This window comes from Streptomyces sp. NPDC025833 (genome assembly GCF_055558055.1).
This window is the reverse complement of sequence record NZ_JBVHNF010000005.1, coordinates 282,656-339,449: the sequence shown is the minus strand read 5'-3', so window position 1 is coordinate 339,449 and position 56,794 is coordinate 282,656. Positions and strand designations below refer to the sequence as shown.

Here is a 56,794-nt window from a genome sequence, read left to right as displayed (position 1 = left end):
GTGCCTCGGGGATTCCATGGTTCACCGGGCCGGGGGCGGTTCGGGGCTCAGCCGGTCGTGGGCAGGTTCGGCCGCGGCCTTGGCGACCGCCTCCTTCGCCGCCGCGCCCAGCCTGCCCGCCTCGTCCGCAGGGAGCCTGCCCTTCTCCAGTGACCGGGCGAGCAGTCTCGCCGGGCGGGCAGAGCACGCCTGGTGTCCCTTTCGGTGAACGGTGTGACCTGAGCCCACCGTCAGTTCGCCGATGGCACACCGCAACCGCTCGCCCGCGGGCTGTGATCCGTCCGGGGGGAGCGAAACCGGCCGTACGCCCCGCGGCGGATGCGCGGGGCGTACGGCCGCTCGAAAGGGTGCGTCCGACGTCAGTCGTTGACGCAGGCGTTGCCGAACGACGGGTTCAGCAGGCCGACGATGTCGATGGTGTTGCCGCAGAGGTTGATCGGCACGTGGAGCGGGATCTGCACGGCGTTGCCCGACAGCACGCCCGGCGAGTTGGCGGCGACACCACTGGCGCCGGAGTCGGCGGCGGCCACACCGGCGCCGCCGGCGACGGCCATGACGGCGGCGGAGGTCAGGACCAGGCCCTTCGCGAAACGCGACATGGAGAAATGCTCCTTGGGATCGACACGAACAGCCGGGCGGACACCCGGCGTTGTGTCAACGCGCCCCACCCCTGGGGGTTGTGCCGCCAATGGGGTGATGTCCCCTCAGGACGTCCGAGCGGTTCCCGCACAGTTGAGCGGTTCTTACCGGAACCGAACAGTCCGTTACGAGGTCCGCCGGCGTCCCGGGGCGGCTCCGGCGTGTCCGATCTCCGCCCCTTCTCCGCGCGCCGGCGGCGGACGGCGGTGACCAGCGGGGCGTCCGGCTCGTTTCCCCCACGGACGCGGCGGGGGCCGTCGCGCTCCCCGCCGCCGTGGGCATCCGGAACCGCCACCGTGCACGGCCGCGGTCCCGAGCGCCCCGTGAGCGAGGTAGTCCGCGCATGCACCAGTCAGCACCCGCCCCGCGGTCCCGGGTCCTGCACCTCGCGCAGCCCGTCGACGGCGGTGTCGCCCGGGTCGTGCTCGACCTGGCGCGGGCTCAGCTCGCGGCGGGCCTGCGGGTCACGATCGCCTGTCCCGGCGGTCCGCTCGCCGCGGGCCTGCGGGACCTGGGTGCCGACGTCCGGGACTGGCAGGCGGTCAGATCACCGGGCCCCGACCTACCCGGTGAGGTACGACGGCTCGTACGGCTGATCGACGAGGTACGGCCCGAACTGGTGCACGCGCACAGTGCCAAGGCCGGACTGGCCGCGCGGCTCGCCGTCCGCGGGCGCCTGCCGACCGTCTTCCAGCCGCACGCCTGGTCGTTCGAGGCGGTCGGCGGTCCCACCGCGGCGCTCGCCCTGCGCTGGGAACGGTGGGGAGCGCGCTGGGCGCACCGGGTGGTCTGCGTCAGCGAGGCGGAGCGCGCGACCGGACTGCGTGCCGGAGTACGCGCCCCCTGCACGGTCGTCCCGAACGGCATCGACACCACCCGCTTCACGCCGTCGCCCCCGGACTCGTCGGGCTCATCGGCCTCATCGGCCTCGTCGGTCTCGTCGGTCTCGTCGGTCTCGTCGGTCTCGTCGGTCTCGTCGGCGTCGCCGGTCCCGCCGCTTCCGCAGACACCGGCCGACCCGCAGACACCGACCGACCCGCCGGGCCCGGCCGCCCCCGGCGCCGAATTCCCCGCGGGCGAGGCCGGGGCGGCGGCCGGTCCGCTCGTCGTCTGCGTGGGCCGCCTCTGCCGGCAGAAGGGCCAGGACGTCCTCCTGCACGCCTGGCGGGACGTGCTCCGGGCGCTGCCGGGGGCCCGCCTCGTCCTGGTCGGGGACGGTCCCGACCACGCGGCGCTGCGCCGGGCGGCGCCTCCCGGCGTGCGCTTCGCGGGCGCCGTGGACGACGTCGTCCCCTGGTACCGGGCCGCCGACCTGGTGGTGCTGCCCTCCCGCTGGGAGGGCATGGCGCTCGCTCCGCTGGAGGCGCTGGCCTGCGGCCGGCCCGTCGTGGTCACCGACGTCGACGGGGCGCGGGAGAGCCTGCCGCCCGCCCTCGCCGCGCGCTGTGCGGTGCCGCCCGGGGACCCCGCCGCGCTCGCCGGGGCGATCACCGGACTGCTGGCCGATCCGCCGCTGCGCGCGGCACTCGGCGAGCAGGGGCGCCGGCACGTACTGGCCCGGCACGACGTGCGGCACACCGCCGAACGGATCGCGGCCGTCTACCGCGAACTCCTCGGCCGCGCCCCGGCGGCGGACGGCGCGCCGACCCAGCTCGTGTCCCCCGAGTACAGGGAGTCCATCCACTCGTGACCGCGGAAACCACCGTCACCTCCCCCGGCCCACCGCGGCGGGGGCACGGCGTCACGCCCGTCTCCGTCCGGCCGGCCCGGCCCGCCGGGGGCTTCCGGTTCCCGCCGCGGCGCCGGCCCCCGCGGCCCGCGTCGCCGCTGCCGCTGCTCGCCGCCGACCTGTGCGCCGCGCTGGCGGGCGGGGCCGCCCTGTACGGCGCCGTCCACCGGCCGGGCCCGGTCGCCGCCCTGGTCCTCGGGGCGCTGCTGCTGCGTCCGCGCTCCGCCCGGCCGGTGCCCGGTGTGCTCGACGAACTGCCCGCGGTGTGCGGGCGGATCGCGGTCACCTGGCTGGGCCTGGCCGCGCTGCTCGCCGCGTACGACCCCGGGCGCGCGCTCGGCGCCCGGACCCTGCTGCTGGGCTGCGCGCTGCACGCGGTGGCGGCCGGGACGGGCCGGGGCCTGGCGCACTGGCGGCACCGGGTCGCGCTGCTCCGCCACCCGCGCGCCGCCCTGGTGATCGGGCCCGCCGCGACCGGGCAGCGGGTGGCCGCCGCGCTGCTGCGCCGGCCGCGCTGCGGGGTGCGGCCGGTCGGCGTGGTCGCGGAGCACCCCGAGGGCGGCGCCGGGCTGCCGGTGCTCACCACCGGCGAGGAGGTGGAGCGGGCGCTCGTCCAGAACGGGGTGCGGGTCGTCCTGACCGTCCATCCGGCCGTACGGGCCGAGCGGGGGCCGCTGCTGCGGGCGCTCGCCGACTCGGGCTGCACGCTGTGGGAGGTGGACGCGGACTCCCCGGCGTACGAGGCGCACGACCAGCTCGCCGGGTTCGCCGTGCGCCGGCTGGACCCGGGCGCCCGGCGGCGCGGCGGCGCGGGCAAGCGGCTGCTGGACGTGGTGGTCTCCGGGGTGCTGCTGGTGCCGGCCGGCCCGGTGCTGCTGACGTGCGCGGCGGTGCTGCGGCTGACGGAGGGGCCCGGGGTGGTGTTCCGTCAGGAGCGCGTCGGCAGGGACGGCCGCCCCTTCACGCTGCTGAAGTTCCGCACCCACCGTCCCGTGGACGAGCAGGAGGCGGCCACCCGGTGGAGCGTGGCGGACGAGCGGCGGATGAGCCCCTTCTGCCGGTTCCTGCGCAAGACCTCGCTGGACGAACTGCCCCAGTTGTGGAACGTCTTCCGCGGCGACATGAGCCTGGTCGGCCCGCGGCCCGAACGGCCGTACTTCGTGAGCCGGTTCAGCGCGACGCACCCGGGCTACGCGGCCCGGCACCGGATGCGGACCGGCATCACCGGGCTCGCGCAGATCAACGGGCTGCGCGGCGACACCTCCATCGAGGACCGGGCCCGCTTCGACAACGCCTACATCGACAACTGGTCGCTGTGGCAGGACGTCTGCATCCTGCTGCGCACCGCAACCGCGCTCGTGCGTTCCTCGGGGAGCTGACCGATGGCCCTCGTCCTGCCGCTCCGCCGTCCCGCGCGGCTGTCCCCGGTGCTGCCGGTGGTCGCCGTGGTCGCGCTGCTCGCACTGCCGCTCGCCCCCGGCGGTGACGGCGGGGCGGGGCCCGCCGACGCGCTGTCGGCGCTGGTCGTCGTCTTCTGTGCGATACGGCTGCTGCGCGCGCGCCGCCGGCCGCTGACCCCGGTCGCCGCGGTGGTCCTGGGCCTGCCGGTGGCCGGTCTCGCGCTGGCCGCGCTGCACGCGGTGTCGCCGGGCGCCGGGCTCGCCGGGCTGGGCCGCTACCTCCAGGTCTTCGTCCTGGTGCCGGCCGCCGTCGTGCTCCTCGTCCGGGGCAGGGCCGACTTCCGGCTGCTGGCGTGGTCGTTCGTGGCGCTGGCGGGCTGGCAGGGGGCGCTGGGCGTGCACCAGTACGTCACCGGCACCGGGGCCTCCTACCAGGGCGAGGACGTCCGGGCGGTGGGCACCTTCGGGACGGCGGACGTGATGGGCATGGCGACGGCGGTCTCGTTCGGGCTGGTCTGCGCGGTGGGGCTGGCGCTGGGCCGGTCCGCGGCGCGCGAGCGGGCGGCCGCCACCACCTGCGCGCTCGCCCTGTCGGTGCCGCTCGCGCTGTCCTTCAGCCGGGGCGCCTGGATCGCCACCGCGGTCGCCGTCGTCGTCCAGCTGGTCCTGTCCGGGCCGCGCCAGGCGCTGCGGGTCGGGGCGGCGGCGGTGGCCGCGGGCGTGGTGCTGGTGGGCGGGCTGGGTGTGGGTACGGCGATGCTCCAGGAGCGGATCGACAGCATCGCCCGGGTCACCGACGCGCCCGACCAGTCGGTCACCGACCGGTACACGATGTGGGCCGCGGCCACCGGCATGTGGCGGGAGCGGCCGCTGACCGGCGTCGGCCTGAAGGCGTTCCCCGAGTACCGGGACGGGCACGCCTCGCTCGCGCTGTCCGCGGGCAGCGACACCGGGGGCGCGGGTGCCGCCTTCCGCCGCCAGCCGCTGCTCTCCCCGCACAACATGTACCTGCTGGTGCTCGGCGAGCAGGGGCTGATCGGGCTGCTGTGCCTGGCGGGCGGCTGGCTCGCGCTGCTGGTGTGCGCGCTGCGCGGCCTGCGGCGGACCCGTGCGTCCGGCGGCCGCGGCGTGGAGTGCGGGCTGGTCGCCTGCGGACTGCTGGTGTGGCAGTTGGTGGACTTCGGGTACGCCGACATCGGCGGGCCGTCGACCGTGCTGACGGCGGTGTGCTTCGGGCTGGTCGCCTGGTGGGCGCTGGTGGGCGGCGAGCGCGCCGCCGCACCGGCCGGGCCGGGTACGGCGGCGGGGGAGGCGGCCGGACGATGACGGGGGCAGCGATCCGCGATCGCGGTGGCCGGCGCGCGGCCGGTGCCGGCCCGCGGGGCGGGGGGCCGGCACGATGACGAGCCGCGGAACCGGCGGGACGCCGGGCCCGGAGACGGAGCGGGCGTCCACGGCGGCCCCCGCACCGGGGGACGGGCCAGGCGCCGGTACGGCACGCGTCCCGGTGCCGGGCCCGCCACCGGGCCCCCGCACCCCCGGACCCGCCCTCCCCGCGGCGCGCCCCACCACCACGGCGGACGCCACCCCGGCCGCCCAGGCCCGCACCACCGGGCCCCCCGCGCCCCTGCCCCCGGCCGCCGCCCCCTCCTCCCCCGCTCCCCCGCCCACCCGGCGCTTCCTCGCCCGGGCCACCCTCGTCACCGCCTCCCTGGCGGTCGCGGCGGCGCTGCTGGGGCTGGTGCGGGACCAGTCGCTGGCCCGGCTGTTCGGGGCCGGACGGGACACGGACGCCTTCCTGGTGGCGTGGACCGTGCCGGAGTTCGCGGCGACGCTGCTCATCGAGGAGGGCCTGGCCTTCGCGCTGGTCCCGGCGTTCAGCACGGCCCTGGCCCGGCGGGCGCAGGGCGCGCCCGGGGACCCCGTGCGGTCGCTGGTCGCCGGCACCCTGCCCCGGCTGTCGCTGGCGTTCGCGGCGGCCGGCGCGGTGCTGGCGCTGGCCGCTCCCCGATTCGTCGAGGTGCTCGCGCCGGGGCTGCCCGATCCGGGCCTCGCCGTGGACTGCACCCGGCTCACCGCGACCTGTGTGCTGAGTTTCGGCGTCGCCGGGTACTGCAGCGCGGCCCTGCGCGCCCACCGCCGCTTCCTGGCGCCGGCCGCGATCTACATCGTGCACAACATCGGCATCGTCACGGCGATGTACGCGCTCGGCGGCCGCTGGGGCGTGCGGTCGGCCGCGTTCGGGGTCGCGGCGGGCGGCTTCCTGATGGTGGCCCTCCAGCTTCCCTCGCTGGTACGGGCGTTGCGTCGCCGAGGTCGGCGGCCGGAGGTGCCGGGCGCCGGCCCGGCGCAGCCGCTGGACGTGCCACTGCTGGCCGCCGTGCTGCTGTTCGCGCTGTGCCGGCAGGCCCAGGTGCTGGTCGAGCGGTTCCTCGCCTCCGGACTGCCCGCCGGGGCCATCTCGCACCTGAACTACGCGCAGAAGGTCGCGCAGATCCCGATGACGCTGTCGATGATGCTGTGCACGGTCACCTTCCCGGTGGTGGCGCGGGCCCTGGCCGACGGCGACACCGAGCGGGCCCGGGACCGGGTGGAGCGGGACCTGGCGCTCGCCGCCTGCGTGGTGCTGTTCGGTACGGCCGCGGTGGTGGCCTGCGCGCCGCAGCTGATCGCGCTGCTGTTCCAGCGGGGCGCGTTCACGGCCGGGGACACCGCGGCGACCGCCGGGGTGATGCGGGTCTACGCGCTCGGGCTGCTCGGCCAGACCCTGACCGGTGTGCTGGTCCGCGCCTGCTTCTCGGCGGGCCGCGCCACCTGGTACCCGCTGGCCGCGATGACCGCGGGGATCGCCGCGACCTGCTGGATCGGTGCCTGGGCGGTCGGTTCCGCGGGGGTCGCCGGGATCGCCACCGCCAACGCCGCCGGCATCACGCTCACCGCCGTCCTGCTGCTCGCCGGCCCGGGGCGCCGCGGGGTGCCCCTGCGCACCGGGCCCGTGCTGCGCGAGCTGGGCCGCCCGCTGGCCGCGGCGGTGGGGGCCGCCGCGGCCGGCTGGCCGGTGGCCGCCCTGTCCCCGGCCCCGCCCGCCGGACTCGCCGCCGGCGGCGCCACGGTGGCCGTCGTGTTCGTCCTCCTCGGCAGCGCCCTGGGCGTCCAGGGCTGCGCCGGCGCACTCCGTTCCGTACGCACCCTCACCCGAAGGCTCGCCCATGCCGTCCTCCGTTGAGTCCCCGGCGCCCGTCCGGTCCCCCGTCCCCGGCGCGGTCCCCTGGATCGCCATGTACCACTCGGTCGGCGACCGCGCCGACGACCCGTACCGCATCACGGTCACCCCCGACCGGCTGGACGAGCAGTTGCGCTGGCTGCTGCGGCGGGGGCTGCGCGGGGTGTCGGTGGCCGAGCTGCTGGCCGCCCGGGCGCGGGGCGGGGGCCGGGACCTGGTGGGGCTCACCTTCGACGACGGGTACGCCGACTTCCTCGGCCACGCCCTGCCGGTGCTGGCGCGCCGGGAGTGCACGGCCACCCTCTTCGTGCTGCCCGGTCGGCTCGGCGGGGACAACGCCTGGGACCCGCTGGGCCCCCGCAAGGCGCTGCTGACGGCCGACGGCATCCGGCGGGCCGCCGCCGCCGGGATGGAGATCGGCTCCCACGGCCTCACCCACGTCGACCTCACCCGCGCCGACGACCGTCTGCTGGCGGCCGAGACCGCCGGGAGCAGGAGCATGCTGGAGGAGCTGACCGGCACCCCGGTCACCGGCTTCTGCTACCCGTACGGCACGGTCGACCGGCGTGCCGTGGAGGCCGTACGGGCGGCCGGGTACGGCTATGCGTGCGCCATCGACCCCGATGGGCTGAACGGCCCGTACGCACTGCCGCGGGTGCACATCGGGCAGAACGACTCCGCCGTACGCCTGTTCCTGAAGCGCCGGCTGCACCGGCTGCGCAGGCGGCCCGTCGGGGGGCCGCGGTGAGGGTACTGCACGTCATCACCGGGCTCGGGGTGGGCGGGGCCGAGCAGCAACTGCGGCTGCTGCTGCGGCACCTGCCGGTGGAGTGCGAGGTGGTGACGCTGACCGCGCCGGGGCCGGTGGCCGACGGGCTGGCGGCCGACGGGGTGCGGGTGACCCACCTCGGCATGGCCGGCAACCGCGACCTGGCCGCGCTGCCCCGGCTGGCCCGGATCGTCCGGCGCGGCCGGTACGAACTCGTGCACACGCACCTGTACCGGGCCTGCCTGTACGGCCGGATCGCCGCCCGCCTGGCCGGGGTCCGCGCCGTCGTCGCCACCGAGCACTCCCTGGGCGCCACGCAGATGGAGGGCCGGCCGCTCACCGCGGGGGTCCGCGCGCTGTACCTGCTGGGCGAGCGGCTGGGCCGGGCCACGGTCGCCGTCTCCCCCACCGTCGCCGCCCGGCTCGCCTGCTGGGGGGTGCCCGAACCGCGCATCGCGGTCGTGCCCAACGGCATCGACCTGGCGCGCTTCGCCTTCGACCCCGGCGCCCGCCGCCGCACCCGGTCCGCGCTCGGACTGCCCGAGGACGCGTTCGTGGTCGGCGGCATCGGCCGGCTCGCCGCCGGCAAACGCTTCGACGTGCTGCTGCGCGCCTTCGCCGAACTGCCCGCCGACTGCCGGCTGCTGCTGGTCGGCGGCGGCCCGCAGGAGGAGGCGCTGCGGCGGACGGCACGGCGGGCGGGCGTCGCCGACCGGGTGCTGTTCGCCGGGGAGCGGCCGTACCTGCCCGGCGGCCCGCCCGGTCCCGACCTGCCCGCGCTGGCCTCGGCGATGGACGTGCTCGCCGCCCCCTCCACGGAGGAGGCGTTCGGGCTGGCGGTCGTGGAGGCGCTGGCCGCCGGGCTGCCGGTGCGCTACACCTCCTGCCCGGCCCTCGAGGACCTGCCGTCCGGGGCCGCCCCGGACGCGGTGCGCGTCCCGTGCGACGCCGGTGCCTACGCCCGCGCGCTCGCCGGGGTGCGCGCCGCCGGTCCCGGCCCGCGCGACGCCCCCGAGGCGGCCCGCCGCTACTGCATCACCCGCAGCGCCGACCGGCTCATGGACGTCTACGCGGCGGCGCTCGCCCACCCGGTCCCGCAGTCCCGATCCCCCGAGAAAGTCGGCCCCTCGTGATCCAGAACCACACCCGGCGTCCCGGCACCTCCCGCTCCTCCCGGCTCCGCGCGCTGCCGCCCTGGTCGCTGGTGGCGGCCGGCGTCCTCGCGGGCGGGCTGCTGGGCGGCGGGTACGGCGTGCTGCGCACCCCCGAGTACACGGCGACCAGCTATGTCGTCGCCGTCCCCGGCGAGCGGTCCGACCCGGCCACCGCGCTGGGGTTCGCGCAGGCGTACGGCCGGGTCGCCACCCAGGTCGCGGTGCTCGGCGACGCGCAGGCGCGGGCCGGGGTGCCGGTGGCCACCCTGCGGGCCGGTGTGCGCACCGCGACCTCGCCGGACGCCCCCATGGTCGCCGTCTCCGCGACCTCGTCCCGCCCCGGCCGGGCCGCCGCCATGGCCGACGCGGTGGCCGGCGCGCTCACCCGGCACGCGAACGCCGCCGAGGCGGCGACCCACGTGGGTCTGGTCCAGTTCACCCGGGCGGTGCGACCCACCGAGCCGTCCTCGCCGTCCGCCGGGGTGAGCGGGCTGGTCGGGGCGAGCGCGGGCGGGCTGCTCGGGGGCCTCGCGCTGCTGGTGCGGCCGGGGCGCCGGTCCGCGGAGGAGCCCCGGCGGGCCACGGTGCCCGGACCGGCCGCCGCCGCCGACGCGCACGGCCGGCTGTGACCGCCCTCTCCACGGCGTGCGCCGCTGCTCCCGCCCTCACCACCGAGGTCGTCACCGGTGAGGCCGCCTTCGCGCGGCTGGCCCCGGCCTGGGGGCGGCTGTTCGAGCGGTGCGCCGCCGCGACGCCGTTCCAGAGCCACGCCTGGCTGCACTCGTGGTGGCTGTCGTACGGGCGGCCCGGGCGGCTCAGGGTGCCGGTGGTGCGGGCGGGCCGCGAACTGGTGGCCGCGGCGCCGCTGATGCTGGTGGGCCGGCCGGTGCCCGCGCTGGTGCCGCTCGGCGGGGCGATCTCCGACTACACGGACGTCCTGCTGGACGACCGCGACGACGGGCGGGCCGCCGGGGCGCTCACCGAGGCGCTCGCGGACGCGGCCCGCACGGCGCTGGTCGACTTCCGCGAGGTGCGGCCGGGCGGCGCGGTGGAACGGGTCTACGACCGCTGGCGCGGGCCGCGCCGCAGATTGCCCGGCTCGCCGTGCCTGGAGCTGCCCGCCGTGCCCATGGACGAGCTGATCGCCCGGCTGCCGTCGGGCAAGTCGGGCCAGCGGGTGCGGGCCAAGCTGCGCCGGCTGGGCACGCTGGGGGTGGACCGGCGTGCGGTGGACCCGGTGGACGTGGACGCGGCGCTCGGCCGGCTGCTGGAACTGCACCGGTTGCAGTGGCGCGGGCGGAAGGTGACGAGCGAGCACCTGCGGCCCCGGTTCCGTGAGCACCTGGTACGCGCCGTGGGCCCGATGGTGCGTTCGGGGAACGCGGTGGTCACCGAGTTCCGGATCGGCGACGAGGTGGTGGCCGTCGACCTGACCCTGCTCTCGGCCGGTCTGGCCGGCGGCTACCTCTACGGCGCCCATCCGGGGCTGCGGGACCGGAAGGCGGACGTGGCGGTGATGCTGCTGGACGCGTGCAGCGAGCACACCGGCGCCCGCGGGTGCGGCACGCTGAGTCTGCTGCGCGGCGACGAGCCGTACAAGCACCACTGGCGGCCCGAGCGGGTCGTCAACCAGCGGTTCCTGATGGCGCGCCGGCGCACCGCCCCGCTGCTGACGGCGGCGCTGGGCGGCGCGTCCGCCCGGCAGCGGGGCAGGGACGTGCTGCACCGGTGGCGGGAACGCGACGCCCGCTAGCTCTTCTCCGGCCGCCGCGAGGAGCGGGCGCAGGGCTTCCCGCCGAGCCAGTACCCGATCCAGTCGCCCAGGTCCAGCGGCGAACAGCCGGCCGGGGGCGGGGTGGCGGGCGGCGCGGACGGGATCGGCGGGGCGGGGGTGGCCGGCTCTCCCGGCGCCGGCCGCCCGGTGCGGCCGGACAGGGCCGTCCGGTAGACCAGCGCCGCGCGCGGGTTGCCCGAGCACTGCCACACGCCGTGCGGGCAGTAGTCGGTCAGCGTGTTGTACAGCGGTTCGTGCTCGTCGATCCAGTCGAGCATGCGCCGCATCCACTCGGCGTCGTCGCCGTTACGGAAGAGTCCCCACTCCGGGTACGAGATCGGCTTGCCGTGGGCCTTCGCGAAGTCCACGTGCTGCTGGAGGCCGTAGGGCTCCGTCACCTGTTCGTCGAAGGACAGCCCGCTCGGCTGGTCGTAGGAGTCCATGCCGATGATGTCGACCGCGCCGTCGCCGGGGTAGCACTCGGTCCAGGGCACGGCGTCCCGGCCGCGGCTCGGGGCGAAGTCGAACCGGAACCGCTGCCCCGGCACCGACCGCATCGCGGTGACGATCCTCTTCCAGTACGCCTTCCAGGAGCCCGGGTCCGGCCCGCAGCGGTGGGTGTAGGTGGTGCCGTTCATCTCCCAGCCGAGGACGACGACCGTGTCCGGCACCTTCAGCTTCACCAGCCGCTCGGCGAGGGTCCTGAAGTGCCGGTCGAACGCGCCGGCCGCGGCCTGCCGCAGCAACAGCCGCACCTGGGCGTCCGGTACGCCCTCCTCGTTGCGCTCCTGCATCGGCACGTTGAGGACGAGGGTGCGGTCCGGCTTCTGCCGCCGCCACTGCGCCCACACGTCCAGGAAGCCGGGCGGGCCCTCGATGTCCTGCCAGCGGCCGCCGGGCAGGTAGGTGTGGGCGACCTTCAGCTCGGTCCCGCCCAGCCAGAGGCTCAGCCGGGCCATGCCGGCGATCCCGCCGGGCCCGGAACCGAGGAACGCCCCGAAGGCCGGGACGCGCTTGCCGGCCCCGGTCGCCGCCGGGGCCGTGGTGCGGGTCGGGGCTGCCGGGGTTCCCCGGGCCGTTCCCGGGTCGGCGGCGAAGCCGGTGCCGAACGCCAGGACGGCCGCCACGGCGGCCGATGCCGCGATCAGGACCGGCCGGCGGGGCCGGGCCCCGCGTCGCAGTGCAGCCATGCCCGCTCCTTCGCGCACTCGCCGCGCACCGCTCGCCGTGCGACGGCCCGGCTCCCGCCGGTCTGCTGACATCCGGTCTCCCGGTACGGCGGCACGGCGGGGTGCCGGATCCGGTCCGACGCCGAAGGGCGCCCGGCGGCCTCGCGGCCACCGGACGCTGCGGGTGCCGGCGCACGGACCGGCACCCTGCGCGTCAACGACGGGCGGCCCGGCCGCGCCGGTACAGGATCGTCCCGGCCGCGAGCAGCGCGGCGCTGGCGGCCGAGGCCGCCATCATGGCCTCGGCGTTCCCACCGGTGTGCGGGAGCTCCGGCCGTCCGGGGTGGTCGTCCTCGCCGCCGTACGGGGGCGAGGTGTCGTCGTCGCCGTAGGAGGACGGCGTGCTGTCGTCGTCACCGTAGGAGGACGAGTCGTCGTCACCGTAGGACGAGGTGTCGTCGTCATCGTCACCGTAGGAAGACGAGTCGTCGTCGTCGCCGTAGGAGGACGGCGTGCTGTCGTCGTCGCCGTAGGTCGGCGGCGTGCTGTCGTGGTCGCCGTACGGAGGAGGCGTGGTCTCCTCGTCGTCGCCATAGGACGAGGACGGGGACGGGGATTCCTCGTCGTCGCCGTAGGACGGGGACTCGGACTCCTCGTCATCACCGTAGGACGGGGAGTCCGAGTCCTCATCGTCGCCATAGGACGAGGACGGGGACGGGGACGGGGACTCCTCGTCATCACCGTAGGACTCGGATTCCTTGTCGTCACCGTAGGACGAGGACCCGGACTCCTCGTCGTCACCGTAGGACTCGGATTCCTTGTCGTCACCGTAGGACGAGGACCCGGACTCCTCGTCGTCACCGTAGGACGGGGACTCGGACTCCTCGTCGTCGGCCGCCGGGGGCGAGGTGGGCTCCTCCTCGGCGTGCGGTGGGGCGGTGGGGCTGTGGGCGGGGGCCGGCTGGGTGCCGGAGTCCCCGGAGCCGGTGCCGCCGGGTTCGACCTCGGGCGTGCCGCTCGACTGGGTCGTCGAACTCGCCGAGTTGACACAGGCGTTGCCGAGCGCCGGGTTCAGCGCGGCGGCCACGTCCACGGAGTTGCCGCAGACGTTGACCGGCACGTGCACCGGGATCTGGACGGTGTTCCCGGACAGCACACCGGGCGAGCCCTGGGTGGCACCGTTCGCCTGGGAGTCGGCGAGCGCGGAGCCGCCGTACAAGGACAGCATGCCGGTCGCGACGGCGGCGACAGCCATGCCCCTGCGGAGAGGGTGTCTCAATCTCATGGTCTTCCTGCTCCAAGAAGTGGGAAGGCCGGCCCCGGAACGAGGAACTCGACGGTCCGGGGCCGGCCAGTGCGCAGCCGGTGAAGCTGGGTACGGCGTGCGGGCGGCAGTCAGCCGCCGACGCAGGCGTTGCCGCCGGCCGGGTTCAGCAGGGCGATGATGTCCACCGTGTTGCCGCACAGGTTGAGCGGCACGTGCAGCGGAACCTGGATGACGTTGCCGGAGAGGACACCGGGCGAGTTGAGGGCGGCGCCCCCGGCCCCCGCGTCCGCGAAGGCGGGGGTCACCCCGCCCAGGGCCAGGACGGCGCCGGCGACGACAGCAGCGCTCTTCTTCATGAACTATCCCTTCTCTGCGGTCATGCCCATTGACGGCCGAAGCCGAGCGAGCACAGCCGGAACGGCTCGCACCATGACCGGCAGGCTGTAGAACGAGGGATAGACAGCCGAAGGGCCCTCGGAACGCGAGCCGACCGCTAATTCACTCGAACGCCCCCAAAGAATTGACATCTTGGCGGATGATGGGAGAAGCACTTCTTCGGCGGGAGACGAATGCCGCCCGGGTGGTGCGGGGAGATTCCCGCACCACCCGGGCGGTGTCCGTAGCGGCGTAGATCAGTTGTTGCCGATGCCGTTGCCCGCGAGGACGGAGATGTCGTCGGCGATGTGCGACAGCGGCTCGTCGTCCTTGGCCTGGGTGGAGTTCTCGGCGCACTGCTGGTTCTGCGGCGCCGACAGGATCGGCACGTCCTGGGCGATGCCGACGTTGACCAGGGCCAGCACCGACTGGACGTTCGCCTTCGCCGGCAGACCCACGCACAGCTTGTTGAGCGAGTTCTGCACCAGGGTGGCCTGCGGGCTCATGTCGCCCCGGGTCACCGCGTTGCCGAACGCTTCGGTGGCACCGTTGCCGCTGAGCGACGTGGTGCCGTGGTCGTTGCCGATGGCAAGCGCCTGGGGGGCTGCCGCCGCCGACACACCGACGAAGGACGCGGCGACCGCCGCCGCGGCCATTGCCTTCTTCAGCATTTCGCTTTTCCTTTCCTGGTCCTGGCTCATCGCCGGGACACGTTCCTGCCCTGGCATCAACCGAGCCGTAGCCCATTGGTTGCGGGGCGTCACCCGATCGGATAGTTCCGCGTGCCGGGACCCGGAATCTCCCGGGACCGCCCGGCACCGTCCGGCGCACACGCACCGACGCCCGCGTGTAGGCCATTGGGGTGAAGCAGAGGAACTGATTCCGCCCGGCGGAGTTGACCAGGACGCTCCGGTGGACGGGGTGTCTCCAGAAGGGAATTACAAGTGATCAAGAAGGTTCTGGCCGTCGCCGCGGTCGCCACCTCCGTCGTCGGCGCCTCCGCCGTAGCCGCGTCGCCGGCCCTGGCCATCGGCAACGACACCGGCACCACGTCCTTCAGTGGCAACGGTGCCTCGCAGGCGTTCGGCAACTCCGCCACGTTCGGCAACATGAGCCCGCAGATGGCGCTCATCCAGGGCTCGTTCAACAAGCCCTGTATCGGCCTGCCGGCGAAGCTCAACGCCCAGTCGCTGGTCGGTCTCCTCAACGTCGGCGTCCTCCAGGACGTGCCGATCCTGTCCGCGCCGCAGAACCAGCAGTGTGTGGAGAACTCCACCCAGGCCAAGGGCGACGAGCCGCTGTCGCACATCCTGGACGACATCTCCGCGCTGTCGGGCAACGGCACGGGCAACCACTGAGTTCCCCCGGGCCCTGCGGGGCCCGCGACGGGCCGCCGAGCACTTCGACGGCCCGTCCGCCTTTTCCGGTACCCCCCGCGATGCTCCCTCCCCGGTGCCGCGCGCCCCGCCCGCCGGCCCGCGCTCCCGCCCGACACGCCGAAGGGTGCCGGATCGCACGCCATACCGAAGAGGGCGTTCTTACACTCATCGGACTACGCTGCGCCGATCGGGGCAAACATCGCAACCCGGGCGGAGTTTCCGCCGTTGACGATCACGCAGCTCCTCCCCGGAGTCCGCACTTTCGAAAGGGAACGAACATGAAGAAGCTGTGGGCAACCGCGGCTGTTGCCGCCTCTGTCGCCGGTCTCGCCGGTGTGGCGGCCCCCCAGGCCCTCGCCATCGGTGACGACCACGGCACCACCTCGCTCAGCGGCAACGACGCCACCCAGGCGTTCGGCAACTCGGCCACCTTCGGTGACCAGAGCCCGCAGCTCTCGCTGGTCCAGGGCTCGCTGAACAAGCCGTGCGTCGGCCTGCCCGTCAAGGCGAACCTCCAGTCGCTGGTCGGCCTCATCAACGTCGGCCTCCTGCAGGACGTGCCGATCCTGTCCGCGCCGCAGAACCAGCAGTGCACGGAGAACTCCACCCAGGCCAAGGGCGACGAGCCGCTGTCGCACGTCCTGGACGACATCTCCGCGCTGTCCGGCAACGGCACGAACAGCGGCTGACCGAGACCGCTACGACGGCGGGTCACCGGATCTCCGGTGACCCGCCGTCGTGCTGTCCGCGCCCCGCGCCCGTCCGCGAGAGGCCGATGGGGCGCGCGGGACCGGCTCCAACGACTGCGACTACGACTACGAGACGACGTCCTTGCGGGCGAAGCCCCGGAAGGCCAGGGCGAACAGCACCAGCGCGTAGGTCACCGAGACCGCCGCGCCCTGGATCATGCCGGACCACTCGGGGTACGGCTGGACGGCGTCGGCCCAGGAGAACTGCCAGTGGGCGGGCAGGAAGTCGCGCCAGTCACCGAGGGCGGTGACGGCGTCCAGGACGTTGCCGACGATGGTCAGGCCGACCGCGCCGCCGACCGCGCCGAGCGGGGCGTCCGTCATGGTCGACAGCCAGAACGCCAGGCCCGCGGTGACCAGTTGGGACACGAAGATGTACGCCACGGCCACCGCCAGGCGCTGCACCGCCGTGCCGCTGTCCAGCGCGCCGCCGGTCGGGAGCTGGAGCGGGCCCCAGCCGTACGCGGCCGTGCCGACGGCGAGGGCAACGAGCGGCAGCAGCACCATCGCGGCCAGGCTCAGCCCCAGCGCAACGACGAGCTTGGACCAGAGCAGCCGGGCGCGGGGCACGGGCGCGGCGAGGAGGTAGCGCAGCGAGGACCAGCTCGCCTCCGAGGCGACCGTGTCGCCGCAGAACAGGGCGACCGGGACGACCAGCAGGAAGCCGGCCGACACGAAGAGGCTGACCGCGGCGAAGTTGGCGCCGGAGGCGGTGGCCGTGTCCATGAGGGTGACCCGGTTGCCGCGGCCGCCGGGGTCGCCGCCGATCGCGAAGGCGATGAGCAGCACGAACGGCAGCAGGCCCAGGACCGCGCCCATGACCAGGGTGCGGCGCCGCTTGAGCTGGCGGGCCAGCTCGACCCGCAGCGGCAGGGTGCGCCCCGCCTGGTAGCCGGGGGCGACCTCCGTGAGCGTGCTCATGCGGAACCTCCGATCAGGGTGAGGAAGGCGTCCTCCAGGCGGCGGTGCGGGCCGACGGAGGCGACCGGCACCTCCAGCCGGACGAGTTCCGCGATCAGCCACTCGGCCGTGCTACCCGGTTCGAGCCGGATCAGCAGCCCGTCGTCGGTGCGCACGGCGGAGGCGACGCCGTCCAGCGCGGCCACCTTCTCCGCCACCGGCGCCTCCACGGGGGTGGCGGTGCCGACCAGCAGGGTGTCGCCGGTGCCGACGATGTCCCGGACCGGTCCGGCCTGCACGAGCCGGCCGCGGTCCATCACCACCAGGTGGGTGCAGGACTGCTCCACCTCGGCGAGGAGGTGGCTGGAGACGATCACGGTACGGCCGTCGGCCGCGTAGCGGATCATCACCTCGCGCATCTCGCGGATCTGCGGCGGGTCCAGGCCGTTGGTGGGCTCGTCCAGGATGAGCAGGTCGGGCAGGCCCAGCATGGCCTGGGCGATGGCGAGGCGCTGGCGCATGCCCTGCGAGTAGGTGCGCACGGCGCGGGCGAGCGCGTCGCCGAGCCCGGCGATCTCCAGGGCCTCGTCCAGGTGGGCGTCCCCGGGCGGGCGGCCGGTGGCCCGCCAGTACAGCTCCAGGTTCTCCCGGCCGGACAGGTGGGGCAGGAAGCCCGCGCCCTCCACGAAGGCGCCGACCCGGGAGAGCACCGGCGCGCCGGGCCGGACGGCGTGGCCGAAGACCCGGATCTCGCCGTCGTCCGGGCGGATCAGGCCCATCAGCATGCGCAGGGTGGTGGTCTTGCCCGCGCCGTTCGGTCCGAGCAGGCCGAGGACCTGGCCCCTGCCGACGCGGAAGGACAGCTCCCGGACCGCGTACCGGTCGGTGGACTTCGCGTACCGCTTGCTCAGGCCCTCGATCACCAGCGGGACGTCGGCCAGCTCCGGGTCGGGCGCGGGGGCGGCCGTGCGGCGGCGGGCGGTGAGCAGCAGGGCGAGGGCGGCGGCGGCACCGGCCGCGGGCAGCCACCAGACCCAGGCGGGCAGGGGGGCCGCGGCGGTGGTGACGCCGGGGGCCGTCGGCACGCTGAGGGCGCCCTTCAGGGAGACGGTGTAGCCGGCCGGTGCCTGCGGTGAGGCGTAGCCGAGGTCGGTGGAGGCGAGGACCAGACGGAGCCGGTGGCCCTTCTGCACCTCGTGGTCGATCGCCGGGAGGGTGAGGGTGACGTCCTTGCCGGCTCTGGCCCCGGTCACCCGGACGGGGGTGACGAGCCGGGCGGGCAGCACCTTGCGGGTGCCGCCGGGGCCGACGTCGTAGACCTTGCCGAACAGGACGGCGTCGTCGCGGGTGGAGGTGACGCGGACGGTGGCCGTGGGGGCGCCGGTGATCCGCAGGTCGCGGGTGAGCGGTGCGGAGTCGAACGCCGCGTACTGGCCGGGGAAGTCCAGGGAGACGCCGACGCCGAGCGCGGAGAGCTGGGAGAGCCCGCCGGAACCGAGGCCGGGCAGTGCGGAGACGCCGGGCGGGCTGGCGCCGGCCGGGTTGGCGACGTGCTGTTCGCCGCCGGTGAGGGGGACGGCCCGCCGGTGGCCGTGCAGCCCCGGGTAGGTGTCGGCGCTCGCGCCGCGCAGTCGGGTGGTGCCGTCGGTGGAGTCGACGCCGCCGGTGCGGGTGACCCGGAAGGCCGGGCCGGTGGCGGCGGCCTCGTCGCCCTTCAGGTACCGGTCGAACCAGGCGTGCACGCGGGTCTCTACGCGGGTGGTCTCCATGTCGCCGCCGTCGTGGCCGCCCGCGATCCAGTCGACGGCGACGGGGGCGCCGTTCGCCCGGATCGCCCGCGCGGCCGCGTCGGCCTGGCCGAGGGGGAACAGCGAGTCGGTCTGTCCCTGCACCAGCAGGGTGGGCACCTCGATGCGGTCGCCGACGGCGGACGGCGAGCGCTCCTCCAGCACCTCGCGGGCGGCGGCGTCGGGGGTGCCGGACTCGGCGACCCGCTCGTACATCCGGCACAAGGCGGGCTGGAACCTCGCGCAGCCGCCGCCGGTGTTGACGAAGACGCCGGCCCACAGCTTCTTGAAGACGCCGTTCGGGAACAGGGCGTCCGCGAGGTTCCAGTAGGTGATCGCGGGGGCGATGGCGTCGATCCGGCGGTCGTGCCCGGCGGCGAGCAGGGCGATCGCGCCGCCGTAGGAGCCGCCGGCCACGCCCACGCGCGGGTCGCCGGGCCGGTCGAGCCGCACCTGGGGCTGCCCGGCCAGCCAGTCGACGAGCCGGGAGACGTCGGCGACCTCGCCGTCGGGGGCGTTGAGCCCGATCCGGCCGGTGGACCGGCCGAAGCCGCGCGCCGACCAGGTGAGGACCGCGTATCCGGACCGGGCGAGGTCCTCGGCCTGCCGCCGCATGTCGTCCTTGCTGCCGCCGAAGCCGTGCGCGAGGAGGACGGCGGGGTGCCGGCCGGCGCCGGCCGGGGTGAAGAACGAGGTGTCCAGGCGCACCCCGTCGACGGCCATGACCCGGTCGTCGCGGTGCACGGCGGGCGGGTCGTCGGAGGCGACGGCCGCCGTCCACGTCCCGGCGCCGGCCAGCACCACGACGGCGGCCGCGGCGGCGGCCAGCCGGCGCGGCCCGCGCAGCAGCGTCCGCAGGCCGCGAGGTCGAAGATCCATGCGTCAACGGTACGGGGCGGCGCCGACAACCGCCGCCGCCCCCGGGTGGACCGGCCGCCCCTCCCCCGGGACTACGGGGCGGCCGGGCCGTACCGCGTCCGCGGTACGCCGGTCAGGGGCGCGCGGCCTCGCCGGCCACCGGGGCGGTCACTGGGGCCGCCTGAGCCGGGATGGTCACCGCGTCCGCCGGGACCTGGGCGTCCTCCGGGATGGTCACCAGCCAGTGGGTGTCGCGGCGCGGGCGCAGGTACAGGGCCCAGTAGAGGGTGGCGACGGCGACGATGCCGCCGGTCCACAGCAGGTAGCCGGTCTCCTGCTGGGTCAGGATGTACGCCAGGACGGCGATGAGCAGGACCGGCATCGCGGGCCACAGCGGCATCCGCCAGGCGGGCGTGTGCTTGTGGGAGCCGCGGCGGGCGAGCAGGGCGGCGATCGCGACCAGCAGGTACATGCCGGTCACGGAGACGCCGGTGACGCCGTACAGGGTGTCCAGGTTGACGAAGCAGAGCAGCGCGCCGGGGACGCCGACCGCGAGGGTGGCCACCCAGGGGGAGCCGAAGCGGCCGAGCCGGGAGAACATCGTGTTGACCGGGCCGGGCCAGGCCTTGTCGCGGGCGGAGGCGAACAGGACGCGGGAGTTCTGGATCACCATGACGATGCCCGCGTTGATGATGGCGAGGGCCACGCAGAGGCTGACGAAGGTGCCGACCGCGGAGTTGGACCAGGCGGTGACCATGGCGCTGATGTCGCCGCCGGTCAGCTCGCCCAGGTCGGAGGCGCCCATGGTGATGGCGGTGACCGGCACCAGGATGATCACGGTGGAGATGGCGAGGGTGGCGAGGACCGTGCGGGCGACGTTGCGGCGCGGGTGCTCCAGCTCCTCGGAGAGGTAGACGGCGGTCGAGAAGCCCTGGGTGACGAAGAGGGCGATGGCGAGTCCGGAGACGACCAGCATGGCGGTCACGGTGTCCGCGTGGCCGCCGGAGCCGGCGACCTGCATCGAGGTCAGGCTGCCGAGCCCGCGGTGGCTGTGGGCGAAGCCGAGCAGGGCCACCACGCCCGCGGCGATGACCTCCAGGACCAGGAAGATGCCGGTGATCCACGCGTTGGCGCGCAGGTCGAGCAGGCCGGCGAGGGTGGCGAGCAGCATCACGCCGGCGCCGGTCATGGCCGGGTCGAGGTGGACGAGGGGGGAGAGGTAGTCCGCCGTGCCCATCGCGATCACCGGCGGCACGATCATCACGACCAGCAGGGAGAGCACGAAGACCAGCCAGCCCGCGAGCCGGCCGGCCATCGTCGACACCATGGCGTACTCGCCGCCCGCGCTGGGGATGAGGGTGCCCAGCTCGGAGTAGCAGAACGCCACGGCGATACAGAGGAGGGAGCCGATGGCGATCGTCAGGGCGGTGGCGGTGCCGAGGGAGCCGAAGAGGTCCGGGACGACCACGAAGAGCGTGGAGGCCGGTGTGACGCACGAGAGGGTGAGCAGGGTGCCGCCGACCACGCCGATGGAGCGCTTGAGCTTCTGGGGGCTGTCGGGGGCCTCCGGGAGGGCGGCCTCGACAGGGCGGAGCGTGTCGGTCATGCGGCGGAATCCGATCGACTCGTGCGAGTGGGGATGGATCGGGAGCGCTATCGCCTCCGGCGGATCGTCGTACGTTGGTCTCTTCCGCTCCCGGTGCTGCCATAGGGAACCCCGACGAAAACCACCACGTCAATGGCTGATTACCTGCGGAATCCGCAGGTGGCCGACGGTCCGAGCGGCATCGCTTTCACAGGCCGCAGCGACCGGTAGGAGCATCCATCAAGACCCAGTCGGATATGACCTTGGTTTCGAAGGTCATATCCCACCACCCCCTTCGCCACCCGTTTCGTCCGTCAAGAACGGGAATCGCAGCCGAGGTGGCAAAAAAATGTCAGACCGTCCGGTATCCGGACGGCCTGACGGGTGGCCGGGAGCGCTTCCCGGCCGGTCTCAGTGGGTGCGCGGGAAGCCCAGGTCGACGCCCGCCGGGGCGTCGGCCGGGTCGGGCCAGCGCGTGGTGACGACCTTGCCGCGGGTGTAGAAGTGCGTGCCGTCGTTGCCGTAGACGTGGTGGTCGCCGAAGAGCGAGTCCTTCCAGCCGCCGAAGGAGTGGTAGCCCACCGGCACCGGGATCGGGACGTTCACGCCGACCATGCCGGCCTCGACCTCGAGCTGGAAGCGGCGGGCCGCGCCGCCGTCCCGGGTGAAGATCGCGGTGCCGTTGCCGAACGGCGAGGCGTTGATGAGGGCCAGGCCCTCCTCGTAGGTGTCGGCGCGCAGCACGCACAGCACCGGGCCGAAGATCTCGTCCTGGTAGGCCTTGGCAGTGGTGGGCACCTTGTCCAGCAGCGAGAGGCCGATCCAGTGGCCGTCCTCGAAGCCCTCGACCGTGTAGCCGGTGCCGTCGAGCACCACCTCGGCGCCCTCGGCGGCGGCGCCGGACACGTACGACGCCACCTTGTCGCGGTGGGCGGCCGTGATCAGCGGGCCCATCTCGGACGCCGGGTCGTTGCCCGGACCGATCTTGATCTTCTCGGCGCGCTCGCGGATCTTCTCCACCAGCGTGTCGCCGATGGCGCCGACGGCCACGACGGCCGAGATGGCCATGCAGCGCTCGCCCGCGGAGCCGTAGGCCGCGCTGACCGCGGCGTCGGCCGCCGCGTCCAGGTCCGCGTCCGGCAGGACCAGCATGTGGTTCTTGGCGCCGCCGAGGGCCTGCACGCGCTTGCCGTTGGCGGAGGCGGTGGTGTGGATGTACCGGGCGATCGGGGTCGAGCCGACGAAGGAGACGGCCTTGACGTCCGGGTGCTCCAGCAGCCGGTCGACGGCCACCTTGTCGCCGTGCAGGACGTTGAACACCCCGTCCGGCAGACCGGCCTCGGAGAGCAGCTCGGCGATGCGGACCGACGCCGAGGGGTCCTTCTCGCTCGGCTTCAGCACGAAGGTGTTGCCGGTCGCGATGGCGATCGGGAACATCCACATCGGGACCATCGCCGGGAAGTTGAACGGCGTGATGCCGGCCACGACGCCGAGCGGCTGGCGGATCGAGGCCACGTCGACCCGGCTGGCGACCTGCGTGGACAGCTCGCCCTTGAGCTGGACGTTGATGCCGCAGGCCAGGTCGACGATCTCCATGCCGCGCGCGACCTCGCCGAGCGCGTCGGAGTGCACCTTGCCGTGCTCGGCGGTGATCAGGTCGGCGATCTCGTCGCGGTGGGCGTCGAGCAGCGCGCGGAACTTGAAGAGGATGTTCGTCCGCTGGGCCAGCGAGGACTGGCCCCAGGTCGCGAAGGCGTCCTTCGCCGCGCCGACCGCGGCGTCCACCTCCTGCACCGACGCGAACGCGACCTTCGTGGTGACCGCGCCGGTCGCCGGGTCGGTGACCGGCCCGTACGTGCCCGACGCGCCTTCGACGGTCTTGCCGCCGATCCAGTGGTTGACGATCTTCGTCATGCCCAGTGACTCCTTCTTACAGATGGCGGCGTCGGGTCGAGACGTGCCGTTCGTACAGCTCTCGTGCCGTGACCGCCGACGGTCGGGTCGCGGTCTCGGCCACAGGAACATCCCACCAGGCCTGCGCGGGGGGCGCGCCCGACACAGTGTCGGACGTTTCGGTCTCCACGTAGACACATGTGGGTGTCCCGGCGGTCCGCGCCTCGGCGAGCGCCGCGCGCAGCTCCCGCACGGTCCTCGCGCGCAGCACCCGCATGCCGAGGCTGGCCGCGTTGGCGGCGAGGTCGACGGGGAGCGGGGCGCCCGTGTACGTCCCCTCGCCGGTCACGAACCGGTACGCCGTGCCGAACCGCTCGCCGCCCACCGCCTCCGACAGGCCGCCGATGGACGCGTACCCGTGGTTCTGCAGGATCAGCACCTTGATCGCGATTCCCTCCTGCACGGCGGTCACCAGCTCCGTCGGCATCATCAGGTACGTGCCGTCGCCGACCAGCGCCCACACGTTCCGCTCGGGCGCGGCGAGCTTCACCCCGATGGCGGCCGGGATCTCGTAGCCCATGCAGGAGTAGCCGTACTCCAGGTGGTACTGGTCGCGGGAGCGGGCCCGCCACAGCTTGTGCAGGTCGCCGGGGAGCGAGCCGGCCGCGTTGACGATGATGTCCGACTCGTCCACCAGGGCGTCCAGCGCGCCGATCACCTGCGGCTGGGTGGGGCGCGTGCCGGGCTCGGCGGCCGCGAAGCAGGCGTCGACGCGCTCCTCCCAGCACCGCTTGTCCGCGGTGTACCCGGCGACGTACGGCTCGGCGGCCCGGTACCCGTGCGCCACCAGCGCCTCGGTCAGCTCGCCCAGGCCGCGGCGGGCGTCCGCGACCAGCGGGAGGCCGGCCAGCTTGTGGCCGTCGAAGGACGCGATGTTGAGGTTGAGGAAGCGCACGCCGGGGTGGGCGAAGAGGGTGCCGGAGGCGGTGGTGAAGTCGGTCCAGCGGGTGCCGACGCCGATCACCAGGTCCGCGGCGCGGGCCAGCGCGTCGGCGGTCGCGGTGCCGGTGTGGCCGATCCCGCCGACGTCCTGCGGGTGGTCGTGGCGGAGCGAGCCCTTGCCGGCCTGCGTGCAGGCGACCGGGACGCCGGTCGCGGCGGCGAACTCCGCGAGGGCCTCCTCGGCCCGGCTGTGGTGGACCCCGCCGCCGGCGACGACCAGCGGCCTGCGCGCCGCGCGGACCGCCCGGACCGCCGCCGCCAGTTCGGCGGGGTCCGCGCCCGGCCGGCGCACGGTCCACACGCGCTCGGCGAAGAACTCCTCCGGCCAGTCGAAGCCCTCCGCCTGCACGTCCTGCGGGAGGGCGAGGGTGACCGCGCCGGTCTGGACGGGGTCGGCGAGGACCCGCATCGCCTGGAGGGCGCTCGGGACGAGCTGCTCGGGGCGGGTGATCCGGTCGAAGTACCGCGACACCGGGCGCAGGGTGTCGTTGACCGAGACGTCGCCCGCGTACGGCACCTCCAGCTGCTGGAGGACCGGGTCGGCCGGACGGGTGGCGAAGGTGTCGCCGGGCAGCAGCAGGACCGGCAGGTGGTTGACGGTGGCCAGGGCGGCGCCGGTGACGAGGTTGGTCGCGCCGGGGCCGATCGAGGTGGTCACCGCGTGCGTGGACAGGCGGTTCGACTGGCGGGCGTAGCCGACCGCCGCGTGCACCATGGACTGCTCGTTGCGGCCCTGGTGGTACGGCATGACGTCGGCGTACTCAACCAGTGCCTGGCCGATCCCGGCGACGTTGCCGTGGCCGAAGATGCCCCAGGTGGCGCCGATCAGCCGCTGCCGGGCGCCGTCCCGCTCGGTGTGCTGGGCGGCGAGGAAGCGGACGAGGGCCTGGGCGACGGTCAGCCGGATCGTCATCGGTAGCCCCCCGCGCCCGCGGTGTGGTCGGGGTGGAAACGGATCCGCCACTCCCGGGTCGCGCCCGGGCCCGCCATGACGTTCAGGTAGTACATGTCGTGTCCGGGCTGGGCGATGGACGGGCCGTGCCAGCCGTCCGGGACGAGGACGGCGTCGCCGGAGCGGACCTCGGCGAGGACGTCGGCGCCGCCCTCGCGGGAGGGGAACACGCGCTGGTAGCCGAGGCCGTTCGGGCCGTCGATCTCGAAGTAGTAGATCTCCTCCAGCTCGGACTCCTCGCCCGGCCGGTGCTCGTCGTGCTTGTGCGGCGGGTACGAGGACCAGTTGCCGCCCGGGGTGACCACCTCGACGGCGATCAGCCGGTCGCAGTCGAAGGAGTCGGCGGAGGCGAAGTTGCGCACCCGGCGGGCGCAGCCGCCGCTGCCGCGCACCTCGACGGGGACCTCCGGCGCGGGGCCGTAGCGGGCGGGGAGTCGTCGCTCGCACTTCGCTCCTGCCAGGGCGAAGCGGCCTCCCGCGCCGGAGGCGATCTGGACCCGGGTGTCCCGGGGGGCGTACGCGAAGTCGGAGACGTCCGCGAACACATTGTCCCGGCCCAGGAGTTGGAACTCGACGTCGTCGATTCGCACGGTACATCCGCCTTCCAGCGGAAGCACGATCCATTCGCTGTCCGCGGTGCCGAACGTATGGCTTCCGCCGGGCGGCAACTCGACGACGCGCAGGCCGCTGTGTGTCCAGCCGGCCAACTCGGGCCCGATGTCGACGGCGTACCGGGCGTTCGCGGTGGCGCCCCTGGGCAGGTGCAGGTCGGTGCTGGTCATGCGGCCCTCACAGCAGTCCGACGGCGGCGTCCACGGCGGCGGCCACGTCGCCGGCCGCCGGGTACAGCAGCGAGCGGCCGGCCACGAGACCGCGCACGGTGGGGAGTCGCAGCGCGCCGCGCCACCTCTCGCAGGCGGTGTCCCGGTCCCCGGGCGAGTCGCCGATGTCGCCGCCGAGCAGCACGGCGGGCAGTGTGGACGCCTCCATGACCCGGACCATGTCGGCGGGGTCCTCGGTGACGGGCACCTGCAGCCAGGTGTAGGCCGAGGAGCCGCCGAGGCCCGAGGCGATGGAGATGGCGCGGGTGACCGCCCCGGCCGACAGGTCGTTCACCGGCTTCCCCCCGGCGGTGCGGCGGGTGAGGAGCGGCTCGACGAAGACCGGCAGCCGGCGCGCGGCCATGGCGTCGACGGCGCGGGCGGCGGACTCCAGGGTGGTGAGGGAGCCCGGGTCGTCGTGGTCGATGCGCAGCAGCAGCCTGCCCGCGTCGAAGCCGAGCCGCTCGATGTCCTCGGGGCGGTGGCCGGTGAAGCGGTCGTCGGGTTCGGAACGCGCGCCCGCAAGGCCGCCGCGGTTCATCGAGCCCATGACGATCTTGTGGTCGAGGGCGCCGAGCAGGAGCAGGTCGTCGAGGACGTCCGCGCCGGCGAGCACGCCGTCGACGCCGGGCCGGGACAGTGCGAGGCAGAGGCGTTCGAGCAGGTCGACGCGGTTGGCCATGGCGAGTTCGCGGTCGCCGACGCCGAGGGCGCCGCGGGCCGGGTGGTCGGCGGCGATGATCAGCAGCCGGCCGTCGCCGTCCAGCAGGGGCCTGCGGGCCCGGCGGGCGGCGGCCTCGGCGATCGCCTCGGGGTGGTGGGTGCGGACCCGGACGAGTCCGGCGACGTCGACGCGGGGGCGCCGCCCGGTGTCCCCGCCGCCGGTGTGCGCGCCGGCGACCCGGCCGGCCCTCACCGCACCGCTCCGGCGTCGAGCGCGGCGGCCACCTCGTCGGGGGCCGGCATCGCGGAGGAGCACTCCAGGCGGGAGGCGACGATGGCCCCGGCCGCGTTGGCGTGCCGCATGACCGTCTCCAGGTCCCGGCCGGCCAGCAGGCCGTGGCAGAGGGAGCCGCCGAAGGCGTCCCCGGCGCCGAGTCCGTTCAGGACGGTGACGGGCAGCGGCGGGACCTCGGCGGACTCGCCGTCGCGGTGGACGGCGAGGACTCCCTCGGGGCCCTGTTTGACGACGGCCAGTTCCGCCCCGGCGTCCAGCAGCGCGCGGGCGGCGGCGTGCGGCTCGCGGGTCCCGGTGGCGACCTCCACCTCGTCCAGGTTGCCGACGGCGACGGTGGTGTGGCGCAGCGCCTCGGCGTAGAAGGGCCGGGCCTGCCCGGGGTCGCTCCAGAACATGGGGCGCCAGTCCAGGTCGAAGACCGTGGTGCCCGCCCGGGCCCGGTGGGCGAGGGCCGCCAGGGTCGCCGTGCGGCTGGGCTCCTCGCTCAGTCCGGTGCCGGTGACCCAGAAGATCCGAGCGGCGCGGACGGCGTCCAGGTCCAGCTCTTCCGGGTGGATCTCCAGGTCGGGGGCCTTGGGCCGGCGGTAGAAGTAGAGCGGGAAGTCGTCCGGCGGGAAGACCTCGCAGAAGGTGACCGGGGTCGGCAGGCCGGGCACGGGAGTGACCCAGCGGTCGTCGACGCCGAAGCCGCGCAGCGCCTCGTGCAGGTAGGCCCCGAACGGGTCGTCGCCGGTGCGGGTGATCACCGCGGTGTGCCGTCCGAGCCGGGCCGCGGCGACCGCGACGTTCGCCGCCGAGCCGCCGAGGAACTTGCCGAAGGACGACACCCGGGCGAGCGGGACACCGGTCTGCAGCGGGTAGAGGTCCACTCCGATCCGCCCCATGGTGATCAGGTCGTAAGCCATCGGCTTCCCTTCGTCATGGCTCTTCCGGCTTTCTAGCCCGTACCCCGATCCATGTCAACGTTTTGTCCGGACATTCGGACCAGGGTGTGGCCGACGTGTCACAAACACCCCCTTCCTGTCACACATGTCACGTGTACGCGAGTGCTGGGTCACACCCAGTCGACAGGGGAGCGCCGCCGGTCACTCTGCGTCGTTGGGTGGGCGCAGGCTTGGTGATCGCCAGCGCAGCGCCCGGTCCCCCGGCGGCCGAACGTGGCCGCCTCCGCGGTGCGCGCAGGGAGGTGCAACTCATGACCGACCGAAGGCTCTGGTCCTACAAGGAGATCGCGGCGCACATCCGGGTGCAGCCGGACACCGTGCGGTCCTACCGCAAACACGGGCTGCTGCCCGCGCCCGACCATGTGGAGGGGGGCAAGCCCTTCTGGTACGCGGACACCGTCCGCGCCTGGGTCGCCGCCCGCCCCGGCAACCGGGGCCGCGGGAACGGGTGAGCCGCCGGGGGCGGGTTCCGGCGGCTGCGCCCCCGGGGGGCGGGTTCTCGCGGGTACGTTCCGGGGGGTGGTTCCCGCGGGTGCGTCCCGGGGGGTGGTTCCCGCGGGTGCGTCCCGGGGGGTGGTTCCCGCGGGTGCGTCCCGGGGGGTGGTTCCCGCGGGTGCGTCCCGGGGGCGGGCGAGTCCCGGGGGCTGCGGGTGAGCCTCGGTGGGGGCGCACGGCGCCCGGCCGACGGTGTGGCAGGTGGGAGCCCGGTCGGCCGTGACGCTCTCACCGGGGGCCGTTGTCCGCCGCCGGGGCCGCAGCGAAGGCCCCAGCGGCCCCGAGACCGCAGGGGCCGCAGGGACCGCCGGGACCGCCGGGACCGCCGGGACCGCCGGGACCGCCGGGACCGCCCGCAACGCCCCGTACCGCTCCTACCCGGTCCGTGACACCGGCCGGGCGGGAGCGGTGGCCCGGCCCTGTCGTGGCTGCCGGGGGCGGCACCTGTGTGGCTGGGTCAGGCGGTTCCGGTCCCGCCGGAGCGGGCGGCCAGGGCCGGTTCGCCGGGGCCGGCCGCGTGGCCGTCCTCGTCGCGGCGGGCCGGTTCCGGCTCGCCCTCGCTCAGTCCGAACCGCTGGTGGAGGCGCCTGAGCCGGGCCGGCGCCCACCAGGTCGCCCTCCCGGTCAGGCGCATGATGGCCGGGACCAGGAGGCTGCGGACCACCATCGCGTCCATCAGCACCGCGAGCGCGATGCCGAGGCCCAGCATCTTGGTGTTGGTGACCCGGGAGGTGCCGATGGCGACCATGACCACCGCGAGGATGACCGCCGCCGCGGTGATCAGCCCGCCCGTGCGCTGGAGCCCGTGGCGCACCGCCTGGTCGTGGTCGCCCGTGCGGTCGTACTCCTCCTTGATGCGGGAGAGCAGGAAGACGCCGTAGTCCATGGACAGGCCGAAGGCCACGCAGAACATCAGGACGGGCAGGGTGGTCTCGACGGATCCGGGGCTGGTGAACCCGAGCGGGCCGGACAGGTGGCCGTCCTGGAAGACCCAGACGACCGCGCCGAACATCGCCGTCAGACTGAGCGCGTTGAGCACCACGGCCTGCACGGGTATCAGCACGCTGCCGGTGAGCAGGAAGACCAGCAGCAGCGTGACGACGGCGATGAACAGGGCCGCCCAGGGCAGGCGCTCGGCTATCGCGTGCTTGGTGTCCACGAGGACCGCGGCCGTGCCGGTCACCTCGGTGGCGAAGGGGGCGGGCACTGCGCGCACCTCGCCGACCAGGCGCTGGGCCGCCTCGCCCACGGCCTCGCCCCTCGGCTGGACCGTGAAGTAGGCGGCGCCGCCCCGGACCAGGGGGCCGTCCACGCGGACGACGTCGGGCAGGGCGGCCACCCGCTGCTTGTAGGCGGCGTACCCGGCCGCGTCGGACCGGCCCTCGGCGAGCACTTCGAGGCCGCCGCCGGGGCTGCCGGGGAAGCCATCGCGGATGTGCTGCTGCACCACGTGGGACTCGGCGGACGCGGGCAGTTGCCGGTCGTCGGCCGTACCGAACCTCACCCCGGTGAAGGGCAGTCCGAGCAGCACCAGCAGGGCGGTGGTGCCGAGTGCGAACAGCGGGGCGCGGCGCATGACCAGGCCGGCCGCGCGCGCCCAGGCCGTGCCCTCGGGCCGCCGCGGTGCCCGGCCGCGGCGCAGGAGGCGGCGCAGGTCCAGGGAGTCGACCCGGTGGCCGAGCAGGAGCAGCGCGGCCGGGAGCAGGACCAGGGCGGCCGCCGCCGCGAGGAGCACCACGGCCATGCCGGCGTAGGCGAAGGAGCGCAGGAAGTACTGCGGGAAGGCCAGCATGGCGGCCAGGGAGACCGCGACCGTCAGCGCGGAGAAGAGCACGGTGCGGCCGGCGGTGCGCAGGGTCGTGCCCACGGCGGCCGCCGGGGCTGCTCCGGCGGACAGCTCCTCGCGGTAGCGGCGGACGATGAACAGGGCGTAGTCGATGGCGAGGCCCAGGCCGAGGGCGGTGGTGAGGTTCAGCGCGAAGACCGAGACGTCGGTGAAGGCCGTCAGCCCCCGCAGCACGGCGTTCGTCCCGAGGATGGCGACGATGCCGACGCCCAGCGGCAGCAGGGCGGCGACCGCGCTGCCGAACACCATGACCAGCAGGACCAGGGTGACCGGCAGGGCGATCAGCTCGGCGCGGGTGAGGTCCTCCTTGATGACGGTCTGCATCTCGTGCCGCACCGCGACGATGCCGCCGATCCGGACCCGGACCGGGCCGTGCGTGCCCCGGTAGTGCGGGGCGATGCGGTCCAGGGTGCGGGCCGCCGCGCTCTCGTCGCCGGTGACGCGCGCGGCGATCAGCGCCTCGTGGCCGTCCTCGGCGCGCAGGGCGGGCGATCCGCCCTGCCAGTAGGAGCCGACGCCGGTCACGCCGTTCTCGCGCGCCAGGCGCCCGGCCAGCTCACGGGCCGCGGCGGCCACCGCCGGGTCGTCGACCGAGGCGCGGCCCGCGTCGACCAGGAGCAGCAGGTTCGGCTGCGAGGCGGGGAACGCGCGCTCCAGCGCCTTGGTCGCGTACGTGGACTCGGCGGCCGGGTCCTCCCAGCCGCCGCTGCCGAGGCGGTCCGCGACCCCGCTGCCGGCGAGCACGGCGAGTGCGGTGAGCACCAGGGCGAGGAGCAGCGACAGCCGCGGCCGGGCGGTCACCAGGCGGGTCCAGCGGCCGGGCGGGGGTACCCGGTCCCCATGGTGCCGCGGAGTCTCGGCTTCGGTCATCGTGCGGTGTCCCCTTCACCCTGGCCGGCGCGGCCCTCCGCGAACACGGCAGCATGGATCAGTCATTGCCATAGACTGACAAACACGAGAGATCGCTCGCGTTCCACACAGAATGCGAGTGACCGCTCGCGTTTGTCAATCGCGTCCTGAGAGCTGGGGATAACGCGTGCCCGAGACCACCGAGAAGGAGCAGCAGCCGCGCCGCCGCCAGGCGCGCGGCGAACGCCGCGTCGCACAGCTGCTCCAAGCCGCCGCCCGGGTCTTCTGCACCAGCGGCTACACCGCCGCCAGCACCAACGCCATCGCCCGCGAGGCGGGCGTCTCGCCGGGCACGCTGTACCAGTTCTTCCCCAACAAGGAGGCGATCGCGGTCGAGCTGAGCGACCGCCTGGTGCACGAGATGCGCCAGGCGTACGGCGAGGCGCTCACCCCCGCCGACCCGGCCACCCCGATGGAGGAGGCGATCGGCTCGGCCGTCGACCGGTTCATGGCCTTCAACACCGACCACCCCGTGTTCTTCACCCTCATGCACGGACCCGACATCCCGGGCCGGATGGCCGAGGCCCACGACCAGCTGCACACCGCCCTGATCGGCCGCGTCGAAAGTCTGCTCGCCTCCTTCATGCCCGCGGCCGCGCCGGCCGACCTCACCCGGACCGCACACGTCTGCCTCGGCGTCTACAAGGCCGGCCTGGAGCTCGTCCTCGCCCACGAGGGCGCCGAGCGCGCCGCCTACGTCCAGGAGACCAAGGACGCCCTGATCCGCTACCTGCGGCCCATGGCGGGCGACCGGCCGGCCCGGGCGTGACATCCCGCGGCGCGCCGGGGCGGCCGTGCGGCACCGCTGCTGGAGTAATACCCCCTAGGGGTATAGAGTGGTGAGCGTGGGGGTTCCCCCGGGGACCCCTTGGCCCCACACGCCACGACGAGGAGTACAGACATGAGCGCCCAGACCGCCACCCCGGGCTCCGTCACCACCGTCTACCAGGTCACCGGCATGAGCTGCGGCCACTGCGAGGGCTCCGTCTCCGGTGAGATCTCCCAGCTCCCGGGCGTCAGCTCGGTGAAGGCGGTGGCGTCGACCGGCGAGGTGACCGTCGTCTCCGCGGCCCCGCTGGACGACGAGGCCGTGCGCGCCGCCGTCGACGAGGCCGGCTTCGAGCTGGCCGGCAAGGCCTGAGGAAGACCCTCCCTTTCCCCGACCGGGCCGTGCCGACCAGCTGATACTGGATCCGTACGGTCCGGTCCGATGCCTGGAGTCCGGACATGACCAGCACCACCGCCACGACGGGGGCCGGGGCAGCCGGCACCGACCGGGTCGAACTGCTCATCGGCGGGATGACCTGCGCCTCCTGCGCGGCCCGCGTGGAGAAGAAGCTCAACCGGATGGACGGCGTCAGCGCCACCGTCAACTTCGCCACCGAGAAGGCCAGGGTCACCATCGCCGACGGCGTCCGGGTGGCCGACCTGATCGCCACCGTGGAGAAGACCGGCTACACCGCCGAGGAACCCGCGCCGCCGCGGCCCGAGCCCGAGGCCGCCACCGAGAGCGCCGAGAGCGCCGAGCGGGACCCCGAGACCGGCGCCCTGCGGCACCGCCTGCTCGTCTCCGCGCTGCTCGCCGTGCCCGTCGTCCTGCTCTCGATGGTCCCGGCGCTCCAGTTCGACAACTGGCAGTGGCTCTCGCTCACCCTGAGCGCACCGGTCGTCGTCTGGGGCGGCGCCCCCTTCCACCGGGCCGCCTGGACCAACCTCCGGCACGGCGCCGCCACCATGGACACCCTGGTCTCGGTCGGCACGCTGGCCGCGTTCGGCTGGTCGCTGTGGGCGCTGTTCCTCGGCGACGCGGGCATGGCCGGCATGCACGACGAGTTCCGCCTCACCGTCTCCCGGACGGACGGCGCCTCCTCCATCTACCTGGAGGTCGCCGCCGGAGTCGTCGCGCTGATCCTGCTCGGCCGCTACCTGGAGGCCCGCTCCAAGCGGCGCGCCGGGGCCGCCCTGCGGGCGCTGATGGAGCTGGGCGCCAAGGACGTGGCGGTGCTGCGGGACGGCCGCGAGGTCCGCGTGCCGGTCGCGTCCCTGGCCGTCGGCGACCGGTTCGTCGTGCGGCCCGGCGAGAAGATCGCCACCGACGGCACGGTGGCGGAGGGCGTCTCCGCGGTGGACGCCTCCATGCTGACCGGCGAGTCGGTGCCGGTCGACGTCGGCCCCGGCGACCGGGTCACCGGCGCCACGGTCAACGCCGGCGGCCGGCTGGTCGTCGAGGCGACCCGGGTCGGCGCGGACACCCAGCTCGCCCGGATGGCCAGGCTGGTGGAGGACGCGCAGAACGGCAAGGCCGAGGTGCAGCGGCTCGCCGACCGGATCTCCGCGGTCTTCGTCCCGGTGGTCATCCTCATCGCGCTCGCCACCTTCGGGGTCTGGCTGGGCGTCACCGGCGACGCGGTCGCCGCGTTCACGGCCGCCGTCGCCGTCCTGATCATCGCCTGCCCCTGCGCGCTGGGCCTCGCCACGCCGACCGCGCTGATGGTCGGCACCGGGCGCGGCGCCCAGCTCGGCATCCTGATCAAGGGCCCGGAGGTGCTGGAGTCCACGCGCCGCGTCGACACGGTGGTCCTGGACAAGACCGGCACGGTCACCACCGGCCGGATGGCCCTCCAGGAGGTCTACACGGCCGACGGCGCCGACGAGAAGGAGCTGCTGCGGCTCGCGGGCGCACTGGAGCACGCCTCCGAGCACCCCGTGGCCCGCGCGATCGCCGCCGGCGCCGAGGAGCGCGCCGGGGCGCTGCCCGCCGTGGAGCACTTCGAGAACGTTCCCGGGCGGGGCGTGCGCGGGCGCGTGGAGGGCCGCGAGGTGGCCGTGGGGCGCCTGTACGACGAGCTGCCGCCGGAGCTGGCCCGCGCGGCCCGCGAGGCCGAGGAGCGGGGCCGTACGGCCGTCGTGGCGGGCTGGGACGGGCGGGCCCGCGGGGTGCTCGCCGTCGCCGACGCGGTCAAGGAGACCAGCGCCGAGGCGGTCCGCGGGCTGCGCGCGCTGGGGCTCACCCCGGTGCTGCTGACGGGCGACAACCGCACGGTCGCCGAGGCGGTCGCGAAGACCGTCGGCATCGACTCCGGGAACGTGTACGCCGAGGTGCTGCCCGAGGACAAGGTGGACGTCGTCCGGCGGCTGCAGCGCGAGGGGCGGTCGGTGGCCATGGTCGGCGACGGGGTGAACGATGCCGCCGCACTCGCCACCGCGGACCTGGGCCTGGCCATGGGCACGGGCACGGACGCGGCGATCGAGGCCGGCGACCTGACGCTGGTGCGCGGGGACCTGCGGGTGGCCGGGGACGCGATCCGGCTCTCCCGCCGGACACTCGCCACCATCAAGGGGAACCTGGTGTGGGCCTTCGGCTACAACGTCGCCGCGCTGCCGCTGGCCGCCGCCGGACTGCTCAACCCGATGATCGCCGGAGCGGCGATGGCCTTCTCCTCGGTGTTCGTGGTGACCAACAGTCTCCGGTTGCGGACCTTCCGCTGAACCGGCGGCAATTGCCCGGACCGATCTCCCGGTCCCCCTGGAGTCCGGCGCGAGCCTCACATAAGCTCTTCACAAGGCTCGCGCATCATCCTTACGCTTGGGCCCCGATTGGCATATCGGGGCTCTTGCGTACGTAAAGGACATATGCAAGAGACGCAGATCACAGTGATGCGAACGTAACCATCGAAGGGGTTCGAAGGTCTAAGTTGGCGATGTCAGCCCAGCGTCTTGGGGGGCGCTGACTGGCATCTGAGGATGTCTTGGGGGACTTCCTCAGAGATGCGTTGCCGGGGCACGTACACCGGGAAGCTTTGAGCGGCCCTCCCTGTGTGCGTTGTCCCGGCAGATCGCACCGCATCACTGGAGCACGGCGGGTCAGCCCGTCGTACTCAGACAGCGATTCAGGCGCTGTCCTCTCCAAGCGCCCGGCCGGATCCCGTGGGGGGAATCCGCACCGGGACATGGGAAGGCGCCCTGGTCGTCGGCCCGTGGGGGGACCGGCGCATCAGGGCGCCTTCTGCTTTCCGTACGACCGCACCAACGGCTCAGGGCCCGCCCGGAACGGGCAGGCCCTGGTGTGCGGTGTGCTCCGCGGTACCGGTGCGCTCAGCGCTCCTCGACCGGGACGAAGTCGCGCTCGACGACGCCCGTGTAGATCTGGCGCGGGCGGCCGATGCGGGAACCCGGCTCCTTGATCATCTCGGTCCACTGGGCGATCCAGCCCGGCAGCCGGCCGAGGGCGAACAGGACCGTGAACATCTCGGTCGGGAAGCCCATGGCCCGGTAGATCAGGCCGGTGTAGAAGTCGACGTTCGGGTAGAGGCTGCGCGAGACGAAGTAGTCGTCGGAGAGCGCGTGCTCCTCCAGCTTCAGCGCGATGTCCAGCAGCTCGTCGGACTTGCCGAGAGCGGACAGCACGTCGTGCGCGGCGGCCTTGATGATCTTGGCACGCGGGTCGAAGTTCTTGTAGACCCGGTGGCCGAAGCCCATCAGGCGGACGCCGTCCTCCTTGTTCTTCACCTTGCGGATGAAGGAGTCGACGTCGGAACCGGCGTCGCGGATGCCCTCCAGCATCTCCAGCACCGACTGGTTGGCGCCGCCGTGCAGCGGGCCCCACAGGGCGTTGATGCCGGCCGAGATCGACGCGAACATGTTCGCCTGCGACGAGCCGACCAGGCGCACGGTGGAGGTCGAACAGTTCTGCTCGTGGTCCGCGTGCAGGATGAGCAGCTTGTCCAGGGCGGAGACCACGACCGGGTCCAGCTCGTACTCGTCCGCCGGCACCGAGAAGGTCATGCGCAGGAAGTTCTCGACGTAGCCGAGGTCGTTGCGCGGGTAGACGAACGGGTGGCCGATCGACTTCTTGTATGCGTACGCCGCGATCGTCGGCAGCTTCGCGAGCAGCCGGATCGTGGAGAGGTCGCGCTGCTTCTCGTCGAACGGGTTGTGGCTGTCCTGGTAGAAGGTGGAAAGCGCCGAGACCACCGAGGACAGCATGGCCATCGGGTGGGCGTCGCGGGGGAAGCCCTTGTAGAAGTTCTTGACGTCCTCGTGCAGCAGGGTGTGCCGCGTGATGTCGTTCTTGAACGTCGAGAGCTCGTCGACGGTGGGCAGCTCACCGTTGATCAGCAGGTACGCCACCTCGAGGAAGGTGGAGCGCTCGGCCAGCTGCTCGATGGGGTAGCCGCGGTACCGGAGGATGCCCGCCTCGCCGTCGAGGTAGGTGACCGCGGATTTGTACGCGGCCGTGTTGCCGTACCCGCTGTCCAGGGTCACCAGACCGGTCTGGGCGCGGAGCTTCCCGATGTCGAAGCCCGTGTCGCCGACGGTGCTGTCGACCACCGGGTAGGTGTACTCGCCGTCGCCGTACCGCAGTACTACAGAGTTGTCGCTCACGTCTTCCCTCACCGACGTAGTGCCTCATCTTCGAGGTGCCCTGACTGTCTCTACCATCCCCCATTTGGCTCAGGAGAGTGCACTCGGGGTCGACCATTGGGCCTATCGGCGGCACTCAGTGCCGTCAATCTGCTCATCCTGCCCCCTCGGAGGGTCATCCGGAAGAGCTCTGTGACCTTTGCGACTCGTTTGATCGATCATTTCCGCCGAGGCGGAAGTCCAGAGCCGTGCAGCGCCGTCCGGCGGACACCGTGCGCACCGCCTGCCCGATCGCCCTGCGTGAACCGACGAGGACCACCAGCCGTCTGGCCCGGGTGACCGCCGTGTACAGCAGGTTCCGCTGGAGCATCATCCAGGCCCCGGTGGTGACCGGAATCACCACGGCGGGATACTCGCTGCCCTGGGAGCGGTGGATGGTCACCGCGTACGCGTGGGCCAGTTCGTCCAGTTCGTCGAATTCGTACGGAACCTCCTCGTCCTCGTCCGTCAGCACGGTCAGGCGCTGGTCGACGGGATCGAGCGAGGTGACGACGCCCACGGTGCCGTTGAAGACACCGTTCTTCCCTTTCTCGTAATTGTTGCGGATCTGGGTGACCTTGTCGCCGACGCGGAAGACCCGGCCGCCGAACCGCTTCTCCGGCAGGTCGGGCCGTCCCGGGGTGACGGCCTGCTGGAGCAGTCCGTTGAGCGCGCCCGCGCCGGCCGGTCCCCGGTGCATCGGGGCGAGCACCTGGACGTCCCGGCGCGGGTCCAGCCCGAACCTGGCGGGGATCCGCCGCGCGGCCACGTCGACGGTGAGCCGGCCGGCGGCCTCGGTGTCGTCCTCGACGAAGAGGAAGAAGTCCTTCAGCCCGTCGGTGAGGGGGTGCTGCCCCGCGTTGATCCGGTGCGCGTTGGTGACGACGCCGGACTGCTGGGCCTGCCGGAAGACCCGGGTGAGCCGGACGGCCGGGACCGGGCTCCCGTCGGCGAGCAGGTCCCGCAGCACCTCCCCGGCCCCCACGCTGGGCAACTGGTCCACGTCCCCGACGAAGAGCAGGTGGGCGCCCGGCGGCACCGCCTTCACCAGTCTGTTGGCCAGCAGCAGGTCCAGCATCGACGCCTCGTCCACGACCACCAGGTCGGCGTCGAGCGGCCGGTCCCGGTCGTAGGCCGCGTCCCCGCCGGGCTTCAGTTCCAGCAGCCGGTGCACGGTGGACGCCTCGGCCCCGGTCAGCTCGGACAGCCGCTTGGCCGCGCGGCCGGTCGGTGCGGCCAGCACCACCTTGGCCCGCCGGGCCCGGGCCAGCTCCACGATCGAGCGGACGGTGAACGACTTGCCGCAGCCGGGGCCGCCGGTCAGCACCGCCACCTTCTCGGTCAGCGCCAGCCTGACGGCCGCCTCCTGCTCGGGCGCGAGGTCGGCGCCGGTGCGCGCCCGGAGCCAGCCGAGCGCCTTGCCCCAGTCCACTCCCCGGAAGCCCGGCATCCGGTCCTGGTCCGTCCGCAGCAGCCGCAGCAACTGGCCGGCCAGGGACAGCTCGGCGCGGTGGAAGGGCACGAGGTAGACGGCGCTGACGGGCTCCGCGCCGCCTTCCGGTCCGGGCACCCGCTCCCGTACGACCCCCGGGTCGGCCCCTTCCTCCGGGGGCTCGGACAGTTCGGCGAGGCACTCGATGACCAGCCCGGTGTCGACCTGGAGGAGCTTGACGGCGTCGGCGATCAGCCGCTCCTCGGGCAGGAAGCAGTTCCCCTGGTCGGCGGATTGCGAGAGCGCGTACTGGAGGCCGGCCTTCACGCGCGCGGGGCTGTCGTGCGGGATGCCGACCGACTGGGCGATCTTGTCGGCGGTGAGGAAGCCGATGCCCCAGACGTCGGCGGCGAGCCGGTACGGCTCCTCCTTCACGACGGAGATCGACGCGTCGCCGTACTTCTTGTAGATCCGCACGGCGATGGAGGTCGACACCTCGACGGTCTGGAGGAAGAGCATGACCTCCTTGATCGCCTTCTGCTCCTCCCAGGCGTCGGCGATCTTCCTGGTCCGCTTGGGACCGAGTCCGGGCACCTCGATCAGCCGCCCGGGCTCCTCCTCGACGACGCGCAGGGTGTCCAGCCCGAAGTGCCGGGTGATCCGGTCGGCGAAGACGGGCCCGATGCCCTTCACCAGCCCGGACCCCAGATAGCGCCGGATGCCCTGGACGGTGGCGGGCAGGACGGTCGTGTAGTTCTCCACGTGGAACTGCCTGCCGTACTGCGGGTGCGACCCCCAGCGGCCCTCCATCCGCAGGGACTCCCCCACCTGGGCGCCGAGCAGCGCGCCCACCACGGTGAGGAGGTCCCCGGCGCCCCTGCCGGTGTCGACCCGGGCGACGGTGTAGCCGTTCTCCTCGTTGGCGTACGTGATCCGCTCCAGTACGCCCTCCAGTACGGCGAGCCGCCGCTCACCGGACTCCGTCCCCGCCTGTTGCGCCATGATCCGACCGTACCCGCCGACTCTGACAGCGGTGGCGCGGTCCTCCTCCCGGCGGACGCCCCGGCCGGCCGCACGGACCGCAGGGATCGGCTTCCGCCATTCACGGTACGGAAGTTGACCGATACTGCACCCCCCGCGTCCGCGATGCGTACGCCCCCGGCGCGACGGGTGCGGCCGGAGGCGGCCGGGGCGGCGGGCCCCCGGCCGGCGGAGGCGGGACGTCCTCTTGCCGACACCCCGGCCCGGTTTGTGACCAACCAGGGGAGATTTACCGCGCAAAGGGCACGTAACCACACGTTACCTTCACCATGCACCGGTCCAACCGGGGCCGGACCACCCCACTGCGGCCTGCCAAGACCGCATCGAACCGGGATGAACACAACAGGCCAATATCCGGATCGGCCTTGTCGACGCCCTCCCCCGGGATCCAGACTCGCTGCTGCACGACGAATGGCCGTTCGGGCACTTTCTAAGGCTTCGAGCGGATTTTCCCCACATGCCGCTCTTTTCGGCATGTTCCGCGCCGCCCTTCCGGTGGCGCGTTCCGGTCTCCACCTTCCTCCGAAGGGAGTTCGTCATGTCCCGTATGCCGAACCAGCAGGACGCCCTGGAGCTCCAGGACCTCGACGCGGACCTGGACCTCACCGACCTGACCGTGACCTCGCTGCGCGACACCGCGGCGCTGCCCGAGAACGGCGCCTCGTGGGGCTCCTGCTCCTGCCAGGGCTCGTCGTCCTGTGCGCAGCCGACGACGGACACGCCGAACCTCTGATCCGCACCCGTCCGCGCACGCCCTTCGAACTGAGAGGCTCCACATGCCTGAGTACGACGAGGACCTTCTCGCCCTCGGGGACCTCGACCTCGGCGAGCTGACCGTCACCGCCCTACGGGACACCGTGGCGCTGCCCGAGACGGGCGCCTCCGGCGGAGTGAGCTCCTGCTCGTGCGGCTCCTCCTCGTGCGCCCAGCCGAGGCTGCCCGACATGCCCTACTAGCCCACCGGTGCACCCCCCGGCCTCGCGTTCCACGAGGCCGGCGGACCACAGCCCGTGCGGCCGGCCGGCTCGTCCCATCGACCGGCCGGCCGTACGACCCGGCCCGCGTCCCGCGCCGGTACGCCTCCGTCCGTTATGTGCGTCTGCCGTGCGGCGAAGGCGAGTGCGACTTCCGTACGGCTTCCGCGTCCTCCGTCCGGTTCATCCGCGTTCCGTCCGGCCGGTGCGTCCGCCGTCCGGTGCGCCGTCCCCGTCCCCGTCCGAGCCGTACGCCGGGAGTTCCGTCATGCCGTACCCCGTCCCGCACCCAGCCCCGGTGCGCGTGCCGCCGCCCGGCGGGGCCGGTCCGGGGGAACCGGGCGACCGGACCGCGCCGTACGCCCTCGTCCGGACGACCGTGCTCCCCTACCCCGCCGAGACCGCGCCCGGCGCCGAGGTGCGGGCCCTGCTCGCCCGGCTCACCGGGCTGGCCGCCGAGGAAGCCGCCCTGCGGGCCGCCCTGTGCGACGACCTGTTCGCCGCGCGCGCGGGCCACGACGAGGAGTTCCACCGCCGGGTGGTCCTCCCGCTCCGCCGCGACCTGCACAACGACCGGGAGCCCCGCCCCGCCCTCCTCGGCCGGCTCGGCACCCTGCCCGACCGGGTGCCCCGGCTCGCCGACTGGCTCGCCCTGCGCGAAGCGCGCGCCCGGCTGCTCGACGGACTCGCCCTCGCGGGCCCGGCCGCCCTGACCGCCGAGCGCGCCGCGCTCGCCGGCCTCTGCCGCTCGCCCGCCTTCACCCGGGCCGTCGCACTGAGCAGCGCCGACCTGCTGCGGGCGGTCGGCAGGGCGGGCCGGGGCGAGACAGGGCGGCGGGCGCGCAAGGAGGAGCCCTCGGTCCTGCGGCACGCCCTGCGGGCCAGCACGAAGACCAGCCCGCTGTCGTGGTTCACCGCCGTGGGCTGGGCGGCCGACCCCACCGCGTCCGCACCGGAAGCCCCGGGGAGGGAATCGCAGTCGGCCTCCGTGACCGGGGCGGGGGCCGCCGCGCCCGTGGTGCCCGTCGTGCCCGTCGTGCCCGTCGTCGAGGAGAACCGCACGCTCGTCGCCGCGCTCACCGCGGCCCTGCTCGACGAGCCCCGCCGCCGTCACGCCCTCCCGCACCGCATGACGAGCACCGCCGCGGTGGCCGACGGACGGGCCCGCTTCGCCCGCGTGGAGGCGCTGTTCGCCGGGGGCCGGTACCTGGTCACCCGCGAGGACGAGGCCGAGGTGGCCGCCCGCCCGGCGCTGGACACGCTGGCCGCCGTCCTCGCCGACGGCCCGCTCGGTCTCGGCACGCTGACCGCCCGGCTCGCGGCCGCCCTGGGGCGCACGGCGGAGGACTCCGCCGTCGCGGGTTTCGTGGACCGTCTCGCCGACTCGGGGCTGCTCGTCCCCGCGGACCCCGTCGACCCGCAGCACCCGGCCCCGCTGCGCGCGCTCGCCGGATGGCTGCGGCAGTGGCCCGCGGACACCGCCCTGGCGGACCGGGTCGCCCGGCTCGGCGACGACACGCGGCGGTTCGCGCAGACGCCCGCCGCCGAACGCCCCGCCCTGCTCGACGCGCTGGCCGGGCGCTGGCACGCCCTGCTCGCCGACACCGGCCGGCCCGTCCCGCCGGACGCGGCACCGCTGACGGTCCTCACCGAGGACGCCGTCGCCCCCGCGCCCCTGGCCCCCCGGCGCCCGCCGGCCGCACCGGCCGCGGGCGGGTGCTCCGGTGGCTCCGGGGATTCCGGCCGGCCGCCGTACGGGGACCGGGCCGCCGAGGACCGGCCCGCCGAGTACGACCCGTTCACCCCCGACGACCACGACGCACTCGCCGAACTCACCGCGCTGGCCGAGCTGTTCGACCTGGGGCACGTGATGAGCCGGGTCGCCCGGGACCGTTTCGTCGCCCGCTACGGGGTGGGCGGTGTCTGCCGCGACCCCTGGGACTTCGGTGCCGACACCGCGGCCGCCTGGGAGGAGTCCGGCCGGCTGGTGGGCTTGCGGTCCGACGATCCCGGCCTGCCGCCCGGACTGGCCGGACTCGCGCGGCTGCGCGAGGAGTTCGCCGCCCTGGCCTGGCAGGCGGCGGGACCGGCCGGGGCCGGCCCGGCGGACTGTGCCGTCCTGCCGGCCGGCCCGGTCCGCGCCCTCGCCTGCCGCCTGCCCGACTGGACGGCCGCCCGGCCGCTCAGCTACTCCCACTTCGTCCAGCGGTCCCACGAGGACGGCCTGCTGTGCGTCAACCACGTGTACGGCGGCTGGGGCCGGTTCACCAGCCGCTTCCTCGGCGCCCTGCCCGCGGACGCCGCCACCGCGGTCGCCGAGCGCGTCCGGCGCGGCCTCGGCGCGGACGCGCGGGCGGCCCAGGTCCGGCCGGTGGGCGGGTTCAACGCCAACCTCCACCCGCTGCTGCTCGCCGAGGAGATCGGGCCCGACCGCGGCCGGACCGCCCTCGCCGAGGCGGACCTCGACCTCGTCCACGATCCGGTGAGCGACCGGCTGCGCTTGCGCGTACGGGCGACCGGGGACCCGCTGGACGTCCTCTACCTGGGCTTCCTCGCCCCCATCATGCTGCCCCGGCGGCTCGGGCCGTTCCTCTCCGACCACCCCGAGGGGGTGGTCGACTTCCGCCCGCTGCTGCCCCGGCACACCCTGCCGGCGCCCGGCGGCGAGGTGGTGCGCACCCCGCGGCTGCGCCACCGCCACCTGGTGCTGGCCCGGCGCCGCTGGCGCCTCGGCCCGGGTGTGCTCGGCGCGCTGCGCGCCGACCTCGCCGCGGCGGAGGGCGAGGTTCCGGCCGCCGCGGTGGCCCGCTGGCGGGCCCTGCTCGGCCTTCCGGAGCAGGTGTTCCTGCACCCGGTCCCGCGGCCCCCGGCCGGACGCGCGGTCGACGACTTCCTCGCGCGGCTGCGCGCGCCCAAGCCGCAGGCGCTCGACCTGGGCAACGCCCTGCACCTGCGCTGCCTGGGCGCCTGGCTGGCCCGGCACGCCGAGGGCGTCGTCCTGGAGGAGGCCCTGCCCGTCTTCGGCGGCCGGGACCGGCCCGTCCGTGCCGTGGAGTCCGTCGTCGAGACGTACCGCCCGGCGCGCCGCCGTACGGCGGGCCCCGACACGTCCCGACCCGCCACCCCGCCCGCACCCCGCCGAGGAGGCACCCGATGAACGCCCCGGCCGGCCCCGCGCCGCAGGACGCCCGAACGGCCGCACCCCCGGCCACCTCCGCGGCCGCTTCCCCGGACCCGGACGTGCCCGGTGCCGCCGGGGCGGTCGACGTCGTCCTCTACGACTACCGCGAGGACAAGGCGCCGCTGCTGCGCGAGGCGGTGCTGCCGGCGGCCCGGCGGGCCGCCGCCGAAGGACTGACCGCGCACGTCGAACGGCACTGGCTGCACGGTCCGCACGTCCGGGTCCGGCTGCGCGGCGCACCCGGGCGGACGGCCGCGGCGGCCGAGCGCACCGCGGCCGCCCTGCGGGCCTGGGCGGCCGCGCACCCCCCGGCCGCACGCGCCACCGAGGCCGAACTCCTCGCCCGGGCCGAGGTGGCCGGGCGCACGGAGCTGATCCCGCCGCCGTACGGCCCGCTCACCCCCGACGGCACGGTCCGCGTCGAACCGGTGGACCAGTCGTCCCTGCACGCCCTGATCGGACCCGACGGGGTCCGGCTCCGCGACGACCTGCTGGTGCTGGGGCTGCCCGCGCTCGACGCCGGGTGCGCGTTCCTCGGCCGGCACGGTGACACCCCCGCCGCCCGGGTGCAGCTCGCGGTCGCGGCGCTGGCCGCGCACGCCGCCGCGCATCCGGAGGGGCTGGTCGGCGGTCACTACTCGTTCGTCTCGCACCTGGAGGACTTCCTGGTGTACGAGGATGCGGACGGGCGGCTGCGGGCCGCCTTCGAACGCCGCTGGGAGGCCACCGGGCCCGCCGTCACCGCCCTGGTCGGGCGGATCACGGGCGGCGGGGCGGCCGGCTGGGAAGGCGTCTGGGCCGGCTGGTCCGCCGAGGCGTGGCGCATCGCGGCGGAGCGGTTCGCGGCGGGCGCGGACTTCGCCGGCGACCCGCTCGAGTACCGGGACCGGGCGGCGGCGCTCGGCGACCGGACGGTGGCCGACCGCTGGAACCAGGACGTGCGCACCCGGTACAGCGAGTTCCACCGCCGGCTGCACCGCTCGGACCCGCGGGGCACGATGTGGAGCCGTCCCGACTACCTGATCTACCGGGCCTGTACGAACGCGCTGTACCGGCTGTTCGCGATCTGCGACGTACGGCCGGTGGAGCGGTACCTCGCCGCGCACCTGGTCGTGCGCACGGTCCCGGAACTCACCGGGCACACCTGGCAGGACCGCGTCGACGAGGTGATCGCCGCGGTGGAGGGCGCCTCATGACCACCGCCCAGGCCGCGACGGCGGACCCGGGACCGGAGCCTCGGGCGGGTGACGAGCCGTCCGCGGGCGGGGAGTCCGCCGCGCCCGGCGATGCCTCCGGCGCGGCCACGGCAGCGCCGGACGTGACACTGCGGCTGCGGCCGGGTGTGGCGGTCACCCCGCTGCTCGCGGGTCTGCACCTGCGCGGCCGTGGCGCCGGCGTCACGCTGGAGGGCAGCCGCGCGCTGCCGGCCCTGTGGCGCCTCCTCGCGGACCGGCTGGCCCTGGACGGCGAGTCGCCGGAAAACGGTGGCGGGGAGGGTGCCGGTGACGCCGGTGGCGTCGAGGGCACGGGGCATGCGGAAGACCTGGCCGGGTCACAGGGGACGGCGGCGGCGAGCGAGCGGCCCGGTCCGCGGGTGGAAGCCGCGCTGGCCACGCTCACGGACCGGCTGCGTGAGCACGATCTGGTGGTCGAGCACCCGGCCGGTGCCGAACTCCCGCCCTGGCCGGGCTCCTCGGCCGCCCGCCCCGCGGACGCCGCCCGGGCGATCCGGGCCGCGCGGCCGGTCGTCGCCACCGCCGACCCGGGGGGCCCGCTCGGCGTGAGCCTCGTACGGGCGCTCCGCCACGCGGGGGCGAGCCCGCGGGTCACCGCCGACGACCGGCTCCCCGCCGGACGGGCCGTGGTCACCGCCGGTACGCCGTCCGGAGTGCTGGCGCTGGCCGTGGCCTGCGACGCCGACGAAGGTTTCGTGACCGCGCCGGGGCCGCCGGACCGCGCCCGCACCGACGCCGCCGCCCTCGCCGCCCGTCTGGACATCGGTACCGGCATCGACACCGGTACTGGTATCGGTTCCGGTACCCGTACGGGCATCGGTACCGGCACGCCGACGTGGCCGCCCGGCGGTTCCGCCACCGAGCGGTCGCGGCCGGCCGCTCCGCACCCGGCTCCACCCCCGGTTCCGTCCCCGGCGCATGTCGCACTGCTGGCCGGGGCCGCGGTCGGGCGGCTGCTCGCGGCCGTCGCCGGTCTCCCCGACCCCGCCGCCCCGCACGAGGAGGCCTCCGGCGCGGCGGCGGCCGGGCATCCGGCCGTGCTGATCGCCCGGGCCGAGCCGCCCGGGGCGGCGTACCACCCGTGGGCCGCCGCTCCGCGCGCCGCTCGCCGGGAACCGGACGCCCCGCCCGCGCCGGACCTGGCCGAAGCCCTGCGCCGGATCACGGCCCTGGGCGATCCGCGGCTCGGCGTGCTCGACGCGCCGCTGCCCGGGGGGCTGCCGCAGCTCCCCGCCTCGCTCGTCTCCTGCCGTACCCCCGCGGGTCCGCTGTTCGCCGGGGCCGTACGGGCGGACCTGGCCCGGCTGGAAGCGGCCTGCCGGGCCGCCGAACTCGCCCTCGGCGACGGCACGTCGGTCCCGGTGGTCGGCGCGGGACCCGGCCACGCCCACGGCCGGGCGCTGCGCCGTGCCGCGCTGGCCGCCACCCCGGCAGCGACCGGGCCGGGGACCGTCACCGGCCTCGCGGACGACGCCCTGCGCTCGCATCCCCAGGCCCGCCACTGGTGGACCGCGCTGACCGAGCGCATGGACCGCTCCGCCGAGCTGTCGGTCCGGCCGCTCGGCACCGGGGAGGCCCACGTGGCCGTCGTCCGGGTCCGGCCGGACCAGGACGGCACCCCCGCGCTCCCCGCCACGGTGAGCCACGCGGTCGAGGCCACCGCGGCCGACGCCGTGGCACTCGCCGCGCTCGGCGCGGTCACGCGCGCGATGGCCGCGCGGCAAACGCCGGAACCGGCCCTGCACACCGCGCTCGACGGCGCAGCCGCCCCGCTCGCCGCGGCCGGCGTCGAGACGGCCGGCTGGGCGGACGAGGGCTGGACCGACACCTGGCTGGCCGGGATCGCCGCCCGGGAACCGGCCCTGCGCGCCGGTCTGGAGCGCCTGACCGGCCTGCGCCCGACCCCCTGGCGCGGCACCGGACACCATCCCCTCGCCGACGCCCTGCACGCATCCGGATTCACGGTCCTGACCGGACCGGGAGGCCCCGCATGAACACCGCCGACCCGTACCCGCTCCCCCTCCCCGGGGCCGTGCCCGTCCTCGACCCCGCGGTGGCGCTGGCGACCGTCGAGGGCTCCGCCGTCGTGCGGCTGACGGCGTGGGACCTCGGACTGGCCGAGCGGCTGAGCCGGCACGCCCTGGCGCACCCGGTGCGGTTCGTGCCGGTGCGCGAGGACGGCGCGCTGACCGTGATCGGGCCCGTGCTCCACCCCGGCGCGCGGGCGTGCGCCGGCTGCGCGGAGTACCAGCGGCTGGCCACCGCGGGCGGCCGGGTGCCGTGGGGCAGCCCGCGGCTGGCGCTCGGCGGCACCGGGACCCCGCCGCTGGCCGAGGCGGCGCTCCGGCTCGCGACGGACCTGCTGGCGGCCACCCCGCACGCCGCCCCCGGCACCCCCGCTCCGGACGCCCCCGCCCCGGACACCGGCGACGGCCGGGCCGTGGTCCACATCCTCCAGGGCGACCGGTACACCTGGTCCACCCACCGCGTCCGGCCGGTCGGCGGCTGCCCGGTCTGCCGGCCGCTGCCGGACGACTCCCCCGCCGCCGCCCGGGTGCCGGACGGCCCGCGCCCACTGCCCGACCCGGCGGTGCTGCGCGGCCCCAATCCCCGAACCTCCACGGAGAGTCTGCGGACCGAACTGCACGACGAGCGGTTCGGCCCGGTGCGCCGGCTCTTCCGGACCGAGGACTCCGCGTTCGCGCTGACCACCGCCTGGGTGACGGACGGCCGCGCACTCGACGACGGCGGCTACGGCCGGTCGGGGGACTTCCGGTCCAGCGAACGCGTCGCCCTCTTCGAGAGCGTGGAGCGGCTCGCCGGGATGCGGCCCACCGGCCGCCGTACCGTGCTGCGCGCCTCGTACGCCGACCTCGCCGCGGCGGGCGCGACCGCCGTGCTCGACCCCGTCCGGCTCGGTCTGCCGGACCCCGAGTTCGACGGCCATCCGGCCCGCCGGACCGTCCCGTACGCCCCGGACCTCGTGCTCGACTGGGTGTACGGCTGGTCCCTCACCGGGCGCCGCGCGCTGGCGGTGCCCGAGCACGTGGCGTACTGGGACGTCCCGGGACCGGACCGGCCGCGCGTGGTGTACGAGTCCTCGAACGGCTGCGGGCTGGGCAACAGCCCCCAGGAGGCGGTGCTGTACGGGCTGTTCGAGGTCGCCGAACGCGACGCCTTCCTGATGGCCTGGTACGCGCGCACCCCGCTGCCACGGATCGCCCTACCCGGTGACGACCCGGAGGTCACCGCCCTCGCCGACCGGGCCGCGCTGCTGCGCTACCGTCTGGTCCTGCTGGACGCGACCAACGACCTGGGCGTTCCCGCGGTGGTCTCGCTGTGCCGTTACGAGGGCACGCATCCCGACGCCCCGCGCGCGTTCCTGGCCGCCGGCGCGCACCACGACCCCCGGGTCGCGATCCGTTCGGCGGTGGCCGAAGTGGTCACCAACGTGCAGGAGGCCGCCCGCCGTTCGGCGCCGGGCGGGCCCCGGGACCCCGATCGGCTGCGGCCGATGCTGGACCGTCCCGAGCTGGTGCTGGACCTGGACGACCACGTGGGCCTGAACACCCTGCCGGAGGCGCAGCACCGGCTGGACTTCCTGTTCGCCGAGACCGCGGAGGCGCCGTGGCAGGAGCGCTGGCCGGGCGCGCCGGAGCCGGTGGCCGACCTGACGCCGCTGCTGGAGCGGACCGTGGAGCGGCTGGCCGCGCAGGGTCTGGAGGTCGTCGCGGTCACCCAGGACGAGCCGGGTGTCCGGGACCGGCTGGGGCTGCACTGCGCCAAGGTGATCGTCCCCGGCACGCTGCCGATGACCTTCGGGCACGTCAACCGCCGTACCACGGGCCTGGACCGGCTGCTGGACGTGCCGCACCGGCTGGGCCGTACGCCCCGGCCGCCGCGCCGCGACGAACTGCCCCTTGACCCCCACCCTTTCCCGTGAGCCCGTGAATGCCGTGAGCCCGTGAGCCCGTGAATGCCGTGAGTTCCGAGAAGCCAGTGACGCCAGTGAAGCGAATGAGGACGCGATGACGACCGCCCGCCCCCGCCCGGCCGCCCCCGGGACCGTGTCCACGTCCGTGACCGCGTCGGCGTCGGCGTCGGCGTCGGCGTCGGCGTCCGACGGTGACGGACACCCCTGGCACAGCCTGCACCTCGCCCTGCACTGCGGCGGCGCGGAGACGGACGCCTTCGTCACCGACGACCTCGCCCCGCTGATGGACCGCCTGACCGCGGATCCGCGCGCCGCCTGGTTCTTCATCCGCTACGGCGAGGGCGGCCCGCACCTGCGGATCCGGTTCCGGGGCCCGCTGCCCGGCGACGCCGTGGCCGAACTGCGGTCCGCCCTGGCCGAGTCGGCCGCGGGCCGGGCCGCGGAGTTCACCGGCCCCTGGCCGTCCCGGCACGGCGAGGTGCGCGAGGTGCCGTACGTGCCCGAGACCGAGCGGTACGGCGGTCCCGCCGCGCTCCCCCTCGCCGAGGAGGTGTTCGCCCACTCCACCCGCGCGGCCGTCGAGGCCCTGCGCGCGACCCCGGACCGGGCCGCCCGGCTGCCGCTCGCCCTGGACATCGCCCACGCCACCGCGCACGGGCTCGGCCTCGACGAGTTGCGGGCCGCGGGCTGGCTGCGGCGGCACGCCGCCTCCTGGCGCTGGATCAGCGAGGTGGAGCCGCTGCCCGGGGCCGCCGTCCACTCCCGCGTGAACGCGGTGTTCGCCCGCCAGCGGACCAGCCTGGTCCGGCGCGCGCGGGCGCTGCGGGCCGCCCTCGACGCGGGCACGGCGGCGCCCTGGCTGGCCGAGTGGGCGGAGCGGGTCGGCGCGGCGGACACCCGGTTGCGCGACGCCCTGCCCGCGGAGGAGGCCGCCCGCCGCGCACCCTGGGTGTGGGCCTCCCACCTGCACATGCTGTTCAACCGGATCGGCGTGACCCCGGACGAGGAACGGGCCGTCTGCCGTCTCGCCGCCCGCACGCTGCTGGAGACGGAGGACGAGCCGGGGTTCTTCCCGTCGGGACACCGGGCGGCCGACTACCAGTACCTGGAGCGCAGCAAGTTCCAGGTCGGCCGGCCCGAGGACACCGCGCTGCGCGACCTGCCCGCGCGCCCGGACCCCACGCCCGCCCAGTTGGCCGCCGAAGTCCCGCTTCCGGCGGCTCCGTTGCCGGAACTGACGCTCACCGAGGCGCTGCACCGGCGCGGTTCCGTGCGCGGGCCGCTGTACGGGCCGCTGGACGCGGAGACCCTGGGCGGGGTGCTGTGGTCGGCGTACGCCGAGAGCCACACGACCCGTCAGCCGTCGGCCGACGGGTCCGAGCGCACGTTCCGGCACCGCCCCTACCCCAGCGCCGGCGCCCTCTACAGCGTGCGGGTGCGCCTGGTCGCGCTGGACGTCGCGGGGCTGCCCGCGGGCACGTACCACTGCGTGCCGGAGCGCCGCGCCCTGCTGCCCATCGGCCCGGCACCGGCCGTCGCCGACCTGAAGGCGCTCTCCTCGTACCTCTCCCGGCCCGCGGACGACCCGGACGCGGTGGGCGTCGACGAGGCCCCGGCGGTCCTCGCGGTCCACCTCGACCTCGGCCTGCTGCGCCGCCGCTACGGCCTGCGGGCGCTGCGGCTGGGCCTGCTGGAGGCCGGCCACCTCGCGCAGACGCTGCTGCTCACCTCGGCGGCGTTCGGGCTGTCCACGCTTCCGCTGGGCGGCCTCCACGACGACCTGACCCACGAACTCCTCGCCCTCGACGACCTCGACGAGCCGGTCCAGTACCTGCTGCCCCTGGGCCGCACCACCAGGCCCCGGGACCGGTTCGCCGAACCGGCCGCCTACCGCACGTCGACGTAGTCGGCGACGGAGACGGACGGCGCGTTCACCGCGTCACCGGCGTAGGTGAAGCGGTAGTAGCCGTCGTACCCGACGGTGGTGAGCTTGCCCGTGACGGTGATGGTCCTGCCCTTGCGGACCGGCTCCGGGGAGGCGTTGCCCCGCGGTGAACATCCGAGGTCCGCCGGCCGTACGCCCCGCGGATCGCCGCGTGATGCGGCGGCAGGGGGGCGAGCGGCCGGGCCCCCGACGGAGCGGGCCTCGGAGGCCGGCCGGCGCCGGTACCGAGCACCCGGATGCGGGCGGGGGCCGTCTCGTGACGTGATCGGCCGGTGCCTTAGGGGCGGGTGCCCCGCGGCCCCTGCTTCAGGGCTTCGAGAAAGGCGGCGAAGGCGGGAACGGGGAAGGTGAGGACGGCGCGAGCGGGCGCCTTGGAGTCGCGGACGGCTGTGTGGGTGGGAGCGTTGGCTATCTCCACACACTCATTGCCGTCGCCCTCGCCCGAGTAGGAGGACTTCCGCCAGTTGACGGGCATGGTCACGGTAAGTTTCACAGCTCCTTGGCCAGTCGGCGGATGAAGTCGCGCGACTCGACAGGTTCGAGTGACACGGCCTCCACCATACGGAAGCGTGTCCTATAAATATTGAGCTGGGCCTCGGAATCGACCAGAACTGTGCCGTGGGGCGCATCCCGTACGACCGTGTCCAGCTTGGGCACCTGTCCACCGGCATACGTCATCGTGCTCGAAGCGGCGAAACCGTCCAAGTCCAAGGGAACGACACGAACGGTGACGTGTTCCGCTTCGGAGAGCTGGATCAGCCGGCCGAGCTGAGCCCTCTGGGTGGCGCGATCGCCGACCCTGATGCGCAGCGCCGCCTCATGGATCAGCGCCTTGTACGGGACTGTGATCCTCTGGCGCTCCTTACGGTGCTGGATACGCAACTCCAACTCCGCAGGTGTCAGTTCCGGCAGCCTGGAGGAGAAGACCGCGCGAGCGTAGTCCTCCGCCTGCAGCAGGCCCGGCACGTACAGGATCGCCACATGATGCAGGAACTCTGAGTGGTGCTCCAGCTCGGCGAGATCCAGGAACGACGTGGGCAACAGGCCCCGATACTCCTCCCACCATCCGCGAGACCGATCAGCGGCCATCGCCACCAGGGCGTCGATGAACGCCTCGTCCGTGCAGGCGTAGTGCGACGCGAGACGGCGCAAGCGTTTCTCACTCACTCCCGCGATGCCGGACTCGATCTGACTGATGACCGGAGCCGTCACCCCGAGCATGGCTGCCGCCTCGCGCGCCGTGAGGCCAGCCGCATCGCGCATCCTGCGCAGCTCGACCGCCAGCCGCAACTGCCGCGCTGTCGGCTGACTCCTCAACGCCATTGGTCACACCCCTCAACGCGTCGTCGGCAACTACTCGTTCGGATGTCACATTACGCGATCGGCTTGCATCGTTTAAACAATTAGCCCTACGTTCTGTGATGCAGCGCGCACACAGCAAAAGCGCACCGCGTCGTCCCGCCATGTCGACCGCGGCGATGCCATCGCGCGCAGATCCCCCCTTCACCAACGGAGTTGATGGCGCATGCCTGAAAGCGAGACCTGGGACTACACCCTCTGCATCCCCAACGACCTCAGAGCCGTCACCGTATGCCGCCATACCCTGCGCCTGATCCTGACGGCACATGGGCTGACCGGCCTGGTGGACACGGCGGAGCTGCTCGCCGCGGAGCTGGTCTCCAACGCCGTACGGCACACGAAGGGACCGGCGGCGCTGCGGGTGCGCCGTTCCCCGCAGGGACTGGTGTGGATCGGGGCCTGGGACACCGACCCGGAGCCGCCCGAGCCGCCGGTACCGCTGGAACTTGCTCTGGAGCGGGAGGACGGGCGGGGGCTCGGTCTCGTCATGACCTGCGCGGACCACTGGGGCTGGCGGCCGTCGGCCCGCTTCGGGGACCAGGGCAAATACGTCTGGTGCGAACTCTCCGCGGCCTAGCTCGTTGATCACGTCGTACGAAAGGAGAGCTGATGGTCGGCTCGTCACACGAGGCACTGCACCGCATCTTCCAGAAGGATCCGGCGCTGCTGACCCGGGCGTTACAGAGGGTGCTGCACGTGCCGTTCCCCGAACCCAGGGAGATCGCGGCGCTGAACGTGGACCTCACCGAGATCGAACCGGTCGAACGGCGCGTGGACACGCTCCTGCGGGCCGAGACCGACGAGGGCACCTACCTGCTCGTCGTCGAGTCACAGGGAAAGGTGGACGACCGCAAGCGGGGCAGCTGGCCGTACTACCTCTCCTACCTGTACGAGAAGTACCGCTGCGAACCCGTACTGATCGTGATCACCCAGAGCGGCGCCACGGCGAAGTGGGCCTCGCGGCCGATCCGGCTGGGCTTCCCCGGCTGGGAGTCGCTGACGGTGCGTCCGCTGGTGCTCGGGCCGGACAACGTACCGGTGATCGCGGATGAGCGGCAGGCCGAGCGGGACGTACCCCTTGCGGTGCTGTCGGCCATGACACACGGGCGTGGACCCCAGGCCCCGGCCATACTGGAGTCGCTGGCATCCGCTCTGCGGACCATCGACCCCGACAGCGCCGCGGTCTTCGTGCAGTTCGTCGACTCATGCCTGGCCGACCCCCAGGCGAAGCAGATGTGGAGGGACCTGATGACGGCAATCCAGTACTTCTGGCGACACCCCCTCGCCGAACAAGTACGCGAAGAAGGACGCGAACAAGGCCTTGAACAAGGACGCGTTCAGACTCAGCAGGAGATGACCCTCCGCATCCTGACGTGGCGCTGCATCCCCGTACCCGACTCCGTCCGCGAACGGGTCAACGCCTGCACCGACCTCGGCCAACTGGAGACCTGGGCCCAGCGAGCCCTCCACGCCACCGAGGCGACGGAGCTGTTCGACACCGAGTGAGGCGGAGGCGTGCCGCTCGGCCCTGGTGTCGCCGCAGGTGATACGAGCGCGGCGGCTCGCCGAGCGGGACACGTCCGCCGTCTCGGCACCGTGCCGCCGGGAAAAACCACTACCGCCCCCACCGGTGACGGCGGAGACTCGGTTCATGGATGACATGGGGGCGTTCCGGGAGGCGGTCACCGCGTGGGCGGCCGGCGGGCCCGACGGCCCCGCGCGTGAGCTGGCCGCGCGGCTGCCCGTGCGCGTGGCCGTCCTGCTCGAAGGGCCCAGTGACGCCGCCGCGGTCGACACCCTGGCCGCGCGGCGCGGCCGCGACCTCGCGGCGGAGGGGGTCTGCGTCCTGCCGATGGGCGGGGCCATGAGCGTCGGTCGCTTCGCCGGGCTCCTCGGACCGCTCGGGCTGGGGCTCCGCCTCGCGGGGCTGTGCGACGAGGCCGAGCGGCCCTTCTACGCCCGCGGCTGGGCACGGGCCGGCGAGGTCAGGCAAGCGTTCTTCGTCTGCGCGGCGGATCTTGAGGACGAGCTGATCCGCGCGCTGGGCCCGGCTCGGGTGGAGGAACTGGTCCGGGCGGAGGGCGACCTGCGGGCGCTCCAGACCTTCCTGCGCCAGCCCGCCCAGCAGGGCCGCACCGCACAGCAGCAGCTCAGACGCTTCTTCGGGACGAAGAAGGGCCGCAAGATCCACTACGGCCGGGTCCTGGTCGAGGCCCTCGACACCGACCGCGTACCCGCCCCGCTCGACGGGCTGCTCGCCGGCCTCTGACGGACCCCGCCCCGGGGGCACGGTCAGTGGCTCCGGATGCACGTCTCCGGGGCACGGTCAGTGGCTCCAAACGCACGTCCCCGGGGCACGGTCAGTGGCTCCGGACACGCGTCCCCGCGGGCCGGACGGGGGCCATGCGGGACCCGCGGCCACGGGGACGTACGTACACGTACGGCCGTACGCGAGCCCCCGCACCCCGGCGCCCCGCCCAACCTTCACTCGCCCCCGCCCACCCCAGGTCAGGCCGGCTGGAGCACGCAGGTGCCGACCACGTACCCGGTCACGCCGGACTTCGTGACCTTGACCCAGCGCGTGCTGGTGATGCCGCACGCCGTGTAGGAGCCGCCGTAGTACATCTGGCACGGCGACGACGCGGTCTCGCCCTTGTTCAGCTGGGCGAGGGCCGCGCCCCCGGTGCTCGTCCGGTCGCGGATGATCACCGTCTCCAGGGCCTTCGCGGTGCAGCTCGCCGCCGCCGTGTTCGGCCGGGCGACGGCGGGGGTGCCCGCGACGAGGGTCGTCCCGGCCAGTGCGGCGGCGGCCAGGGACGCACCGAGGATCCGGCGTGTGCGCATGTCTGCTGTTCCTCCCGTTCATTGGCGCGGGCATGCCACCCGCGCCGCCGGAGGACAGCCTAGATCGAGAACGGCCCCGGTCACGATCCGGTTTCGGGATGCGGGCAGGGGCTTGCCGTTCACCGTGTAATCGATTCCAATCTCCCCTGAAGCGATTGTGTAATCGTTTCCACGAATCCACGAGGAGGTGGAGCCGGCGATGGCGAGCATCAAGGACGTCGCCGCGGCGGCGGGGGTGTCCGTGGCCACCGTGTCACGGGTGCTGAACGCGCACCCGTCCGTCAGCGCCGACGCACGCACGCGCGTGCTGGCCGCCGTGGCCGAGCTGGGCTACCGCCCGAACGCCGTCGCCCGGTCCCTGCGCACCGACCAGACCCGCACCCTCGGCCTGGTCATCAGCGACGTGCTGAACCCGTACTTCACGCACCTGGCCCGCTCCGTCGAGGAGGAGGCCCGGGCACTCGGCTACAGCGTGATCATCGGCAACGCCGACGAACGGCCCGAACTCCAGGACCACCACGTACGGACCCTGCTCGACCGGCGGATCGACGGGCTGCTCGTCTCCCCCACCGACGGCGGTTCCCCCCTGATGCTGGACGCCGCGCGCGCGGGCACCCCGATGGTGTTCGTGGACCGGTGGATCCCCGGCCTGGACGTCCCCGTCGTACGGGCCGACGGACGGGCGGCCGTACGGGACCTCGTGGCCCATCTGTACGGGCTCGGGCGGCGGCGGCTCGCGATCATCGCGGGGCCCGCGGCCACCACCACCGGCAGCGAGCGCGTCGAGGCGTTCCGGACCGCGCTGGCCGAGTACGGTCTCGCGCTGCCGGACGCCTACACCGGCCAGGGCGACTTCCAGGCGGAGAGCGGACGGCGGGTCACCGAGGGCTTCCTCGACCTGCCGGAACCGCCCGAGGTCGTCTTCGCGGCCGACAACCTGATGGCGCTCGGCGCCCTGGACGCCGTACGCGCGCGCGGACTGCGCGTGCCGGACGACATCGCGCTGGCCGCGTTCGACGACATCCCCTGGTTCGTGCACACCGATCCGCCGGTCACCGCGATCGCCCAGCCGACGGGCGAGCTGGGCCGTCTGGCCGTACGCGCGCTGGTCGACCGGATCGAGGGGCGCGCCCCGCGCTCCGTCACCCTGCCCGCCCGGCTCGTCGTGCGTCGATCGTGCGGCGAGCCGGCCGACCCCACACCGTCCCCCTCCCCAGTGCAAAGGAGCACGTCGTGAGCAACCCGGACGAGTTGCTGCGCATCGAGGGCATCCGCAAGACCTTCCCCGGCGTGGTCGCGCTCGACAGCGTCGACTTCGACCTGCGCCGGGGCGAGGTCCACGTGCTGCTCGGTGAGAACGGCGCCGGCAAGAGCACGCTGATCAAGATGCTCTCCGGGGCCTACACGCCCGACTCCGGGCGGATCCTGGCCGGTGGCCGGGAGGTGCGCATCCACGGCGCCCAGGACGCCGAGCGGCTCGGGATAGCCACCATCTACCAGGAGTTCAACCTGGTGCCCGATCTGACCGTCGCCGAGAACATCTTCCTGGGCCGGCAGCCGCGCCGCTTCGGGATGATCGACCGGAAGCGGATGGAGGCCGACGCCGAGGCGCTCCTCGCGCGCGTGGGCGTGCGGGTCTCGCCCCGCGCGCGGGTGCGGGAACTCGGCATCGCGCGGCTCCAGATGGTGGAGATCGCCAAGGCGCTCAGCCTGGACGCGCGCGTCCTCATCATGGACGAGCCGACCGCCGTGCTCACCTCCGAGGAGGTCGAGAAGCTCTTCGCCATCGTGCGGTCGCTGCGCGCGGACGGCGTGGGCGTCGTCTTCATCACGCACCACCTGGAGGAGATCGCCGCCCTGGGTGACCGGGTCACCGTCATCCGGGACGGCCGCAGCGTCGGGCAGGTGCCCGCCGACACGCCCGAGGACGAACTCGTGCGGCTGATGGTGGGGCGCTCCATCGAGCAGCAGTACCCGCGCGAGCGGTCCGAGCGGGGGGCGGCGCTGCTCAGCGTCGAGGGGCTCACCCGCGACGGGGTCTTCCACGACGTGACCTTCGACGTGCACGCCGGCGAGGTGGTCGGCATCGCCGGTCTCGTCGGGGCCGGCCGGACGGAGGTCGTGCGCGCCGTGTTCGGCGCCGACCCCTATGACGACGGGGCCGTGCGGGTCGCGGGCGCCCGGCTGGGGCGGCACGACGTGAACGCCGCGATGGCGGCCGGGATCGGGCTCGTCCCCGAGGACCGCAAGGGCCAGGGGCTGGTGCTGGACGCCTCCGTCGCGGAGAACCTGGGACTGGTGACCCTGCGCTCGGCGACCCGGGCCGGGATCGTGGACCGCAAGGCGCAGTTCGCGGCGGCCGAGCGGATGGCCGGGCAGCTCGGGGTGCGGATGGCGGGCCTCGGGCAGCACGTGCGGACCCTGTCCGGCGGCAACCAGCAGAAGGTCGTCATCGGCAAGTGGCTGCTGGCCGACACCAAGGTGCTGATCCTCGACGAGCCGACGCGCGGGATCGACGTCGGCGCCAAGGTCGAGATCTACCAGCTGATCAACGAGTTGACCGCCGCCGGGGCCGCCGTACTGATGATCTCCAGCGATCTCCCGGAGGTGCTCGGCATGAGCGACCGGGTGCTCGTGATGGCCCAGGGCCGGATCGCCGGTGAACTCCCCGCAGGCGAGGCCACGCAGGACGCGGTGATGTCGCTCGCCGTCAGCACCCCCACGACCGAGAAGGAGGCCCCCCGTGGCCACTGACACGCTCAAGAGCAAGCCGGGCGCGAGTGGCGCCCCCGGGGCCCTGCGCCGGCTGCTCCTCGACAACGGCGCGCTCACCGCGCTGATCGTCCTCGTCATCGCCCTGTCGGCGCTG

46 protein-coding genes (1 of these 46 only partly in view) are annotated in these 56,794 nt (G+C 74.4%); 27 read left to right on the top strand and 19 right to left on the bottom strand.

What is annotated here, in order from left to right:
* Positions 1-359: 359 nt before the first annotated feature.
* Positions 360-599 (bottom strand): chaplin, encoded by a 240-nt coding sequence (locus tag ACZ4K2_RS10980; RefSeq protein ID WP_467471851.1) that lies wholly within the window; start codon positions 597-599, stop codon positions 360-362.
* A gap of 383 nt (positions 600-982) precedes the next feature.
* Between ACZ4K2_RS10980 and ACZ4K2_RS10975 the strand changes: the two genes are divergently transcribed.
* The 8 genes from ACZ4K2_RS10975 to ACZ4K2_RS10940 all read left to right on the top strand — a co-directional run bounded on the left by ACZ4K2_RS10975 (position 983) and on the right by ACZ4K2_RS10940 (position 10,667).
* Entirely contained in the window at positions 983-2,329 is a 1,347-nt protein-coding gene (locus ACZ4K2_RS10975; RefSeq protein ID WP_467471848.1) for a glycosyltransferase, read from the top strand.
* Positions 2,326-3,747 carry a sugar transferase gene (locus ACZ4K2_RS10970; protein WP_467471846.1) on the top strand — a complete coding sequence of 474 codons (1,422 nt, stop codon included), beginning with the start codon at positions 2,326-2,328 and terminating at the stop codon, positions 3,745-3,747. The genes ACZ4K2_RS10975 and ACZ4K2_RS10970 overlap by 4 nt, the downstream gene beginning before the upstream one ends.
* Before the next feature lie 3 nt (positions 3,748-3,750).
* On the top strand, positions 3,751-5,094 hold the full coding sequence (locus tag ACZ4K2_RS10965) for an O-antigen ligase family protein (RefSeq protein WP_467471844.1): 1,344 nt from the start codon (positions 3,751-3,753) through the stop codon (positions 5,092-5,094).
* 73 nt (positions 5,095-5,167) lie between these two features.
* Entirely contained in the window at positions 5,168-6,994 is a 1,827-nt protein-coding gene (locus ACZ4K2_RS10960; protein WP_467471841.1) for a lipid II flippase MurJ, read from the top strand.
* Positions 6,978-7,739, top strand: a complete 762-nt coding sequence (locus tag ACZ4K2_RS10955) for a polysaccharide deacetylase family protein (RefSeq protein WP_467471838.1) — start codon at positions 6,978-6,980, stop codon at positions 7,737-7,739. The genes ACZ4K2_RS10960 and ACZ4K2_RS10955 overlap by 17 nt, the downstream gene beginning before the upstream one ends.
* Complete coding sequence (locus ACZ4K2_RS10950) at positions 7,736-8,893, top strand: glycosyltransferase (RefSeq protein ID WP_467471836.1); 1,158 nt, start codon at positions 7,736-7,738, stop codon at positions 8,891-8,893. The genes ACZ4K2_RS10955 and ACZ4K2_RS10950 overlap by 4 nt, the downstream gene beginning before the upstream one ends.
* The gene (locus ACZ4K2_RS10945; protein WP_467471834.1) at positions 8,890-9,543 is read left to right on the top strand and encodes a lipopolysaccharide biosynthesis protein; all 654 of its coding nucleotides are present in this window, start codon (positions 8,890-8,892) and stop codon (positions 9,541-9,543) included. The genes ACZ4K2_RS10950 and ACZ4K2_RS10945 overlap by 4 nt, the downstream gene beginning before the upstream one ends.
* Positions 9,540-10,667, top strand: coding sequence for a GNAT family N-acetyltransferase (locus ACZ4K2_RS10940; RefSeq protein WP_467471832.1), 1,128 nt, complete (start codon positions 9,540-9,542; stop codon positions 10,665-10,667). The genes ACZ4K2_RS10945 and ACZ4K2_RS10940 overlap by 4 nt, the downstream gene beginning before the upstream one ends.
* Here ACZ4K2_RS10940 and ACZ4K2_RS10935 read toward each other — a convergent pair.
* The 4 genes from ACZ4K2_RS10935 to ACZ4K2_RS10920 form a co-directional block, all read right to left on the bottom strand.
* Positions 10,664-11,878 (bottom strand): glycoside hydrolase family 26 protein, encoded by a 1,215-nt coding sequence (locus ACZ4K2_RS10935; RefSeq protein ID WP_467471830.1) that lies wholly within the window; start codon positions 11,876-11,878, stop codon positions 10,664-10,666. The two genes, ACZ4K2_RS10940 and ACZ4K2_RS10935, sit on opposite strands and share 4 nt — an antisense overlap.
* 193 nt (positions 11,879-12,071) lie before the next feature.
* Positions 12,072-13,112: a chaplin gene (locus tag ACZ4K2_RS10930; protein ID WP_467471828.1), complete on the bottom strand. Its 1,041-nt coding sequence runs from the start codon at positions 13,110-13,112 to the stop codon at positions 12,072-12,074.
* A 140-nt stretch (positions 13,113-13,252) separates the two neighbouring features.
* Positions 13,253-13,480, bottom strand: a complete 228-nt coding sequence (locus tag ACZ4K2_RS10925; RefSeq protein ID WP_467471825.1) for a chaplin — start codon at positions 13,478-13,480, stop codon at positions 13,253-13,255.
* Positions 13,481-13,756: 276 nt separating this feature from the next.
* Positions 13,757-14,170, bottom strand: a complete 414-nt coding sequence (locus ACZ4K2_RS10920; RefSeq protein WP_467471824.1) for a rodlin — start codon at positions 14,168-14,170, stop codon at positions 13,757-13,759.
* Positions 14,171-14,443: 273 nt separating this feature from the next.
* On the opposite strand from ACZ4K2_RS10920, the gene ACZ4K2_RS10915 reads away from it, so the two are divergent.
* Together ACZ4K2_RS10915 and ACZ4K2_RS10910 are read left to right on the top strand one after the other, a co-directional pair.
* Complete coding sequence (locus ACZ4K2_RS10915) at positions 14,444-14,857, top strand: rodlin (protein WP_467471822.1); 414 nt, start codon at positions 14,444-14,446, stop codon at positions 14,855-14,857.
* A gap of 299 nt (positions 14,858-15,156) precedes the next feature.
* On the top strand, positions 15,157-15,567 hold the full coding sequence (locus ACZ4K2_RS10910) for a rodlin (RefSeq protein ID WP_467471821.1): 411 nt from the start codon (positions 15,157-15,159) through the stop codon (positions 15,565-15,567).
* Between the two features lie 126 nt (positions 15,568-15,693).
* Here the strand turns inward: ACZ4K2_RS10910 and ACZ4K2_RS10905 are convergent, their stop codons facing one another.
* The 8 genes from ACZ4K2_RS10905 to iolC form a co-directional block, all read right to left on the bottom strand.
* Positions 15,694-16,548: an ABC transporter permease gene (locus ACZ4K2_RS10905; RefSeq protein WP_467471819.1), complete on the bottom strand. Its 855-nt coding sequence runs from the start codon at positions 16,546-16,548 to the stop codon at positions 15,694-15,696.
* A complete protein-coding gene (locus ACZ4K2_RS10900; protein WP_467471817.1) occupies positions 16,545-19,193 on the bottom strand; it encodes a CocE/NonD family hydrolase in 2,649 nt (882 codons plus the stop codon). Before ACZ4K2_RS10900 ends, ACZ4K2_RS10905 begins: the two co-directional genes overlap by 4 nt.
* Positions 19,194-19,305: 112 nt before the next feature.
* Positions 19,306-20,778 (bottom strand): APC family permease, encoded by a 1,473-nt coding sequence (locus ACZ4K2_RS10895; RefSeq protein WP_467471815.1) that lies wholly within the window; start codon positions 20,776-20,778, stop codon positions 19,306-19,308.
* Positions 20,779-21,168: 390 nt separating this feature from the next.
* Complete coding sequence (gene mmsA / locus ACZ4K2_RS10890; RefSeq protein ID WP_467471813.1) at positions 21,169-22,671, bottom strand: CoA-acylating methylmalonate-semialdehyde dehydrogenase; 1,503 nt, start codon at positions 22,669-22,671, stop codon at positions 21,169-21,171.
* 16 nt (positions 22,672-22,687) lie between these two features.
* Positions 22,688-24,565, bottom strand: a complete 1,878-nt coding sequence (gene iolD / locus ACZ4K2_RS10885) for a 3D-(3,5/4)-trihydroxycyclohexane-1,2-dione acylhydrolase (decyclizing) (RefSeq protein WP_467471811.1) — start codon at positions 24,563-24,565, stop codon at positions 22,688-22,690.
* Positions 24,562-25,386: a 5-deoxy-glucuronate isomerase gene (gene iolB, locus ACZ4K2_RS10880; RefSeq protein WP_467471809.1), complete on the bottom strand. Its 825-nt coding sequence runs from the start codon at positions 25,384-25,386 to the stop codon at positions 24,562-24,564. Before iolB ends, iolD begins: the two co-directional genes overlap by 4 nt.
* Before the next feature lie 7 nt (positions 25,387-25,393).
* Complete coding sequence (locus ACZ4K2_RS10875; protein ID WP_467472058.1) at positions 25,394-26,230, bottom strand: Cgl0159 family (beta/alpha)8-fold protein; 837 nt, start codon at positions 26,228-26,230, stop codon at positions 25,394-25,396.
* Between the two features lie 107 nt (positions 26,231-26,337).
* Positions 26,338-27,288, bottom strand: coding sequence for a 5-dehydro-2-deoxygluconokinase (gene iolC / locus ACZ4K2_RS10870; RefSeq protein WP_467471807.1), 951 nt, complete (start codon positions 27,286-27,288; stop codon positions 26,338-26,340).
* 290 nt (positions 27,289-27,578) lie between these two features.
* Here iolC and ACZ4K2_RS10865 point away from each other — a divergent pair, with 290 nt between their 5' ends.
* Entirely contained in the window at positions 27,579-27,779 is a 201-nt protein-coding gene (locus ACZ4K2_RS10865) for a helix-turn-helix transcriptional regulator (RefSeq protein ID WP_467471804.1), read from the top strand.
* Positions 27,780-28,279: 500 nt separating this feature from the next.
* Here ACZ4K2_RS10865 and ACZ4K2_RS10860 read toward each other — a convergent pair whose 3' ends face one another.
* Complete coding sequence (locus ACZ4K2_RS10860) at positions 28,280-30,538, bottom strand: MMPL family transporter (protein ID WP_467471802.1); 2,259 nt, start codon at positions 30,536-30,538, stop codon at positions 28,280-28,282.
* 166 nt (positions 30,539-30,704) lie between these two features.
* Between ACZ4K2_RS10860 and ACZ4K2_RS10855 the strand changes: the two genes are divergently transcribed.
* The 3 genes from ACZ4K2_RS10855 (at position 30,705) to ACZ4K2_RS10845 (ending at position 34,066) form a co-directional block, all read left to right on the top strand.
* Complete coding sequence (locus ACZ4K2_RS10855; protein WP_467471800.1) at positions 30,705-31,346, top strand: TetR/AcrR family transcriptional regulator; 642 nt, start codon at positions 30,705-30,707, stop codon at positions 31,344-31,346.
* A gap of 132 nt (positions 31,347-31,478) precedes the next feature.
* Positions 31,479-31,718, top strand: coding sequence for a heavy-metal-associated domain-containing protein (locus ACZ4K2_RS10850; RefSeq protein WP_467471798.1), 240 nt, complete (start codon positions 31,479-31,481; stop codon positions 31,716-31,718).
* Positions 31,719-31,804: 86 nt separating this feature from the next.
* Positions 31,805-34,066, top strand: a complete 2,262-nt coding sequence (locus ACZ4K2_RS10845) for a heavy metal translocating P-type ATPase (RefSeq protein ID WP_467471797.1) — start codon at positions 31,805-31,807, stop codon at positions 34,064-34,066.
* A gap of 606 nt (positions 34,067-34,672) precedes the next feature.
* On the opposite strand, the gene ACZ4K2_RS10840 is transcribed toward ACZ4K2_RS10845, so the two are convergent.
* On the bottom strand, positions 34,673-35,962 hold the full coding sequence (locus ACZ4K2_RS10840) for a citrate synthase (protein ID WP_467471795.1): 1,290 nt from the start codon (positions 35,960-35,962) through the stop codon (positions 34,673-34,675).
* Between the two features lie 154 nt (positions 35,963-36,116).
* A complete protein-coding gene (gene recD2 / locus ACZ4K2_RS10835) occupies positions 36,117-38,414 on the bottom strand; it encodes an SF1B family DNA helicase RecD2 (RefSeq protein ID WP_467471793.1) in 2,298 nt (765 codons plus the stop codon).
* A gap of 577 nt (positions 38,415-38,991) precedes the next feature.
* On the opposite strand from recD2, the gene ACZ4K2_RS10830 reads away from it, so the two are divergent.
* The 7 genes from ACZ4K2_RS10830 (at position 38,992) to ACZ4K2_RS10800 (ending at position 49,683) form a co-directional block, all read left to right on the top strand.
* On the top strand, positions 38,992-39,186 hold the full coding sequence (locus ACZ4K2_RS10830) for a thiazolylpeptide-type bacteriocin (RefSeq protein WP_467471791.1): 195 nt from the start codon (positions 38,992-38,994) through the stop codon (positions 39,184-39,186).
* A 43-nt stretch (positions 39,187-39,229) separates the two neighbouring features.
* Positions 39,230-39,409, top strand: coding sequence for a thiazolylpeptide-type bacteriocin (locus ACZ4K2_RS10825; protein ID WP_467471788.1), 180 nt, complete (start codon positions 39,230-39,232; stop codon positions 39,407-39,409).
* Positions 39,410-39,695: 286 nt separating this feature from the next.
* Positions 39,696-42,584 carry a lantibiotic dehydratase gene (locus tag ACZ4K2_RS10820; RefSeq protein WP_467471786.1) on the top strand — a complete coding sequence of 963 codons (2,889 nt, stop codon included), beginning with the start codon at positions 39,696-39,698 and terminating at the stop codon, positions 42,582-42,584.
* Positions 42,581-43,804, top strand: a complete 1,224-nt coding sequence (locus tag ACZ4K2_RS10815) for a hypothetical protein (RefSeq protein WP_467471783.1) — start codon at positions 42,581-42,583, stop codon at positions 43,802-43,804. Before ACZ4K2_RS10820 ends, ACZ4K2_RS10815 begins: the two co-directional genes overlap by 4 nt.
* Complete coding sequence (locus tag ACZ4K2_RS10810; protein ID WP_467471780.1) at positions 43,801-45,837, top strand: hypothetical protein; 2,037 nt, start codon at positions 43,801-43,803, stop codon at positions 45,835-45,837. Before ACZ4K2_RS10815 ends, ACZ4K2_RS10810 begins: the two co-directional genes overlap by 4 nt.
* Positions 45,834-47,786 carry a TOMM precursor leader peptide-binding protein gene (locus tag ACZ4K2_RS10805; protein WP_467471777.1) on the top strand — a complete coding sequence of 651 codons (1,953 nt, stop codon included), beginning with the start codon at positions 45,834-45,836 and terminating at the stop codon, positions 47,784-47,786. The genes ACZ4K2_RS10810 and ACZ4K2_RS10805 overlap by 4 nt, the downstream gene beginning before the upstream one ends.
* An 85-nt stretch (positions 47,787-47,871) precedes the next feature.
* Positions 47,872-49,683 (top strand): thiopeptide-type bacteriocin biosynthesis protein, encoded by a 1,812-nt coding sequence (locus ACZ4K2_RS10800; protein ID WP_467471774.1) that lies wholly within the window; start codon positions 47,872-47,874, stop codon positions 49,681-49,683.
* A 316-nt stretch (positions 49,684-49,999) separates the two neighbouring features.
* Here ACZ4K2_RS10800 and ACZ4K2_RS10795 read toward each other — a convergent pair whose 3' ends face one another.
* Together ACZ4K2_RS10795 and ACZ4K2_RS10790 are read right to left on the bottom strand one after the other, a co-directional pair.
* A complete protein-coding gene (locus ACZ4K2_RS10795; RefSeq protein ID WP_467472055.1) occupies positions 50,000-50,197 on the bottom strand; it encodes a DUF397 domain-containing protein in 198 nt (65 codons plus the stop codon).
* Between the two features lie 14 nt (positions 50,198-50,211).
* On the bottom strand, positions 50,212-51,045 hold the full coding sequence (locus ACZ4K2_RS10790; protein WP_467471773.1) for a helix-turn-helix domain-containing protein: 834 nt from the start codon (positions 51,043-51,045) through the stop codon (positions 50,212-50,214).
* A gap of 202 nt (positions 51,046-51,247) precedes the next feature.
* Here ACZ4K2_RS10790 and ACZ4K2_RS10785 point away from each other — a divergent pair, with 202 nt between their 5' ends.
* The 3 genes from ACZ4K2_RS10785 (at position 51,248) to ACZ4K2_RS10775 (ending at position 53,350) form a co-directional block, all read left to right on the top strand.
* Positions 51,248-51,658: an ATP-binding protein gene (locus ACZ4K2_RS10785; protein ID WP_467471771.1), complete on the top strand. Its 411-nt coding sequence runs from the start codon at positions 51,248-51,250 to the stop codon at positions 51,656-51,658.
* 32 nt (positions 51,659-51,690) lie between these two features.
* Positions 51,691-52,587 (top strand): RpnC/YadD family protein, encoded by an 897-nt coding sequence (locus ACZ4K2_RS10780; protein ID WP_467471770.1) that lies wholly within the window; start codon positions 51,691-51,693, stop codon positions 52,585-52,587.
* Between the two features lie 145 nt (positions 52,588-52,732).
* On the top strand, positions 52,733-53,350 hold the full coding sequence (locus ACZ4K2_RS10775) for a TOPRIM nucleotidyl transferase/hydrolase domain-containing protein (RefSeq protein WP_467471768.1): 618 nt from the start codon (positions 52,733-52,735) through the stop codon (positions 53,348-53,350).
* Positions 53,351-53,589: 239 nt separating this feature from the next.
* On the opposite strand, the gene ACZ4K2_RS10770 is transcribed toward ACZ4K2_RS10775, so the two are convergent.
* Positions 53,590-53,925, bottom strand: coding sequence for a hypothetical protein (locus ACZ4K2_RS10770; RefSeq protein WP_467471766.1), 336 nt, complete (start codon positions 53,923-53,925; stop codon positions 53,590-53,592).
* 199 nt (positions 53,926-54,124) lie between these two features.
* Here ACZ4K2_RS10770 and ACZ4K2_RS10765 point away from each other — a divergent pair, with 199 nt between their 5' ends.
* The 3 genes in view from ACZ4K2_RS10765 to ACZ4K2_RS10755 are tightly spaced (each overlapping or abutting the next) and all read left to right on the top strand, a layout consistent with a single transcriptional unit that may run on beyond the window.
* Positions 54,125-55,162: a LacI family DNA-binding transcriptional regulator gene (locus tag ACZ4K2_RS10765; RefSeq protein ID WP_467471764.1), complete on the top strand. Its 1,038-nt coding sequence runs from the start codon at positions 54,125-54,127 to the stop codon at positions 55,160-55,162.
* On the top strand, positions 55,159-56,679 hold the full coding sequence (locus ACZ4K2_RS10760) for a sugar ABC transporter ATP-binding protein (RefSeq protein WP_467471761.1): 1,521 nt from the start codon (positions 55,159-55,161) through the stop codon (positions 56,677-56,679). The genes ACZ4K2_RS10765 and ACZ4K2_RS10760 overlap by 4 nt, the downstream gene beginning before the upstream one ends.
* A protein-coding gene (locus tag ACZ4K2_RS10755; RefSeq protein ID WP_467471759.1) for an ABC transporter permease/substrate-binding protein crosses the window boundary here: on the top strand, positions 56,669-56,794 show its start. Its footprint extends 1,824 nt past the window's final position; only the first 126 of its 1,950 coding nucleotides appear in the window; it begins with the start codon at positions 56,669-56,671; its stop codon lies off the right edge, out of view. Before ACZ4K2_RS10760 ends, ACZ4K2_RS10755 begins: the two co-directional genes overlap by 11 nt.

Coding starts and splice junctions, on each gene's coding strand:
- ACZ4K2_RS10980 (WP_467471851.1), bottom strand. CDS start 599: ATGTCGCGTTTCGCGAAGGGCCTGGTCCTGACCTCCGCCGCCGTCATG.
- ACZ4K2_RS10975 (WP_467471848.1), top strand. CDS start 983: ATGCACCAGTCAGCACCCGCCCCGCGGTCCCGGGTCCTGCACCTCGCG.
- ACZ4K2_RS10965 (WP_467471844.1), top strand. CDS start 3,751: ATGGCCCTCGTCCTGCCGCTCCGCCGTCCCGCGCGGCTGTCCCCGGTG.
- ACZ4K2_RS10960 (WP_467471841.1), top strand. CDS start 5,168: ATGACGAGCCGCGGAACCGGCGGGACGCCGGGCCCGGAGACGGAGCGG.
- ACZ4K2_RS10955 (WP_467471838.1), top strand. CDS start 6,978: ATGCCGTCCTCCGTTGAGTCCCCGGCGCCCGTCCGGTCCCCCGTCCCC.
- ACZ4K2_RS10935 (WP_467471830.1), bottom strand. CDS start 11,878: ATGGCTGCACTGCGACGCGGGGCCCGGCCCCGCCGGCCGGTCCTGATC.
- ACZ4K2_RS10930 (WP_467471828.1), bottom strand. CDS start 13,112: ATGGCTGTCGCCGCCGTCGCGACCGGCATGCTGTCCTTGTACGGCGGC.
- ACZ4K2_RS10925 (WP_467471825.1), bottom strand. CDS start 13,480: ATGAAGAAGAGCGCTGCTGTCGTCGCCGGCGCCGTCCTGGCCCTGGGC.
- ACZ4K2_RS10920 (WP_467471824.1), bottom strand. CDS start 14,170: ATGCTGAAGAAGGCAATGGCCGCGGCGGCGGTCGCCGCGTCCTTCGTC.
- ACZ4K2_RS10910 (WP_467471821.1), top strand. CDS start 15,157: ATGAAGAAGCTGTGGGCAACCGCGGCTGTTGCCGCCTCTGTCGCCGGT.
- ACZ4K2_RS10905 (WP_467471819.1), bottom strand. CDS start 16,548: ATGAGCACGCTCACGGAGGTCGCCCCCGGCTACCAGGCGGGGCGCACC.
- ACZ4K2_RS10900 (WP_467471817.1), bottom strand. CDS start 19,193: ATGGATCTTCGACCTCGCGGCCTGCGGACGCTGCTGCGCGGGCCGCGC.
- ACZ4K2_RS10895 (WP_467471815.1), bottom strand. CDS start 20,778: ATGACCGACACGCTCCGCCCTGTCGAGGCCGCCCTCCCGGAGGCCCCC.
- mmsA (WP_467471813.1), bottom strand. CDS start 22,671: ATGACGAAGATCGTCAACCACTGGATCGGCGGCAAGACCGTCGAAGGC.
- iolD (WP_467471811.1), bottom strand. CDS start 24,565: ATGACGATCCGGCTGACCGTCGCCCAGGCCCTCGTCCGCTTCCTCGCC.
- iolB (WP_467471809.1), bottom strand. CDS start 25,386: ATGACCAGCACCGACCTGCACCTGCCCAGGGGCGCCACCGCGAACGCC.
- iolC (WP_467471807.1), bottom strand. CDS start 27,288: ATGGCTTACGACCTGATCACCATGGGGCGGATCGGAGTGGACCTCTAC.
- ACZ4K2_RS10865 (WP_467471804.1), top strand. CDS start 27,579: ATGACCGACCGAAGGCTCTGGTCCTACAAGGAGATCGCGGCGCACATC.
- ACZ4K2_RS10860 (WP_467471802.1), bottom strand. CDS start 30,538: ATGACCGAAGCCGAGACTCCGCGGCACCATGGGGACCGGGTACCCCCG.
- ACZ4K2_RS10850 (WP_467471798.1), top strand. CDS start 31,479: ATGAGCGCCCAGACCGCCACCCCGGGCTCCGTCACCACCGTCTACCAG.
- ACZ4K2_RS10845 (WP_467471797.1), top strand. CDS start 31,805: ATGACCAGCACCACCGCCACGACGGGGGCCGGGGCAGCCGGCACCGAC.
- recD2 (WP_467471793.1), bottom strand. CDS start 38,414: ATGGCGCAACAGGCGGGGACGGAGTCCGGTGAGCGGCGGCTCGCCGTA.
- ACZ4K2_RS10830 (WP_467471791.1), top strand. CDS start 38,992: ATGTCCCGTATGCCGAACCAGCAGGACGCCCTGGAGCTCCAGGACCTC.
- ACZ4K2_RS10825 (WP_467471788.1), top strand. CDS start 39,230: ATGCCTGAGTACGACGAGGACCTTCTCGCCCTCGGGGACCTCGACCTC.
- ACZ4K2_RS10820 (WP_467471786.1), top strand. CDS start 39,696: ATGCCGTACCCCGTCCCGCACCCAGCCCCGGTGCGCGTGCCGCCGCCC.
- ACZ4K2_RS10815 (WP_467471783.1), top strand. CDS start 42,581: ATGAACGCCCCGGCCGGCCCCGCGCCGCAGGACGCCCGAACGGCCGCA.
- ACZ4K2_RS10810 (WP_467471780.1), top strand. CDS start 43,801: ATGACCACCGCCCAGGCCGCGACGGCGGACCCGGGACCGGAGCCTCGG.
- ACZ4K2_RS10805 (WP_467471777.1), top strand. CDS start 45,834: ATGAACACCGCCGACCCGTACCCGCTCCCCCTCCCCGGGGCCGTGCCC.
- ACZ4K2_RS10800 (WP_467471774.1), top strand. CDS start 47,872: ATGACGACCGCCCGCCCCCGCCCGGCCGCCCCCGGGACCGTGTCCACG.
- ACZ4K2_RS10795 (WP_467472055.1), bottom strand. CDS start 50,197: ATGCCCGTCAACTGGCGGAAGTCCTCCTACTCGGGCGAGGGCGACGGC.
- ACZ4K2_RS10790 (WP_467471773.1), bottom strand. CDS start 51,045: ATGGCGTTGAGGAGTCAGCCGACAGCGCGGCAGTTGCGGCTGGCGGTC.
- ACZ4K2_RS10785 (WP_467471771.1), top strand. CDS start 51,248: ATGCCTGAAAGCGAGACCTGGGACTACACCCTCTGCATCCCCAACGAC.
- ACZ4K2_RS10780 (WP_467471770.1), top strand. CDS start 51,691: ATGGTCGGCTCGTCACACGAGGCACTGCACCGCATCTTCCAGAAGGAT.
- ACZ4K2_RS10775 (WP_467471768.1), top strand. CDS start 52,733: ATGGATGACATGGGGGCGTTCCGGGAGGCGGTCACCGCGTGGGCGGCC.
- ACZ4K2_RS10770 (WP_467471766.1), bottom strand. CDS start 53,925: ATGCGCACACGCCGGATCCTCGGTGCGTCCCTGGCCGCCGCCGCACTG.
- ACZ4K2_RS10765 (WP_467471764.1), top strand. CDS start 54,125: ATGGCGAGCATCAAGGACGTCGCCGCGGCGGCGGGGGTGTCCGTGGCC.